This is a genomic window from Streptomyces canarius, assembly GCF_014650735.1.
Taxonomy (GTDB): domain Bacteria; phylum Actinomycetota; class Actinomycetes; order Streptomycetales; family Streptomycetaceae; genus Streptomyces; species Streptomyces olivaceoviridis.
Window position 1 is genome coordinate 1 of the sequence record NZ_BMVN01000014.1, and the last position, 56,575, is coordinate 56,575.

Below are 56,575 nucleotides of genomic sequence, written 5' to 3' on the forward strand. Positions count from 1 at the left end.
TCAGATCCCGCGCCACGAGACGGCTGGTTGAGGTACGGCTCATGACGGATTGCCTCCGGAGCGGCTGCGGTTACGCGCGACGAGCCACATCAGGTACGGGGCGCCCACCGCGGCGGTGAGGACGCCGACGGGGAGCTCCACGGGGGAGAACAGAACCGGTCCGTGGCCGGCGGAGGGCCGACCACCATCGTGCTGGTGAGGCCATCGCGCGGAAGCACCGCACCAGCTCCCCCTGGCGGGACCTCCCCGCCGAACCCGGCCCGTTCCAGACCACCCGCGAACGACTGATCAGGTGGGTCGTCGACGGCACCTGGGAGACGAGTTCGAGTCGGCCAGTTCAGCGAAGTCTCCGGCCGGCGGAACGGACACCCGGAGCCTGTGTCAGGCGGCGGGAGCGTGACGGCTGACATGACGGGCCTACGCTTGAGGAGTGGGCATGTCCCTCTCGATCCGCCTGACCATGTTGCGGGCTTCGGCGACCTGCAACCGTGGGAACTCGAAACTCAACACCCCTGCATCCGCCACGCCGATGAAGACCCTGAGTGCCTGCGCCACACCTGCGATCAGTTCGGGCTCGGACATCCATGCAAGCTGGTCCAGGGCGTAGGAATGCAGCAGTTTCTTCGGTTTGGCGACGAAGAATCCCCCGATCGAGAACACCATCAGGCGCTGATCGGTGAGCCCGACGATGAACCGGCCCGGCAAGGGAAGCTGCGCGGCGGGAACATCGGCCTTGGCACCGCTCGTGGCCACGTTCACCGCCGCTGCGCCAGCCGCTCCGGCGATACCCGCGGCCCCACCGATCATGGTCTTGCGAACTCCGCCGATCCTGAAAGCGAGGATGCCGTACTGAACCTGTTCGCCCGGCAACAGCTCACCGGCCAACCGCTTTCGGACCTTGTCCACCTGGGCCATGCGTTGCGCTCCACCCTCTGCCCGACCGTCGTCGGTCGCTCACACAAGAGGTCAGCGAGTCTACGTACGCACCACGCAGGCGATCAACCACGCCCGGAGACGGGGTATTTCGTTGCGTCCCAGGGGAAGAAGCCACCGGTGGGGCCCGTCGTCCGGCGGCAGGGCCAGGCGCAGGGCGCCCCGGGCGGCCTCGGCCGGGTCGCCGCCGGCAGCGGCGGCCCCGGGGGTGAGATCGCTGGCCCGCAGGCCAGGAGCGAGCGCGTTGACCTTGAAGCCCTCTTCGGCCGGCGTCTGGGCGTAAAGGACCGGCAGCGCCGGTCTTCCCCGTCGGCACCGGGCGGTCCGGGGCGGTGACGGGCTCGTCGCCCGGCGCCGCGGCCCGAGCTGACGGGCCGGGGCCAGGACCTCGTCGACCACGGGCAGTTCGTCCCCGCCGGCCGGCCGCATCGTCTAGCGACATCACTTTCCCGTGGAACCGGGCGTTCGCCCCCGCCGAGCAACAGACGTTCTCGAAACTCACCTACAAAAGCCACACTTCAGGTGCGGGCGCCGCGAGTACCAACACGCCGCAGCCGAACAGGACTTGGCTGCCCTGCTGACCGACGCACTCGATGCGAACACCGGCCCCAACCCCACCGACGAGGTAGACCCCCTCGCCCGATGGCTAGCCCGGCACGCGGGCACCTTAACTGACCCGGTGGCTCCAAGCCGCCACGGCGACGCGAGCGCGGCCCCCCCTCCACGTCCCCGCCCTACCTGGGCCCTGACACGCCACAGCACGTGAGGCGAAGCGAATTCGGCATCGCATCTGCGGTTCTGTGCGGGCCGCGACACAGGGGCGGCGGACCACGGTGGGGTGCTGCCGGAGCCGTATCGCACCTTCGTGGCCGAGATCGTGAACGGCACCGACGACGGCCCGCCGGACACGGGCGGTCTGCTGCCGGTGGGCGAGAAGCCGGAGAGCTGGGCTGTGTGGGAAGCGGAGTACTGGATGAGCCCGACCCTCGGCTACGTAGCGGCCTCACATACGGTCCGGCCCCGCACCGGAGAGGAAGGCACGAGGCCGGCGGTCGCGGGAGGCCGCTGCGGACATGGGCGGTGGCGGAGCCGACGCCGTCGATCGCAGGGCTAAGCACGGCGGAGAGGGTGAGCTCGCCCTCGCCGCTGTGGGTGGGAGTGACGTCGGAGGTGGTGCCGGTTCGGCCAATGCGGGTGGGCGAGACCGATCTTCAGCAGGCCAGAGGATCGTACGGCGCCGCCGTTGCACCCTTCCTCGGTGACGTCGGCGATCGCGGTGCGACGGTGGGGTCACGCTCACCGGACAGCTGGAACGACGCGGCGGCTCCGCTCTCGCCGTCATCCTGACGCGCCTGCTGGGCGGTGTCGTCGACGTCGTGGACCACCTCACCTACCGCTTCGACGACAGGCACGCGCAGCCTGCCGGACCAGCCGACCGCGGTGTGGCCGACGGCTGGCTGGACCGACCGTGAGGGGCTGAGCACACGCGTCCCATTGGCTTGATCGATTGAGAGGCAACTGAGAGCTTGCTGTGCCAGGCTGACGGGCCCCTTACCTTCTCAGGAGCGCATGAATGACTCTGATCAACGGTCTGCCCAGCCACGTCCTGCTGGTCCATGTGGTTGTCGTGCTGATACCCCTGACCGCTCTGGCCCTGGTCGCGGCTGCGCTGTGGCCGCGCGCCGGGCGGCGGCTAGGTCCCCTGCTGCCGCTGCTCGCCCTCGTCGCCCTGGTCAGCGTGCCGCTGACCACGCACGCCGGCGAGTGGCTGGAACGGCACGTCGACGACGATGCCCTGGTACGCCGGCACGCCGAGCTGGGCGACGGCCTGCTGCCCTGGGCCTTGGGCTTGTTCGTGCTGGCGGCGATCGTGTGGTGGACGGGTCGGCGCGCTCCAGCGAAGCCTGGACAGGGCGGCGGCACGCGCTGGTCCGCGCTGCCCGTCCGGATCGTCGTGGGCGTGCTCTCGCTGGCTGTTGCGGCGGGGGCGGTGGTGGACGTCTACCGGATCGGCGACTCCGGGGCGAAGGCGGCCTGGCACGACGCCTACTCGAAGACGGTGAAGGGGTCAGAGGGCGGCTCCTGAACCGGCACAGGCCCAGCTTGCCCACGTCGCGGGGCAGAACGCGCCTGTTGTGCCGGCGTAAGTGTGCGAGGGCTCGCAGGAAACCGCGGTCCGAGAGGACGCGGGCGCGGGCGCTCTCGACCGGGAAGCCGCTGTCGGTGACCGTCCCCACGCGCCGAGGAAGTGGAGCCGGGCAGACCGGCTCCGGTTGGGCGACCAGACCAAGCGGCCGGGGATCTCGGGCTCAACGCCTATGACAGCCGCCGCGGCAAGCTCGTGAAGCAGAACAGGGACGAAGGGGAGAAGAGCAGCTCCCCGGCAGTCCTCGCCGTGATCGGTGATCCGGAGGAGGGACGGGAGGCGGCAGACGGCGAGATCCCGCTGCCTGAGTACGCGTCCGACAGCGAGGACGCGCGGGTGATGCGCGATCTGGCGAAGGAGCCGGCCGTATGACATCCCCTCCGGAGCGCATCACCCGCGGGTTCAGCGTGGATGAGGAGGACGGCGGCGAGAGGAAGGCGCCGCGCCGCATCCGTACGCGCCAGCAGATCATGAACGGTGAGGCGAAACGGCCTCCGGCCAAGGTGGAGCTCAAGCTGCTCGCCAGCAACCCGTTCAACCCCCGGGCCCGGGATGAGCTCACGGAGGTCGAGGCGTCACGGGCGGCTCGGGATGCCGTATGCACCCGGCTCAACGCCGGATGAGGCCGAGGTCGGTGGCTGCGGCGACGGCGGCGGTGCGGGAGTCGACGTCGAGTTTGACGTAGACGCGGGCCAGGTGGGACTTGACCGTTCCCTCGGTCAGGTGGAGACGTGCGCCGATGGCCTGGTTGGACAAGCCGTCGGCGACCAGGGCGAGAACTTCGGTCTCGCGTCGGGTCAGGGCGGTGCCGGGAGTGCGCAGGCGGTTCATCAGCCGGTCGGCGACGGTGGGCGCCAGTGTGGTGCGTCCGGCGGCTGCGGTGCGTACGGCGGCGGCCAGGTCCTCGGGCGGGGCGTCTTTGAGGAGGTAGCCGGTGGCACCGGCTTCGATGGCGGGCAGGGTGTCGGCATCGGAGTCGTAGGTGGTGACGATCAGCACACGGGGGGCTCCGGGCTGGGCAGTGATCTGGGAGGTGGCCTCGGCGCCGCCCATGCCCTTGCCGAACCGCAGGTCCATCAGGACGACGTCGATGTCGCCTTCGGCGGCGCGGGTGACGGCGTCCTCGGCGGTGGCGGCTTCGGCCACGACGTCGAGGCCGGGCTCGGTTTCCAGCACGGCGCGCAGTCCGGCCCGCACGACCGGGTGGTCGTCGGCCAGGAGTAGGCGGATGGGTGCGTCGTCGGTCACGGGCGGGCCTCGGGATCGGTGTCGGACAGCGGGGTGAGGGGCAGCTGGACGGCCAGGGCGGTGCCGTGGCCGGGGACGGGTTCGATGGTGAGAGTGCCGCCGAGGGCCCGGGTGCGGGCTCGCATGGCGGCCAGCCCGAAGCCGCCGGCCTCGGGGTCGAGGACGGGCAGGACGGCGGGGTCGAAGCCGCAGCCGTCGTCGACGACGTCGAGGGCGACGTGGTCACCGAGGTAGCTGAGAGTGACTTCGGCGGTGGTGGCCTCGGCGTGCTGGACGGTGTTGGCCAGGGCGGACTGGGCGATGCGCAGCAGGGCGACCTCGTACGCAGTGGCGAGCGGGGCGGGGTCGCCCGTGAGGTGGAAGCGTGCGGTGATCCGGTGCCGGGCGGAGGTGGTGGTGCACAAGCGTTCCAGGGCCGCGGCCAGGGTGGTGCCTTCCAGCGTGGGCGGGGTCAGAGCGGCGACGAAGCGGCGGGCCTCGGCGAGGTTGTCGACGGCGGCCTGCCGGGCCTGGTCGACGTAGCGGGCCGCGTTCTCCGGGGTGTGGGGCAGCGCTCGTTCGGCGGCGCGCAGCAGGAGCTGGACGCTGGTCAGGCCCTGGGCGAGGGTGTCGTGGATCTCGCGGGCCAGGCGGTCGCGTTCGGCGAGCACGCCGGCGGTGTGCTGGGCGGCGGCCAGGTCGGCGCGGGTGGTGGTGAGTTCCTCGATCAGTCGACGCCGGTGTTCGCTCTCCCGGTACAGGGCCTGATACCCCCACACCACGGCGACGGCCACGGCGGCGCCGAGGGCGGGGCCGATGGCCATGGCGGGGCTGAAAGAGTGCTGGTGGGCGGCGAAGCCCGCGATGGCCACGGCGGCGGTGGCGGCCACGGCCGCCAGTGCGGCGCGGCCGGGCAGCAGGTGGAGTTGGAGGAAGTAGAGCGGGAAGGCCACCCACACGGCGTCGGGGGACAAGGCGAGCAGCACCAGCCAGCAGGCGCCCACCGTGGCCAGCCACAAGGCGGCGGCCCGCCGCGAGCGGCGTACGCGCGGCAGCGTGGGCCCCGCCGCGTACGCCAGGCCGCACGTTGCTGCCACAGCGATGACCCATCCGGCGTGGGGGCGGTCGTCGGCCACGGACCGGCCGGCGGCCAGGGCGAGCAGGCCGAGGACCAGCAGGTGCAGGCACCAGGCCAGGGTCCGGGTGGTCGGCGTGAGGGCAGGGGCGGCAGAGTTCACAGTGCGTCCCAGGTTACGGAAGCTGACGCCACAGGAGCCTCCATCAAAAGTTGGAACCCGCGCGCCGTCTTTCAGCCCGCCAAGTGCCCTCCTGCGCCAGACGCGCGCACAGGGGGCCTGCGAAGAGGGTGGGGTCATACCGCTTCCGCCGCTGGAAAGGACGGGCCAGGGCCGTGTTTGTCGCCTGGAGAGACCTGAGGTTCGCCAAGGGGCGCTTTGCCCTGATGGGGGCTGTCATCGTACTGATCACGCTGTTGGTCGGGCTGCTGTCCGGGCTGACGGCCGGACTGGGCCGGCAGAACGTCTCCGCGATCACGTCCCTGCCCGCCGACAAGATCGCCTTCCAGGCTCCCAGCGGCAGGCAGGACCTGTCGTACTCCAACTCCACCGTCACCGCGCAGCAGTGGAAGAAGTGGTCCGAGGCGCCCGGCGTCGAAAGCGCCGAGCCTCTGGGTATCACCACGACCAAGGCCACCGCAGGAGACAAGAGCACCGGGGTCTCGGCCTTCGGCGTCGAGCCCGGCTCCCGCCTCGCCCCGGACAGCAACAGGATCACCGGCAGCGCGGTGGTGCTGTCCGCCACGGCCGCCGACGATCTCGGCGTGGGGGCGGGTGACTCCTTCACCCTGGCGGGCCGGCATCTGAAGGTGGCCGCCGTCCGGGGCGACGCCCACTTCAGCCACACCCCGGTGATCTGGACCCGTCTGGACACCTGGCGGAAGACCGCGCCCCCCACCAGCACCGACGACGGCCCGACCGCGACCGTCATCGCTCTGAGCACCACCTCCGAGGCCGATGTGGCCGCCACCGACCACCAGGCCGGCACCAAGACGGTCTCCACCGACGACTCACTGTCCGCGATCGGCTCCTACACCTCCGAGAACGGCTCCCTGCAACTGATGCGCGGCTTCCTGTTCGCCATCTCCGCCCTCGTCATCGGAGCCTTCTTCACCGTCTGGACCATCCAGCGCGGCGGTGACGTCGCCGTCCTCAAGGCCCTGGGCGCTTCCACTGCCGATCTGCTCAAGGACGCCCTCGGCCAGGCCGTCGTCCTGCTCGTCGGCGGCACCCTGATCGGCACCGGCATTGCCGCCTCCGTCGGCGCGCTCGTATCCGGTTCCGCCGTGCCGTTCCTCCTTACCCCCGCCACCGTCCTGATCCCGGCCATCGTGATCGTCCTCCTCGGCGCGCTCGGCGCCGCCCTGTCCGTTCGCCGCATCACCTCCGTCGACCCGCTGACCGCCCTGGGGAGCCTCCGATGAGCCTGAACCTGACCGACATCACCCTCACCTACCCCGACGGCGACACCCGCCTGACCGCTCTCGACCAGGTCAGCCTGGAGGTGCCCAAGGGCAGCCTGACCGCCGTGGTGGGCCCCTCCGGCTCCGGCAAGTCCAGCCTCCTCGCGGTCGCCGCCACCCTGATCACCCCCGACACCGGCACCGTCACCATCGACGGCCGGAGCACCACCGGTCTCACCCGCGGCGAACTGACGGAACTGCGCCGCCACAAGATCGGCATCGTCTTCCAGCAGCCCAACCTGTTGCCCTCCCTCACCGCCGCCGAACAACTCCAAGTCATGGCCCGGCTCGACGGCCGCAAACCCGGCACCGCCCGCACCCGCGCGATGGAACTTCTCGACGCCGTCGGCCTCGCCGACCAGGCCGGCCGCCGCCCGCACCAGCTCTCCGGCGGCCAGCGCCAGCGCGTCAACATCGCCCGTGCCCTGATGAACGACCCCACCGTCCTCCTGGTCGACGAACCCACCAGCGCCCTCGACCACGAACGCGGCGCCGCCGTCCTCGACCTCATCGCCCGCCTCACCCACCAGCAGGCCACCGCCACCGTCCTGGTCACCCACGACCGCACCCACCTCACCGCCGTCGACCGGATCGCCGAGGTCCAGGACGGACGCCTGCGCCTCCCGGCCATGAACCGGTAAGGGATCGGCACCGGCTGGCAGTGCACGGATGCCCGGCTGCTCATGCCGACGGCCGCGCCGATCTGCTGCACCGTCGGCCTCGGCCGTGGCCGGCGATGTGCTGGCGGATGCAGCGCAGGCTGCGCTCCTGGGTGCCGGTGAGGTAGTCGACGCGGCGCATCGTTCGATAGCGCATGTGTGCGGTTCTTTGGGTAAGCGAAGACACGGGGCAGGCAGCCCGGCAGCTGGAGCTCATCGACCGCTGGACCGCCGAGGAGGAACGGCGGCAGGCGGAGCGGCGCGCCAGGGAGCACAGATGCGGCCGGCCCCGCCTGACTGGCTGACCCAGCACGGCCCCGACCGGGACAACGTCGACACCGTCCACGTCGGCGGCTGCCGGGCCGCGAGGAATCGCGGCCGTGGCCGGCCCGCCACGCGCGAGCAGTCCCTCGCCGCGCCGCGGAGCCAGGCGCCGCCGTGCGTGCACTGCCGAACGGACACGGCCTTCGGGTACCGGGGACTGACACGCAGAGCCCCGGCCGGCGTACCGGCCGGGGCTGAACCCGCGAACGGGTGTGATCGTGAAGGGCGGTCGCCTACGCGGCGGAAGGCAATGCGGGGCTTCAGCCGAACGATCGTCCTCGCATGCGGTGGATGAGGCCCGGGGACACTGTTCCCTTCACCATCACGCCCCTTCCAACCGCACCCGTCCGGCGAACATTCCCGCGTTCGCCGACCCCGGACCTCACACCTGTCCGGCCTCCGCTGCCGTGGACGTCGGGAGCCGTACGTCGTAGGAACTCCCGACCACCCCCACTCCTTCTACAGTCCTGTAGATTCATTCTGGAACGTCATCGTCTCACCGAGGAGGAGAGCAGTGGGAGTTTCCCTGTCCAAGGGTGGCAATGTCTCGCTCAGCAAGGAGGCGCCGGGCCTGACCGCCGTCCTGGTCGGACTGGGCTGGGACGTGCGGACCACCACCGGTGCCGACTACGACCTGGACGCCTCGGCGCTGCTGCTCGACGCATCCGGCAAGGTGCTCTCGGACCGGCACTTCGTCTTCTACAACAACCTCACCAGCCCGGACGGGTCGGTCGAGCACACCGGCGACAACCTCACGGGTGAGGGCGAGGGCGACGACGAGACCGTCAAGGTGAACCTCGCCACCGTACCCGCCGAGGTCGACAAGATCGTCTTCCCCGTGTCCATCCACGACGCCGAGAGCCGCGGCCAGAGCTTCGGCCAGGTCCGCAACGCCTTCATCCGCATCGTCAACCAGGCCGGTGGCGCGGAGATCGCCCGCTATGACCTCTCCGAGGACGCCTCCACCGAGACGGCGATGGTCTTCGGCGAGCTGTACCGGCACGGTGCCGAGTGGAAGTTCCGTGCCGTCGGGCAGGGATACGCCTCCGGGCTCGCCGGCATCGCCGCCGATTTCGGCGTCAACGTCTGACGGGCGGCCCCTCCGTGTTCGGACTGAGCGAACTCGCGGTCATCCTGATCGTCGTCATTGCCGTCCTGGCCGCCAAGAAGCTGCCCGAACTGGCCCGGTCCGCGGGCAAGTCGGCCCGCATCCTCAAGGCCGAGGCCAAGGCGATGAACGACGGACAGCCGACGGCGCGACCGCGCGTGATCCCAGGGGAGACCGTCACCCCCCAAGCCACCTCCGCGGTCCCCGACGCGGACCACCAGTCGGCCGCACCGCCCGACGACGGGAAGCAGCAGCGGCGTTGAAGCGATGGGCAGGCGGTCGGCACCTTACGGGCGACCGCCTGCCCACCCTCGCGCACCGGCACGGGCAGATGCCGACGAGGAACGCCGCCACGGCGGCCAACAGCGCGTAACCGACCCTCCGCCGCGCGGGCTCACCGCGCAGCCGCCCCAGGCCGTACGCCGCCGCGGCCACACGAAGGATGGCGTCCCAGGCGAGCGGGCCGAGCGGGCCGACGGCCGGCGCCGGCGAGCGCGCCGGTCGCAGGGAGCACCCGGACGCCGACCCCGGGACCGCTGCCGCTGCCGCCGCCGCCGCGATAGTCCACACTCCACATGGGCATGCTTCACCGCAAGTTACTCCCCAAGGATCCGTTTCACGCCATTACCGCGCTCAACAGGGCCAAGGCGCCATAAACATTCCCCCGCTGCTCCGATAGCATGTTCGAACTCGCGCCGACCGCCCCTCCGACCGACACCAGAATCCATGCCACCCAGCGCGAAAAGTGACCCTGCTCAACTACCCAACAAATCGGCCAGACAGTTGACATCTAGAACATCGCGGGTGTTTTCGCGAATAAAGGGGAGAACGACACCGGCCGCGTGGCGCGAACCACGCGCGATACTTTGGGCCACGGCTGGTGTGGCGACACTCGGTTTCCTGATCATCCTGGAGATCGTCGCGCGTCGCTGCGCCGGCATACCGGGGCCGTTGACCGAACAGGCGAAAGAGACGGTATTCGCCCCCAAGCCGGGGCCGCTGTACGCCGGTCTGGCCCTGATGATGGTGGTGCTCACCTGGCGGCAACGGTTCGTCGCGGCGGGTGCCGCGATCGGCATCGACGTCGTCTTCGTACTGGTGCGATGGGCGGTCGACGCCAAGGCGGCCGACGGCCATCTCTTCGGCAACGGCGCGTTGTGGGTGATGCTGGGCTACGCGGTCATCGCCGTCACGCGCCGCAGGGGCCGGGAACGTGTCCTGCTGCTGAAGGGCGTCGGGCTGGGCCTGCTGCTGGCGGCCGGCCGCAAGACGGGTGACATCTGGCTGATCATCACCGCGAAGACCCGCCCGACCGTGCTCGATCAGTACGTGGCGACCGCCGATCAAGCGCTGGGCAATCCCTCGTGGCTGGTGGGCCGGATACTCCAGGCCACCGACCCGATCGGCACGCATCTTCTCGGCCTGGTCTACGCGCAGCTCGCGGTGGCCGCGGTCGTCGTCGCGCTGTACCAGCTGCGCCACGTCGGGGTCGAAGGCCGCTTCCCGCGCCATCATCTGGTGCGCACCTTCCTGGTGATCGGTCTCCTCGGGCCGGGCATCTACATGCTCTTCCCGGTGGTCGGACCGGTCTTCGCCTACGGTCCGGGCGCCTCCGGCACCGGCGGCGCGCACTGGGCGGTGGCCAACCTGTGGCCGCACACGCCGCCGCCCGTCACCGCCCCGCAGCCGATGTCCTACGACGGGATCACCCCGCGCAACTGCATGCCCAGCCTGCACACGGCGTGGGCCACCGCGATCTTCATCCATACCCGCAAGGGCCCACGGATCCTGCGGTACGCGGGCACGTTCTGGCTGATCGCCACGCTCGGCGCGACGCTGGGCTTCGGCTACCACTACGGCACGGATCTCATCGCCGGCGTGGTGTTCGCGCTCACGATCGAGGTAGCCCTGCGCTCGCTCGACCGCGGCTGGGACCGGTCAGGCGTCCAGCTTGTCGCTTACGGGACAACGGTCTTCGCGGCGCTCCTGGTGTCCTACCGCTATCTGCCGACACAGATGGCCGGACATCCCTGGCTGTTCGGACCACTTCTCATTCTGGCGATGGCGTCGGTGATCCACCGTTACGTACGCGTCACCGAACTCTGGGAACCCAAGGCCGCTCCGGCACCACAGCCGGACCCGCGACCCGAGCTGGTCTGAACTTTCGATTCAGGGTCCCGTTGACGGTCCAGCGCCTGACCGCGAGTACACGAGCGGCTGCTAGCGTTCGCCCACGTGAAGGACAGCGTGTACGTGGGCAACGCGGGCAAGGACGCGGCACTGGACCGGGGGTGGCTCCTCGGGCACTTCAAGGACATCGGCGACCCGCGCCACAGCGAGGCCGTAGAGATCAAGTGGGGCGTCCACCCCCGTGCCGATGCGCGATCGCAGTGGGTGAGGGGCGAGGAGCGCACGGCTCTCCTGGTCCTCATCAGCGGACGCTTCCGCGTCGAACTGCCCGGCCGCAGCGTCCTTCTGGAAGAGCAGGGTGACTACGTCGTGTGGGGGCGCGGAGTCGACCACTCATGGTTCGCGGAGGAGGAGTCGGTGGTCCTGACTGTTCGATGGCCGTCCGTGCCCGGCTACGCGGCGGCTGAAAAGGATCAGGCGCACCGGCGGACCTGAACACGTGGGCGAGGGTCACGGCCACTCGTCGAGCCGGTGCGACCGGGGCTCTCCGGGTGGGCGGAGCGTGCCCGACGTTCCTTCCACGACCACGTCCGAGCAGCCTTCGGCGGCCACCAGGCCGGACTCGGTGAAGGCCCCGGCGCCGGTGCCCGTCAGATGGTTGCCGGTGACGGCCAGCCCGCGGACGGAGCGGGCGCGCACGATCGGGGCGTCGGCGTCCTCGAAGACGTTGCCGCTGATCGTCACGTTGCGGTGCACGGGGTGAGCGGGGTCGAGGACGGTGTTGGTCGGTGCGATGAGGACCGCGGGAGTGGAGGGACGCAGGAAGGTGTTGTCCCGGATGGTGAGGTCGGCGACCGGCCCCGACTCGTACCACTCCTCGGCGTCGGCGGAGACGTAGACGCCGGCCATGGTCACGCCGTCGAAGAGGTTGCCTTCGATGACGACCGGCCGCCGGGTGGTCACCAGGACCCCGCGGGTGGGCACGTTGACGAAGTGGTTGCCGACGATGTGGACCGACGCCGTGGCGGTGACGTTCTCGGCGACCCAGTGCTCCGGTGTGACGGTGGGGGGCAACGGGCGGTCCAGGGTCACGGTCATGATGCGCCGGTCGTGTGCGTCGTCCCGGTCGTGGGGGCCGTCGACGGCGGTCAGGCGCGCGGTGAAGCCGGCCGCGGTGTCCAGGGTGGCACGAGCGGTGAACTCGATCGTGTCACCGGGCCGGAACGCGGGGAAGCCGGCCGTCTCCGGGTGCCGGTAGGCCAGTGTGACGACGTCGTCCGCCACCCGGCCGGCGACCACGAGGTACGTGCCGTGGATGTTGACCGGGTCGTCGTGCGGCCCGTCGAAGACGCAGTCGGCGATCCGCACATGACCGGCCATCGACGACAGGTTGATGAAGTCGGCGAACCCGGCCGAGGTGCGGCCGGTGGCCGGGTCGGCGCGGAAACGGACATCGCGTACGGTCAGGTCCCTGCTCATCTGCCCGACGAGGCCGAAGCCGTGGAGGTAGTGCGCCGAGACGTCGCGGATCTCCACCCGTTCGCTGCCGCTCACGAACGCGCCCGGATGGTCACGGACTGTCGTGCGCATCTGGTAGACGAGCCCGACGTCGCCGGGGGCGTCGGCGAAGCGGTAGGACAGGCGCAGGCGGTGGCCGGGGAGTCGGCGGACGGCGGCCACCTCGTCGAACAGGGGGTTGTGGTCCCGCCAGGTGCGCCGGGCCACCGGATCGTGCACCTGCGTGTACTCCATCGCGTTCGTGCCGGTCCAGTACGGCGCGCCGTCGGCGGGGCCCGGCTCGCCGAGCCAGGTGACGGTCGTGCCGTCGATCCGGAAGCGGGTGTCCGCGGGCAGGGCCAGCTCCCGCCAGGCGGTGACGCCGTCCGTGCCGGCGTCGGCCACCGTGGCGTCGACGACCCGGGGCGAGACGTAGTCGAAGGAGAACCCCTCGAAGCGGACGTCGGTCGAGTCGATCGCAGCGAACGCGGTCTGCGCGCCGTGCAGCACCAGGGCGGCGCCCCTGCCGTCGATCACCAGGTCGTGGGCGTTCTCCACGAGGAGTGCGATGGTCTTGGACAGGTGACGCCGATCGGCGCCCACCGTGTTGGAGACGTACAGATCGCGGCGCTCGGCCCGCTCCGGATACAAGTGGTAACGGCCGGGCGGGAACCGTACGGTCACCGGCGCCGTCACGGCGCGGGCCGCGCGCAGGGCCTCGGTGACCGCCGCGGCGCTGTCGCGGGTACCGCTCGGGTCCGCGCCGAACGCGGTGACATCGACCATGGTGCGAGGCGCCACGCTTGCTCCTTGTTCGGGGTGCCGGGCCCACGTCCTCCCGGACACCCGGTGGAGTTGACGTTGCCCTAATGTCCGGTCAAAGTCTTGGCGCGTCAGTGTAGCCAGTCCGTATCCACACCACAGGAGGCATCGTGCCGGACTACTCCCACGGCCCCGCGCAGACCCCGCACCGGCTCTCCTTCGCCCGGCCGGCCGGTCACTGGCTGGAGGCGCTGCCACTCGGCAACGGCCGGATCGGCGCGATGCCGGACGGCGGTGTGGAGCGCGAGCGGGTGCTGCTCAACGACGGCACGGCATGGTCGGGCTCTCCCGCGAGCGAGTTCGCGCACGGCCGGGTCGGAGCCGCGACGGCACGCGAGGCCGTCGCCGAGGCCCGCCAGGCGCTCGCCGAGGGCGACCACGCCCGCGCCGATGCGGCGGTCCGCCGTCTGCAAGAACGCTGGACCCAGGCGTACCTGCCGTTCGCCGAGTTGACGGTCGGTGTCACCAACCCGCCGGGTGAGATCACCGGGTACTCCCGCCATCTCGACCTGCGGACGGCCGAGCACGTCGTGCGCTACGAGGCGGGAGGAGCGGTGGTGGTACGGCGCACGGTGGTCTCGCACCCCGACCGGGCGCTGCTGATGACCATCGACGTCGCCTCGGGCCCCGGCGTCGACCTCACCGTCGGCCTCGACTCCCCTCTCCGGGTCCTGGGCCGCGGCCGTGGTGAGCGGCTGGTCTGGCTCACGACCCGGATGCCGTCCGACGTCGCTCCGCCGCACGAACCCGACGCGCCCTCGCCCGTCTACGACGACGACCGGATCAGCCTTCGGGGAGCGGTGGCGCTCCACTGGTCGCACGACGGGGAGGACGTCGCCGCGGGCGAGGCGGCCGGGCGCGGCCCGAGCATCGGGCCCGTGCTGGCCGCGCGGGGAGTCCGGCACGTCGAGATCGTGCTGACCACGGGTACGACCTTCACCGCGGTCGGCGCGGAACCGCGCGGTGACGAGCGTGACGCCCTCGCGGCGGCCCGCCGGGACCTCGACGCGGCCGTACGGCGGGGCGCCGCCGCACTGCGCGAGCGGCAGGGCACGGACCACGCGCGGTTGTACCAGCGGGTGGAACTCCAGTGGGACGGCCCGGCGGACGCGCGACTGCGGCAGTTGGCGTTCCTCTTCCACTACGGCCGCTATCTGCTGATCAGCGCCTCGCGGGCCGGCGGGCCGCCGGCCACGCTCCAGGGGCTGTGGAACAACTCGATGCGTCCCCCGTGGAGTTCGAACTACACCATCAACATCAACACGCAGATGAACTACTGGCCCGCGGACGTCACCGACCTGCCCGAGTGCCTGCCCCCGCTGTTCGACCTGGTCGAGGCGGTGAGCGTCCGGGGCGCGGAGACGGCGCGGAGGCTGTACGGGGCAGGGGGCTGGTGCGCGCACCACAACACGGACGTATGGGCCTACACCTCACCCGTCGGCCGGGGAGAGGCCGACCCCGCATGGGCGTTCTGGCCGCTGGCAGGCGCCTGGCTGTGCCGGCACCTGACCGACCACGTGGCCTTCGGCGCCGGCCTGCCGTTCGCCCGGGAACGCGCCTGGCCGATGGTCCGGGGCGCGGCGCGGTTCCTCCTCGACTGGCTGGTGGAACTGCCTGACGGCACGCTCGGTTTCTCACCCTCGTCGTCGCCGGAGAACCGTTTCGTCACTCCGACGGGCCCGAGGGCGGTCGACGTGAGTTCCGCGATCGACATCGGCATCGCGCGCGAGGTGTTCACCTCGGCCACCGCTCTGGCGGAGCTGGCAGGACAGCCGGACGACGCCGTGGCCGGGGCCGCGCGGGCCGCGCTGGGCCGGCTGCCGGGGCCTCAGACCGACGAGGACGGGACGGTACGGGAATGGCGGGGCCCGCACGTCATGGCGGAGCCGGCCCACCGGCACCTGTCACCGCTCTACGAGGCGTTTCCCGGGACCGGCGTACGGCCGGAGCACTCGGCCGCGGTGGCCCGGACACTCGACGTCCGCGGTGACGACTCCACGGGCTGGTCGCTCGCGTGGAAGCTGGCACTGCGCGCCCGGCTGCGTCATACCGAGCGGCTGCCCGCCCTGATCGATCTGGCGCTGCGTGAGGTGGATCCGGCGGCGGTGGGTGAGCACGGCGGTCTCTACCCCAATCGTCTGTCGGCCCATCCGCCGTTCCAGATCGACGGCAACTTCGGGTTCACGGCGGCGATCGCGGAGTGTGTGGTGCAGAGCCACGCCGGCACGGTCGACCTGTTGCCGGCGCTGCCGTCCGACTGGCCCGCCGGACGGATGCGGGGGCTGGTGGCACGGCCCGGCGTGGTGGTGGACCTGGCCTGGGACGACGACCGTCGGCTGGTCGAGGCGCGGGTGCGCCGGCGCTCCGACCGGGTGGGTACCGTGCGGGTGTCGCTGGGCGACGCGTCGGTGGAGGTGGATCTGGCCCAGGGCCCGTGGACCCTGCGTCCCGGCGCGGGTGGGCGGTTGCCGGCCGTGGCGGGCTGAGCGAAGCCCCCGCCCGGCTCCGGCGGGTGCGGGCACCGGTCGGGACCTGGCGTGATCCCGGTACACTCGCAGCACGCCAGGCGGCGCCGTTCACCGCAGAGGGAGTCATGGCCAAGGTCGGGATCAGCGACGTCGCGGCGCGAGCGGGCGTCAGCGAGGCCACAGTCAGTCGCGTCATCAACCGCCGCGGGGTCGTCGCGATGGCGACACGGCGCCAGGTGGAGGAAGCGATCCGCGAGCTGGGCTACGAGCGCGGCGGGCAGAGTCAGCTGGTCGTGGTGCTCACTCCCGGGCTGGCCCAGCCGTTCTTCGGCCAGCTGTGCGAGCTGATCGAGTCGGCGCTCGCGTCGCAGGGCTTCCGGGCCATCGTGGCCTCGACCACCGTGGGCGGGCTCCAGGAGATCGACTTCGTCTCCTCGACGATGGACCTGGGCATCGCCGGCGCGGTCTTCGCGTCCGCCAGCAACACCCTGATCGGTGCCGACCCGACGGTCTACCAGTTGCTCGCGGAGCGCAAGATCCCCTTCGTGCTGGTGAACGGCGCGATCGACGGTCATCCCTCGCCCAGTTTCTCGACCAATGACACCGTCGCGGCGGAGCTGGCGGTCGACCACCTGTGGGGGCTCGGCCACCGTGACATCGGCTTGATCGTCGGGCCGGTGGGGAACCGGCCGAGCGAGCGCCGGCTGGCCGGGTTCGTCCAGTCGATGACCGTTCGCGGTGTCGCCGATCCGCAGCGGCTGGCCGTCCGACAGGTCTACAGCGTCGAGGGCGGCATGTCCGCCGCCGAGACGCTGCTCGACCTGGGGGTTACGGCGATCGTCGCGGCCAGCGACTACATGGCTCTCGGCGCGATCCGGGCCGCCCGGCGCCGGGGGATGTCGATCCCGGAGGACCTGTCGGTGGTCGGCTACGACGACTCCCAGGTCATGGACTTCGTCGATCCGCCGTTGACGACGGTGCGTCAGCCCGTCGAGCGGCTCGCGCAGTCGGTGTCGACGGCCATGGTGCACTTGGTGAACCGCAAGCTGGTCCCCTCGGGCGAGCTGCTGTTCGACCCGCAGTTGATCGTGCGCGGCTCCACCGCGCCGCCGCGTTCCTGAGGCGTCCCGAAACCCGCCGCCCTGCCGGCTCGGCCGTCATCAGCGCCGTCCGTTGACGGGTGATTGACGTATCCGTCATAAACACGTCATCGACCGGCCGCCACCTCTCCGCACACCTGCTCACCGTCGGTCCGAGACGAGCTGAACGACTCCCCCATCGAAGACAGGGCGCACTTTCGGACACACTTCGGACGTCCGCAACAGCTCTCGTCTCACGACTGCCTGCGATGATGAGCACACGTATACCGCTGAACAGGTTTGAAACATCGATGCATTGACGTGAAGTTGACGTGCGTGTAACACTCCCTTTCATGGCGCAGGGACCACTATTTCCGCAGCCCTCCACACGTCTCAGCGGCCCAGAGCCGCACAACACCCCGCTTCACGTGAGCTCCAGCATGACGGATCTTGTCGAGTCTTTCACTTGGGCGTCATGGCGGGCCCGAGAGTGGGTCCAGACCGGGCGGCGCGCGGACTTCCTGCCGAGCTACTGGGCGGGCCTCACGGACCGGCCGATGTTCTACTCACGGGATCTGGCCCACCAGATGCTCGGCGGCCACCTCCTCGGCCTCGATGCCGAGAACCTGGCGATGCTCCGGCACTTCGCCGCCTCCGCCACCGAGCGGCGCGGCTGGTACCCGCTGTGGGCGTTCCTGTTCGACGGCACACCCGCGGCCATCGACTACCACGACGACGACGACTTCGTCCGCGAGATCCCCGCGCCGTTCGAGCTGGTGGAGAAGGCCGTCGAGCAGTACCGCTGGACGCGTGACGAGCGGTTCCTGCGGACGCCGGAGATCTCCGCGTTCATCCGCACCACTCTGACCTCGTTCGTGCGGGCCCACGACCCGCTGGGGACCGGAGTCGCAGGTGAGCGCGGCAGCGGCCGGATCTTCGAGGGCACGGCCACGTACAACGAGGTGGAACACCCGCCGCACCTGCTGGTGGCGGCCGACGGCATCGCCAGCCAGTGGGCGGCCCACGCGGCGCTCGCGGGTGTCGCGGCCGGCACCGCGCCGGACCCGGAGTTCGCACGCTGGAACGCCGGACGGGCGGCGGCTCTGGAAACCGAGTTCACCGAGGGCTGGTGGCTGGCGGAACACGACCACTACACGGCGGGCTTCACCCAGGAAGGGCCGGTCAGCGGATTCGGGCTGGAGAGCACGTGGTTCCCGGCGGTCAAGGGCCTCATGCGGCCCGACGACCGGGCGACCGCCCACCTGGACTTCCTCAGCGCCTGCCTGGAGAAGAGCCCGCCGCACAACATCGAAGCCTTCACCTACCTGCCCGAGGCGTATCTGCGGTACGGACGCGACGAGGAAGCCCTGCGGTGGATCCGTTTCCTGGCGGAATCCCGCGCGGACTACCCGGAAGTGCCGTTCACCCATGTCGCCCACATCGCGACCGGCCTGACCGGCCTGGACGTGGGACCGCGCGAGGGCGAGGTACGCACCCGTTCCCACATCCCGGGGGACGCCTGGCTGGAGGTCGACCACATCGCCGCCGGCACCTCGACCATCGGTGTCCGCCACGAGGGACACGAGGCGAGCGAACTGTGGGTGACCGCCGGCAGCGCCGTCACCTGGACCAGCACCTGGCCGGACGGCCGCACCACCCGGGTCGACGTCCCCGTCGGCGGACGGGTGCGTGTCACCGCCGACGGCGACACCATCGCAGCTCCTCGACAGAAATGAACCGCAACACCTCCCCAACGGCATCGGACCGCAACGACAAGGACCTTCCCGTGTTGAGAACCGCAGTGACAGCCGCCATAGTCGTCGGCTGCCTCGCCTCCCTCTCCGCGTGCAGCAACGAGAGCGGGGCCACCCCTGGAGACCGCGGCGGCGATTCCGCGTCCATCTCGTTCGCCTACTGGGGCAGCAACGAGGAGAACGCGACGATCAAGAGCATGGTCGCCGCCTTCGAGCGGGCCCACCCCGACATCCACGTCGAAGCCAACTGGATCCAGAGCGACTACGAGCAGAAGCTCCAGACGTCCATCGCCGGCGGTGACGCCCCTACCGTGGCCGCGATCTCCAACACCTCGCTGCCGAGCTTCTTCACCGTCTTCAAACCGGTCAGCGTCGACAAGAACGCGTACTACTCGCCGGCCGTCGCCAAGGCGGGCAACGTCGACGGCACCGACTACGCCGTGCCGTTCGTGGCCAAGAGCAAGGTCATGGCCGTCGACAAGACCAGCTTCACCAAGGCCGGCCTCCCGGTGCCGTCGGGCACGACGCCGCTGAGCACCCGGGACTTCGTCGCCGCCGCGAGGAAGATGACCAGCGGCTCCGGCTCGTCCAAGGTCTACGGCTCCGCACCCTTGTGGTACGACGGATGGCTGCTGGCCGACGGGGGCTCCTACTACAACGCCGACGGCACGAAGTGCACGATGGGCGACGCGGCGGGAATCCGGGCCGCGAAGACCGTGGTCGACTCGGTCAAGCCCAACGGCTTCGCGCCGACCTCGATCGCCGCCCAGGGCCAGGACATGTTCCAGTGGCTGGCACAGGGCAAGGTCGCGACACTGCCCGACTTCGGCCCCTGGAACATCGCGAAGTTCGCCGCGCTGGACTCCGCCCGCTTCGCCCTCGTCCCCATGCCCGGCCGCGGTGAGCCCATGGAGGTCGACGGCCTCGGCATCGCCAAGAGCGCGAGCGCGGCACAGGTCAAGTCCGCCGAGACCTTCACGAAGTTCATGAGCACCGACCCGGCCGCCCAGAACCTGCTGGCGTCCAAGAAGTCCGCGCTGGGCGTGCCCGTGGTCGACGACTCGCTCGCCGCCTTCAAGTCCGCCGCGCCCAAGGCCAATCTCCAGGCGTTCGTCGACGCCGTCGAGCACGCGGTCACCACGCCGTACGTGAAGAACAAGGTCCAGATCGAGAGCACCTTCTCGACCGCCCTGAACTCCCGCACCGCGATCGGGACCGGCCACGAGAACCCGGCGACCGTGCTGCCGCAGCTTCAGGCCACGTGCCAGAAGATGCTCGACGCGACCAAGTAACCCCTAGGCGGACGGCCGCGAGCGGCACCGAGAAGGACCGATCCTCAACATGTCAGAGATAGTGAAGGGCCTGGAGGGCCTCCTCGCAGGGTTCCACCTGGACGTGGCGCTCCAGCCCATCGTCGCCTTCGTCATCATGATGGCCGTCGTCTTCGGGCTGCTCGGGGCCGCCATGTGGCTCGCGGTGAGACGAAGGTGGATCGGTCGCGCGACCGCGGCGTTCTGGCTCTTCGTCTCCCCCTGGATCGTCGGCTTCCTGCTGTTCACGGGCGGTCCGATGGTCTACTCCCTGGTGCTGTCGTTCACCCACTGGGATCTGCTGAGCCCGGCGAGGTTCGCCGGGCTCGCCAACTACCGGCAGGCGCTGCACGACCCGGACGTCGGACAGGCCGTCAAGGTCACCCTGCTGTACGCGGTGCTCAGCGTCCCGGCGCAGACGGTGCTGTCGCTCGCGGTGGCGCTGCTGATGAACGTGAAAGTCAGCGGCATCCATGTGTTCCGCACCATCTGGTACCTGCCCTCCCTCGTGAGCGGGGTCGCGCAGACCGTGCTGTTCATCTGGGTGTTCAACCCCGAACACGGCCTGGTCAACGGAGTGCTCCGGTTGCTGGGTGTCGAGGGCCCGAAGTGGCTCTTCGACCCGGACTGGGCGCTGCCGGCGGTCGTCATCATGAGCCTGTGGACCGTCGGCGGCAACATGATCATCTACCTGGCAGGGCTTCAGGACATACCCTCCGAGCTCTACGAGGCGGCGGCACTCGACGGCGCCGGCCGCCTCCGCGTCCTGTGGAACATCACCATTCCGCAGATCAGCCCGGTCATCTTCTTCAACGTGGTGACAGGACTGATCTACGCGATGCAGACCTTCACCCAGGGCTACGTCATCACCCAGAACGGCGGCGGCCCCTCCAACTCCCTGCTGTTCTACGTCGTGTACCTGTACCAGAACGCGTTCAAGTTCTTCCAGATGGGCTATGCCTCGGCCCTCGCCTGGATCCTCTTCCTCATGATCATGGTGCTCACGGCGGTCGTGTTCCGGGGCAGCAGTTTCTGGGTCTACTACGAATCCCAGCGTCCCAAGGAAGGGAGGCGGCGTGTCCGCGCCAAGTAAGACGATGCCTCGCGCACGGGCCGGGGAGACCGCACGCGACCGGCGATCGCTGCACGAGGGGACGCCGGCCGCGCGCTACACCGCGCTCGCCGTCCTCGTCGTGGGCTCGGTCGTGTTCGTCTACCCCTTCCTCTGGATGATCGCGACGGCGCTGCGCACACCGGAAGGTGTCTCCAGCGGGGGAATCGCGTTGTGGCCCGTCCAGTGGCGGTGGTCGAACTTCTCCAGCGGCCTCGACTCGTTCCCGTTCTGGCGGTACTTCCGCAACTCGCTGCTCAGCACTCTGGTGCCGGTGGTGGCGGTCGTCTACTCGTCGTCGCTGGTGGGTTTCGCGTTCGCGCGGATCCGGGCCCGCGGTTCCAACGTGCTGTTCGGGATCGTGCTGGCGACTCTTCTGCTGCCGCAGGAGGTGACGATCGTTCCGCAGTTCATCCTGTTCAAGAACCTCGACATGATGAACACGTTGTGGCCGATCATCGTGCCCACCTTCTTCGGGTCGGCCTTCTTCATCTTCCTGTTCCGCCAGTTCTACCTGCGGCTGCCGGAATCGCTGACGGACGCCGCCATCCTCGACGGCGCCGGATGGTTCCGCATCTGGTGGTCGGTCTACCTTCCGCTGTCGCGCCCGGTGCTGATCGCCACCGCGGTCCTCCAGTTCATGTCGTACTGGAACAACTTCTTCCAGGCCGCGATCTACATCACCGACGACAAGTGGAAGACGCTGCCGCTGGCGCTCGCCGGATTCCAGTCGGTGAACGGCACCAACACCCCCCTGCTCATGGCCACGACCGTCGTCGTGACACTGCCCTGCGTACTGATCTTCTTCCTCGCACAACGCCACATCATCGGCGGAATCTCCTTCTCCGGGAACAAATGACGGACGTTCCGGGCGCGGCGGCACGCGGACTCCGGCTCCGGGCGACCGGCACCGCTCGGGCGACCGAAAGGGACGCCGGGGTGGGGGAGGTCTCGTTCCGCACCGGCGGTGGCACCCGGCGCGGAGGACGCCGTGCTGTGCACACGGTACTTCGCCCACCAGGACGTCACGGTCGCGGCGGTACCGCCCCAGGCCGACCGCGCCGCCGCGCTCGGCTTCGGCGTGGTCATCGTGGACGACGGCGGGCAGACCACGTCCCTGGCCCGCGGCCACGGCTCGTGCGGCGACCGGGAAGCGGCTGCGGAGAAGTTCCCCGAGCCGGCCGGCCTGATCGCCGATTTCCGGTACCGCGTACACCCCCCGGAGTGTGCGACTGGGGCGGCCCCCGCAGGCTCCGGATCGGCGGACCGCGTCCAGCAGTGGCAGCAGGTGAGTGACAACGTGCCGGTCGCCGCCGGTGAGTTTGACGGCGTGCCCGGACGAGCGTGCCGTCCAGGCACGGTCCTCCAGGTCCAGCGGATCGGTGCAGCGCAACTCGCTGAGCAGGGCGGCGTGCAGACGGGCCACACTCCGGCCTTGGTCCAGTCCCGCGGCCGGCGCCGGGCCGTCACACCAGAGCGGTCCACCGTCTCCGCGGGGACATCACGCCAGGTGGCGTAGTGGCCGGCCGCGCTGGCCACGGATCCGCGGAGACGGTGTATCTGTCAGCTCACCGGTTGAGGATGCGGCGTAGCCAGCGCACGCGGGCCTCGCGGGCGTCGCGGGCGACGGCGGTGTCGGGTGCGATCTGGTCGGAGCCGTGGAATCCGCCCGACCAGACGTGGAGTTCGGCGTCGCCCCCGGCTTGCCAGATGCGGGAGGCGTAGGTGATGTCCTCGTCGCGGTAGGTCTCGGCGGCACCCGCGTCGATGTAGGCCGGTGGCAGGCCGGACAGGTCGGTGGCGCGGGCGGGTGCCGCGTACGGCGGGACCCGGTCGGTGCCGCGGGCCTCGCCGAGCAGCGACGTCCAGCCGGCCTCGTTGGCGCGCCGGTCCCATACTCCGTGGCCGGCCATCTGCCGGGCGGAGGGGGTGTTGTTGCGGTCGTCGAGCATGGGGCACATGGCCAGTTGGCCGGCGAGGCGTGGTCCGCCCCGGTCGCGCGCCATGAGGGCGACGGCCGCGGTCAGCCCGCCCCCCGCGCTGCCGCCCGCCACCACGATCCGCTCCGGGTCACCGCCGATCTCCGCGGCGTGTCGTGCCACCCACACCAGGCCCGCGTAGCAGTCCTCGACGCCCGCCGGGTACGGGTGCTCGGGGGCCAGACGGTAGTCGGCGGAGACTACGACGAGCCCGAGGGGTGCGGCCCACTCGCGCAGGATGCCGGGCATGCCGGTGCGGCTGGTCCCGCTGATCATGCCGCCACCGTGTAAGTGGTAGACGACGGGTGCGGCGTCGGACAGTTTCGCCGGGCGGGCGATCAGCAGCGGGACGTCCGGCGCTCCGTCGGGTCCCGGCACCGTACGCTCCACCACCTCGAAGCTCCCGCCGTCGCGCAGTTCCTCCAGTGTGGGATCGGGGGCGGTCTCGGCGAGGTACGCGCGCCACCGCGGCACCTCCGCGGGAGACGACGGCTCGACGCCGCGCAGGTCGCCCAGCCCCTCCAGGACGGTTGCTGCTTCCGGGTCGAACGGCACGGGAGCGGGCCGGTCTTCCTGGTGCGCCGGGGCGGCCGGGGCTGCTGGGCCGGTGGTCCGTGGGGGAGTCGCGGGGGTCTGTCGTAGGTGGTCGGCCGGCATGGGGCAGGTGTTCATGGGTTCTTTCTGGACGGGTGTGGGCTGTGCGTCGGTACGTGCCGGGTGCGCGGGCGGCGGAGCCGGGCGGGGACGGCGAGAAGCGGGTAGGTGGCGGGGGCGCGCAGGCGGCGGGTGGTTCCGGGTCACCAGGTGACGGGCAGTTCGTGTACGCCGTAGGCGATCATGTCGTGTTTGAAGCGGATGTCCTCGTCCGGGAGGGTGGCGCGCAGTCCGGGGAAGCGGCGCAACAGGGCCGGGTAGGCGAGCTGGAGTTCCTTGCGGGCCAGGTTCTGCCCCAGGCACTGGTGGACGCCGTAGCCGAACGCGAGGTGTCCGCGTACGTCCGGCCTGTCGATGTCGAACCGGTCGGGGTCGTGGAAGACGGTCGCGTCGCGGTTGCCGGAGGCGTTCGGCACGATCACGCCCTCGCCCGCGCGTATGAGCCGGCCGGCGATCTCGACGTCTTCCGTGGCGACCCGGGAGAGCCCGTTCTGGGTGATGGACAGGTAGCGCAGCAGTTCCTCGACGGCCGACGCCACCCGGGCGGGGTCGTCGCTGTCCCGGACGACGGCGAGCTGGTCGGGGTTGCGCAGCAGCACCAGTGTTCCGAGGGCGAGCTGGTTGGTGGTGGTCTCGTGCCCCGCGACCAGCAGCGTTATCGCGGTTTCGACGAGAAGCGCGGGAGTGAGTTCGCCGGTGCGCAGGCGTGTGACGACCAGGGAGCTGAGCAGGTCGTCGCCCGGATCGGCGTCCTTGCGCCGGATCAGGTCGCCGAGGAACTCGGCGAGTTCGTCGCGGGCGGCGGTGAACTCCTGCACGGTGCTCTCCCGGGAGATCATCGTGCCGGCCACGCGCTGGAAGAGGGCGTGGTCCTGCCGGGGGACGCCGAGCAGTTCGCTGATGACCAGGGAGGGCATGGGCAGCGCGAAGGCCTCGACCAGGTCGGTCGGCGGCCCCGCGGCCTGCATCCGGTCCAGCAGGTCGTCGATGATCTGCTCCAGCCGCGGAGTCATCGCGGCGATCTGTTTGACCGTGAAGCGCCCGATGAGCATGCGGCGTTGACGCGCGTGCTCCGGATCGTCCTGCATGCTCAGGGCCTGCACCTCCTGGCGGCCCTGAGCCGCGAAGCCCTCGGTCGGTGCGGGAAATCCGGGTTTGCTCGGGTCGGCGCTGAAGCGCGGGTCGGCCAGCACGGCCCGCTGGTCCTCGTAACGGGTGACGAGCCAGGGTGTCTGTCCGTCCCAGATCCGTACCCGGACGAGCGGGTCCTGCGCGCGCAGGGCGGCGTAGTGCGGCGGTGGGTCGAAAGGGCAGCCGGGAGCGCGGTCCAGGGGAAAGTCGAACGTGGTGGTCTGCGGCACCGGTGTCTCTCCTCGTGATCAGAGTGTGATGGGGGAAGCGGCCGACTGCGGTGACCAGCGCCGGCCCCGTCGGGACTCGTGGTGGACCGCAGCGGGCGGGCAGGCAGGATCGCCTCCGGCAGCCGAAGCCGACCGGGGCGGGCCCGCACGCGGAACAACAGGTTCGAAGGTTCGAAGGCCGGGAGACGCCCCCCACGGCACCGCACGACGTGCCAGTCCGGTCGTGTTCCTTGAGGAGACAGGTACCGCGCGGCGCGGCTGACCCGGTACGGAAGGGAGCGGCTTCCACGAGAGGACCGACGCCCACGAGAGAACCGGCGGCCACGAGAGAACCGGCGGCCACGAGAGGACCGACGGCCACACTCACGGCCCGGAACGAGGGTGACGGCACGCACGGAAGCGGCCCCGCGCCAAGACGCGCGGTACAGCGCGCTCACCGCACTCGGTGAACACGCACCCGGAGAACGCCGCCTTCGAAGCGGCTACAGTCTGTCAACCTCGATGAACACGCAGGCATGGTAGCACCGCCCCGCACGGCACCCGTCCGCATCCGGCCATGACGGCCCAGGTCAGCGCGGGTCTCTCGACAGACTGCCGCACCCGCCCCGCCGTCGCGCCCCGCGCGCCTGCCGCGCCTGCGCCCATGTCTCGTCGGCGGGACAGTCATCACATTCCGGGGTATGTGCGGACCTACGCACGCGCTCACACGTATCGCCGCCAGGTCGCCACACATGCCTGCAAGCCGCCGAGTCGTTCCGTACCCGAAAGGCGAGAATCAGCCGTTCCGGTGACCCGGCACCCTCGGGCCGCGCATCCGTCCTGACCGGCGTGGGCACCGCCTGCACATGCCCTCGGCCCCCAGGTGACGGACCACTCCGCTGACCAAAAAACATGCGACGTACACACATCTGCTCTTCCGGGAAGGGCGCCCACGTCGTAGCGTGCGTCTCGGTTCGCTCCCGGCACGGCAGGCAGGCGCCGGAAGCGGAGCACCGCGCGTCCGCCTTCCCCTCCCCCACACCCTCCCACCTCCCACCTCGCGCCGACGCCCTGACGCCCCGACGCCGAACCGTCCGAAGGATCAGGTATGCCACAGCCTTCCCCCACCGCCCTGTCCTGGCCCGCGGAGCGCACCGCGGGCTGCCCGTTCGACCCGCCGGCCGCCGTGACCGGTCTGCTGACCACCGTCCCCGTCCAGCGCGTCGCGCTGTGGGACGGGACCGCCTGGCTGGTCACCCGGCACGCCGACCAGGTCGCCCTGTTGCGGGACAGCCGCGTCAGCGCCGACACCAGCCACCCCGGTTACCCCGCCCTCAGCGCCGGCAGCCGGGCGATGCGCGCCCACAGCCGGTCGTTCATCGCCATGGACGATCCCGAACACGCCGACCGCCGCCGCGTGTACACGGCCGATTTCACCGTCAAGCGCACGCGTGGACTCGCCCCGCGCGTCCAGAGCCTCATCGATGACCTGCTCGACGCCATGGAGCGCAAGGGCCCGCCCGCCGACCTCGTCGCCGACTTCGCCCTGCCCCTGCCGTCCCTGGTCATCTGCGAACTGCTCGGCGTGCCCTACGCCGACCACGACTTCTTCCAGCGGGCCAGCGCCGTCATCATCGACACCCGCAGCACCCCCGAGGAAGCCATGGAGGCGACCCGCCGGCTCATCGACTACCTCGGCGACCTCATCGAGCACAAGGTGGACCACCCCGGCGACGACCTGCTCAGCCGGGTGGCGGCCGAGCAGTTCGCCACCGGACTCAGCACCCGGGAGCAGTGCGCCGACGAGGCCCGTCTGCTGCTGATCGCCGGGCACGAGACCACCGCCAACATGATCGCCCTGGGCACCTGCGCCTTCCTCCAGCATCCCGAGCAGCTCGCCGCCGTGCGCGACGGCTCCCCCGAGCGGGTCGAGGGCGCCGTCGAGGAGATGCTCCGGTACCTCACCGTCGCGCACATGGGACGCCGCCGGGTGGCCCTGGAGGACATCGAGATCGGCGGCGTACGCATCGCGGCGGGCGACGGGATCATCTTCGCCAGTGACGCCGCCAACCGTGATCCGGAGGTCTTCGAGCATCCGGAGCGGCTGGACATCGACCGGTCGGCCCGGCGGCACATGGCCTTCGGCTCCGGTCCCCACCAGTGCCTCGGCCAGAACCTCGCCCGGGTGGAACTGCAACTGGCCTACCCGGCGCTCTTCCGCCGCTTCCCCGGCCTGCGCCTCGACCGCCCCCTGGACGAGATCCCGTTCCGGACGGCGATGGCGGTCTACGGCGTCCACGAACTCCCGGTGTCCTGGTGACACCCGTCCCCCACCACCCCGAACGGCATACGACACACAGGAGCACGAGCACGATGCACATCACCGTCAACGAAGAGAAGTGCTGCGGCGCCGGCCAGTGCGTCCTCCTCGCCCCGGACGTCTTCGACCAGCGCGACGAGGACGGCATCGTCGTGCTCCTCACCCCGCGGGTGCCCGCCGGACAGGAGGCCGCCGTGCAGGAGGCCGTGGCGGTCTGTCCCGCCGCGGCCATCGAGGTCCGGGCGTGACCACATCGCCCGGCGTGGTCGTCGTCGGCGCCTCGGCGGCGGGCCTGTCCGCCGCCGAGGGCCTGCGGCGGTCCGGGTACGACGGGCCCGTGACCCTGGTCGGTGACGAGCCGCACCTGCCGTACGACCGGCCGCCGCTGTCCAAGCAGCTGCTGGCCGGCGAGTGGCCGGCGGAGAGACTGTCGCTGCGCTCCGCGCGGGACTACACCGACCTGGACCTGCGTCTGCGGCTCGGCGTCCCGGCCGCGTCACTGCGTACCTCCGCACACCTGCTGCACCTGGCGGACGGCAGCCGTCTGCCGTACGACACGCTCGTCGTCGCCACCGGCGTCCGGGCCCGGACGCCGGACGGCTCGGCGGCCGGCGCCGGAACGCACGTACTGCGCACCCTGGAGGACGCCCTCGCGCTCCGGGAGGAGCTGAGCGGACACCCCCGCCTGGTGATCGTCGGGGGTGGTTTCGTCGGCGTCGAGGCCGCCGCCGTGGCCCGCGCGCTCGACTGCGAGGTGACGCTCGTGACCGGCGGGGACGCGCCCCTTACCGACGTCCTCGGCGAGACCGTCGCTCAGATGCTGGCCGAGGTGCACCGCGAGCACGGCGTACACCTCGTCACCGGGTCACGTGCGGTCGAGGTGCTGCGCGAGCGGGGCCGGACCGTCGGCGTCCGTCTCGCCACCGGCCGGGTGGTCCCCGCCGACGCGGTGCTGGCGGGGGTCGGCGCCCGCCCGAACACCGAGTGGCTCGCCGGAAGCGGTGTTCCCGTCGGTGACGGTGTCGACTGCGACGTGTGCCTGTACGCCGGGGACGACGTGTGGGCCGCCGGGGACGTGGCGTCCTGGCCGGACGCGGTCTCCGGGGAGCGGCTGCGCGTCGAACACCGCACCAACGCCACCGAGCAGGGCCAGGCCGTCGCCCGGAACATCCTCGCCGGCCGGGCCTCGGCGACGGCCTTCCGGACCGTGCCCTACTTCTGGTCGGACCAGTACGGCCTCCGGATCCAGGTGTACGGGCGTACGCGCGGCGCCGACGCCGTCCACGTCGTCGACGGCAGCACGCGGCAGCGGAGGTTCACCGCCGTGTACGTCCGCGACGGGCATGTCGTCGGTGCCCTGGGCATCGGCATGTTCCGCCCGCTGCGCGCCCTGCGGGAGCTGGTGGCCGCCCACGCGCCCTGGCCCGCCCCGCACGCGGAGGCGGCCGTCCTCGACCGGCGGGGATGACGACGCGGCCGAGGTGACGCGTCGGCCGGGCCACCCCGCGTGCCGGGCAGCGCCGCAGCGGGGCTCCGTGACCGCCCGAGTGTCCGGTCGGGTGCTGGTCCGAGGCGTTCACGACGGCGGTGGGCGGTGGCGGACCTGAGCGGGTCGGGCCTCGTCCCGGCGTCCGGCCGGGGCGCGCCGGCCTTGGGGGTGGCGGCCGGGTCCGCGAGGCGCGCCGCGGTCCCGGCGAGCACGGCGGTCACGTCCTCGATCCGGCCGGCCCTGGTCCGGGGCGCCCACCGTCTCCCGCGCCCCGGACACCGCCCCGCACCGCCCCCGCACGTTTCTCGGTCTGCCTCGGTGCCGCGCCCGCTCCGCCGGTCACCACCGGCACACCCCGAGGCAGACGATGGTGGTGGCGCCGCGGTCAGCCGGCGTTCGCGGTCCGCCGGGGATCGGGGCGCGGCAGAAGACATCCGGCGCGGTTCAGGTCCAGCCGGTTCCCCGGGGCCGTGCAGCCGGGCAGCCAGTACGTCGGTGTGGCGTACCCGGTGCCCCGGTGTACGGAGATCGAGCCGTCCCGCGCCATCTCACAGGGGTTGTCCAGGGTGCAGCGGCCTCCGTCGTGGTTGCTGGTGTTGTTGATGGCGACGATCTTCCCGTCCGCCAGCACCGGCGAGCCGGAGGTGCCGTGTCCGGTGTCGCACTCCGGTGTGTACCGTACGACGTCCTCGGTGACGTTGGCCGTTTCCAGCACCCGGTAGGCGAACCGGTCGATGCGGCAGGAGAACTCCTGCTTCAGGCTCCCGGACACGACACGGATCGCGGTGTCGCGCGCCGGGCGCCGGTCGGAGACCGTCAGCGGGGTGACATCGTGGTCCCGCTCGAGTGCCCGGTACGTGTCGTCGATCTGGTACAGGGCGATGTCCGTACCGGTGAGCGTGACGTAGAGGGCCTTGCTCGCGTGCACCTGCGCGGCGGTGTTCCCCGCGCGGTCAAGAAGGTTGAACAAGCGGTGGGACGGCTGGTCCACCAGGACCTCGCCCGGAACCGGCCGGGCTCCTTCGTAGCAATGCCCGTTGGTCAGGACCAGTGCCCGGTCGTCGTCCGCGGAGCTTGGCATCCGGATGAGGGAACCGGAACATCCGGCGACGTCGGCCGTCCCGGTGAAGTCGGCCGTGGCCGGGGGCGTCGGGGCGGCCGACGCGCTGGGCGTCAGCAGCGCCAGGCCGAGCAGGGCCGTGCCGCCGAGGAGGGCTTTGGTCTTGGCGAAGCGCATGACGTGTCGTTCCTTCGTGAGGGAGGCGGGGCTCTGGGTCACTTCACTCCTGGGCAACTGCCGCTGGTGGCCTTGCCGGTACGGAAGAACTCGACCACGCGGGCACCGCACGGCAGGTTCTTCAGGGAGGCGTGCACGTCGTCGCGCACGGTCAGGAAGGTGCCTCCGGCCGCCTCGTGCGCCTGCTCCGCCCACACGTAGGGGGTGATGCCCTCATCGAGGTGCCCGGAGATCTGGAGCGGGCTGTTCCCTCGGACCACGGGGGTGGGCGGGGTGTGCACCGGCCAGTCGGCACACCACGGGGAGATGTAGGCGCCGCCGACGGCCGGGTGAGCGGCGCGGCGGACCTGAGCGGCGGACCACAGGTGCGGGAAGTCCGTCGGGGTGGGGTCGACGTTGCAGAGCATGGCGTTGTACTGCAAGGCGTTCAGGCCGTCGAGCGGATCACCGAGACCGTACGGGCGCCGGACAGTGGCGGCGGAGGAGGAGGCGGCGGCGGAGCCGGGGGTGCCTCCGTCGATCACGGTGACCAGGTCGTTCGCCGCGTCCACCCACCCGTCACGGGGGCTGCTGAAGACACCCGCCGCCCACTGGCCGTCCAGGCGCAGATCGCCGGAGACGCGGGGCGCGCGGTCCAGTTCCTCGCGCAGGGCGACGAGTCCGGCCTCGATCGCGGCCTTGTCGGTGCCCAGGTGGAAGTCGTGGTCGTGCTCGGCCAGCCAGCGGCAGAAGTCCTTGAAACCGCGCTCACCCAGAGCCTCGATGGCGCCGTCCATGGCGGAGTGGTCGAACACCGGCGGCACCGGCGAGTCCAGCCACATCCGGTTGACCCGTTCGTCGAAGAGGGAGCGGTAGGCCAGACCGGTCCCGGTGTCGAACGACTCTCCGAAAAAGTCGATCTTCTCGGCGCCGAGCGCGTTCCGCAGGGTGTCGATGTCGCGGGCGATGTTCGTCGGGGTGAGCCGGCGCACGAAGTCGGGATCGATCGCGGTGCAGCGTTTGTTGTACTCCGCCTCGCCGTCGAACTCGGCTTAGATCCGCTCCTTCTGGCTCGCGTCCACCGGCGGTTCCGGCCACGTACCGGTTTCGCACGAGATCTTCTGGCTGTAGCCGGTGCCGCGCGCGTCCATGGCGATGAGGTCGTGATCCGAGTTGAGGGTGCCCAGCCGCGAGCCGAGAAGGCCGTACAGGGCCGACGCGTTCTCCGTTCCGGGCCCGCCGGCACCGAACACCAGCGGTTCGCCCGGGTGCTGCCCGGTCGCCTTGATCCGGCTCACCACGATGGTGGTCGTGCGGCCCTGCGGCTTCGTGTAGTCGAGCGGGACGGTCAGCTCCGCGCACTCGGTGCGCTGGTCGCCCTGGACGGGCCAGTCCTTGGCGACCGATGCGCACCGACGCCAGTCCAGGGCCTGCGCGTGTGCCGGAGCGGCGGACGCGGTGGGCGTCAGCAGTCCGGTCAGTGCGAACGCCGAGGCAGCCAGCGCGCCGCCGCGCAGCGCCCGCCGTGCAACCGCCGGTGCGGCAGTGACGGGGACATGAGGGTGACGACCTCCTGGTGGTGAGTACGTCGTGCCAGGGGCACGTACGAGCAGGGCCACTCTCCCGACACCGGGTCGCGACCGGTGGACGGACCGTCTTCCACCGCCGCGCGACCGCGTATCCGTCGTGTATCACCGTCCGCGCTCCTCCTGGGCGTTCCCGGTGCCGGGGCGGTCCGCGACCTGCTGTGTGACCCCGCTGTACGGTTGCTCACGCGGACGTGACGTGTGGGCAGTCCACCGCTCGCGACGACTCCCCTCTGCGGGCGCGGCATGCAACGCATGCGGCTGCCCCGCCCTCCGCCTCGCGCGTCACCGCCACGGACATGATCAACAGAGTCGGTGCGAGGGCCGGTGTCAGCCCTCGGTGGGCCGAACACGGCATCACCGCGGGCGTCTGCGCGCCGGGGTCGTCCGCGCCACCCCGGCCCGACGGCCGTACGGGCGCTCGGCACCATGGCCGTGGGGGCGGTCTGCTCACCTCCGACTGCCGCGGTCCCGCGGCCACGACGGCGTCGCCGGGTGGTCGCCCGGCCCCGCCGCCGACCGGCTGTACGACCGCGCGCGGCCCCGCGCACGGCGCGTGGCACGGATCGTGGTGCCGGCGCGGGCTACGGGACGTACTCGTCCAGCGAGGCGGGACCCGTCATGCCACCCCGCCCGCCACCTCACCCTCCCGGGCAACCGCATACTTTGGTATCAGCCGACGGCCGCGCGTACCGGTCGTGTCATCCCTTGGTCTCTGTGATCCTCGACCTTTGCCCGACGCGACAGAGCGCCCCGCTTCCCTAGCGTTCCAGCCATGACGAACCTCAGAACTCTCGCCACGCGTCCGGTGGTGCCGTGGGCAGCGGTGGCGCTCGCTGTCGTCGCCGGCCTGCCGCCGGCCACGCGGGTGTACGCCCACATCGTCCGCTACGGCTTCGGCACGGTCTGGATCGTCCCGGCGCTTGTCGAGGCCGCCCTGCTCGTGACCGGCGTCGCCGTGCTCGCAGCGGTTCGCCGGAGGCGCACGCCGTGACGGAGTACGCACTCGAAGCCGTGGGTTGCGGGCTCCGCCGCCGGCGCGGCTGGGCTCTGCGTGACTGTTCCTTCCGGCTGCCGGCGGGACGGGTCTGCGCGTTGGTCGGTCCCAACGGGGCGGGGAAGACCACGTTTCTCTCGATCGCCGCCGACCTGCTGCGGCCCACGACGGGTACCGTCCGGCTCTTCGGTGAGCCCCCCGGCGGGCGCGAGGCACGTGGGTGGACGGCACTGCTGAGCCAGGACAAGGCGCTCTACAAGAACTTCCGCGTCGATGAGATCCTGCGCATGGGGCGCGAACTCAACCCGACGTGGGACCAGAGGCGTGCCGAGGAGATCATCCTCCAGGGCGACGTTCCCCTCGGCGCCAGGATAGGCACGCTCTCCGGCGGCCAGCGCACGCGCGTCGCCTTCGCGCTCGCCCTCGGCAAACGGCCCCGGCTGATGCTGCTGGACGAGCCGATGGCCGACCTCGATCCGCTGGTCCGGCGCCAGATGACAGACGCCTTGTTGGACGACGCCCGCAACCACGGCACCACGGTGGTGATGTCATCCCACGTCGTCGCCGAGTTGGACGGAGCCTGCGACTACCTTGTCCTCATCAGCAACGGAACGGTCCGGCTGGCCGGCGAGATCGACGTGATCACGGACGAACACCGGTTGCTGACCGCACCCGATCAAGACCGTGCACGGCGGCAGGATCTGCGGGGGCACGTCGTCGTGGGCACCATGACGGAGCGACGCCGCCTGACCGCCCTGGTGCGTCCGCGCGGGCCCTTGCCGCAGGGCTGGCAGGCAGGCACGCCGACACTGGAGGAACTCCTGCTCACCCATCTGTCGAGTACCGACACTCCCCCGCTCATCACCCCGAGCGCGCGGGTGAGCTCGGACGGCGTCCTTTCGCCGGGGGGCGCCGCGTGAAGGGCACAGCGACCGCGCTCCGGCGCCGTCCGCGACTGCGCGGGCTGAGCTGGCTGGTGTGGCGGCAGAACCGCACGGCCTTCTGGATCGGCCTCGCCGTCGCCGCCGCGGTGCTGGTGTACGCCGCGATCCAGCACCACCGGATCGTCACGGCCATCGATCAGCAGCATCTTCAGATGTGCAGGGGAAGCACCCCCGCAGCGAAGGAGTGCTTCAGCAAGATCGTCCGCTTCGGCGGCGAGTACCAGTACCCGATGCGCCGCCCCCTGCAAGTGATGGTTCTCCTTCCGCTGCTGTTCGGTCTCTTCCTGGGCGGTCCGCAACTCGCGCAGGAACTGGAGTCGGGCACCTTCCGTACCGTCTGTTCCCAGTCGGTCACCCGAGTACGGTGGCTCGCCGCCAAGCTGCTGGTGCCCGTGGTCATGACGGTCGTCATCAGCGGGACCTTCGCCGCGGCGATGACATGGTGGTGGCAGCCGGCCGGCGACGTCATGGGCAGGCAGTTCCCCTGGTACCAGTGGTACCCCTTCGACGGGATCGGCCCGGTGGTGGTGGGGACCTCCGTCCTGATGCTCCTGATCGGTACCGTGCTCGGGCTGCTGCTGCGCCGCACCGTGGCCGCGATGGGGGCCACACTCGTGGTCGGTGCGGGAGTGCTCCTCGCGCTGGAGAAGGTGCGCGGCCACCTGCTGCCGACCACCACGGTCAACGCGCAGCACACCAGCGTCCCGCCGGCTCCGGAGAACGCCTGGCTGATGGCTGACGGCGCTCTTTCTCCCTCGGGCGCCCGGGTGTCGGACGTCTACAGCTGTTACGCCGCAGACCACTTCGACGCCTGCCTCGCCGGCCACGGGCGTACCGGCCACTGGGCCGAGTTCCATCCCGCCGCGCACCTGTGGCCGCTGCAACTGGCGGAGACCGGGCTCTGTCTGGTCCTCGCCGCCGCCGTCGCCGCCGTCGCCCTGTGGCAGGTCCGCCGACGACTGGCCTGACCGACCGCTGCCCCGTCCCTCGGTCGGCATGTCCCCTGCCGGGAGCGCGGCAGGGGACATGCCGGCGCTGACTCGTGTGAACCGTTGAACCGCTGGCCGCCGCCACGACCGTGATCGGAATCGCACCCGCGGCACAGACGAGTGACGGTGGATGCGACTCGGCCCGGTACCAGATCTGCGTCTACGAGAACAGCTGGTACGGCGGCTCCTCCTACAAGGTGCCGTGGGCGTGTACGTGTGCGGCAGCCAGTCCGCGGTAGGACTCAAGATGCCCTGGCCTCTGTACGACGGCGTGTCATCGGTCGTCAACAACACCGGCCAGACGCTGTACCTGCTGCGACAGAGCGGTCAGGTCGTCCTCCGCGTCAGCGCGGGGCATCACCTGCCGAACCTGGACGATTTCGGAGAGCAGGCAGCGCCCCCACTCGTCGTGTCCGTCGCCGGCGTCAGTCGCGCACGTGCAGCCCGAAGCCCGTGCGGCCCGCGGGCTCCAGCCCCTCCTTCAGGTGGAGCGAGGGGATTTCGTAGTCACCGGAGTTCTGCCGCCGGAACGGGATCGGCTCGGCCGACTCCAGGGTGAGCAGGCGCTGCTCCCAGGCATTGGCGACGTCCGGGTAGTCCCCGTCGGTCATCCGGTCGGTGCCGTACAGCACGAACGGGGGCAGCACCTCGATGCCCGGGTAGTAGAGGATGCCGTGGTGGATCGGGAACAGCAGGTCCTCGATGGGGCCGTTGATCCCGCGAGCGGCGTAGTGGGGCTCCGGGCCGCCGGCGGTCACCGACAGCAGCGCCCTCCTGCCCGTGAGGGTGCCTTCGCCGAAGCGCTCGCCGTACTGGGTGTCGCTGTGCTCGCCGACGCCGTAGGCGAAGTGGAAGGTGAACACGCGGTCCACCCAGCCCTTGAGGATCGCGGGCATCGAGTACCACCACAGCGGGAACTGGAAGATGATCGTGTCGGCCCACAGCAGCTTCTCCTGCTCGGCCAGGACGTCCGGTGCGAGCGTTCCGGCGTCGAAGGCCCGGCCCGAGTCCCGGGCGACCTTCAACGGACGTGAGGCGTGGGGGCCGTAGTCCGCGGCGTCCACGACCGCCTTCCAGTTCATCGCGTACAGATCGCTCATCCGTACCTCGTGCCCGGCGCTCTCCAGCGTGGACACCGCGAGGTCCTTCAGCGAGCCGTTGAGCGACCTCGGCTCCGGGTGGGCGTAGACGATCAGCGTCTTCATGGGAACTCCTTCGGATCGGACGCCATCGATCCTGGACGCCACGGCGCCCTGCGTTCAGGGACGCCTCTTCCGTCGGACGGGACTTCCTGGTATCGGCAGGGCCACCTTCGCGGGCACTACCCGAGGCCATACTGAGGGCATGGACGATCTCGCGGGCTTTCTGCGGACCCGGCGTTCCCGGGTCGACCCGGCCGCCGTCGGTATCCCCACCGACAGCCGCCGCCGGGTCGAAGGGCTGCGCCGCGAAGAGGTCGCGCACCTGTCCGGAGTCAGCGTCGACTACTACGTACGCCTGGAGCAGGGCCGTGCGACCCAGCCCTCCGAGCAGGTCCTCGACGCGCTCGCCCACGTCTTCGGCCTCGACGAGACCGAACGCGAGCACCTCTACCGGCTCGCCCGGCAGCGCCGCCGCCGCGCGAAGGCCCCGGGCGGGCGGGTGCGGCCCGAACTGCTGCGCGTCCTCGACCTGGTCACCGACGCACCCGCGCTGCTCATGGACCACCGCCTGGACGTGCTCGCCGGGAACCGTCTCGCCGGGCTCCTCCACGGCCGGCCGATGCCGGGTCTGAACACCGCCCGGCACATCTTCCTGGAGGAGGCCGAGCGCGGCCTGTACGCGGACTGGGAGAACTGCACCCTCGACGTGGTCGGGCACCTCCGCCTGGCCGCCGGCCAATACCCCGACGACCCCCGTCTGGCCTCGCTCGTCGGCGAGTTGGCGATGGGCAGCGAGCGCTTCCGCCGCCTGTGGGCCCGCGCGGACGTGCGGGCCCGCACCCATGGGCGCAAGGCGTACCGGCACCCGCTGGTCGGACTGCTGGAACTGCACCAGGAGAACTTCGCGCTGCCGGACGCATCAGGCATGGAGCTGATCGTGCTGTCGGCGCCCCCCGGCAGCCCCGCCGAGGACGGGCTGCGCCTGCTCGCGGGCCTGGGCGCGGACAGCGGTGACGCGCCTTCCACGGTGGGCGCTCGGGTCCGCCGGTGACTCAACGCCGCCCACCCGCCGCCGTGAACGCCTCGGCGCTGACGGTTTCGCGGTCCCCGGGCTGTGGTGCGGCCGGAGCCACGTTCCTTACTGACACACGTGTCAGGTGGCGCGGTGGTCCGGCTCTGCTGCCGGCAGGGGCGCCTCGATAGGCGGTGCCTCCCGTCCTCATCGATGCCGGTGTCCGGCGCGGCGGCTGCCTCCCCGTGCCGTCGGGCCCGCCCCTGCTCCGGGGGCCGGTGTGTTCCAGGTGTGCAGGCGGTGTCCGCACGGCGGCCCGTCGGTTCCTGCCGGACCCGGACGGTTGTCGCGAGGGCGCGCCGGATCGCCGGTGCCCCGGACTCCTGCCTCGGACACCAGGGGACAGGCAGCCGGGAGCAGGACCGGCGCGCCCCGGCGAGTCGGGCCACGGTGAGCCGCCACGGCGGCGCTCGTCGCGTGGTCGTTGTACCCCGCGACCTGCGCCGGGTCACGCGCGCGACAGTCGTGCGCCGTTCGCATCAGCCGAACGTCAGACACACGTGCCAGACTGACGGAACGTATCGATACACGGGTGGTCGCCCGCTTTTTCCACGTTCCTTGTCCCCTCTTGCTGTGCCCTTCGTCTGGTAGCTGTCCCGTTCGACGAGCGCCGGAGGTCAACCCGGAATGCGTTCTTGCGATGCCACCCGCGATACGTGTCGGCGTCCGGCACCTGCCGTCGAGGGCCGGCGAACACACAGGTGTCCGGTCGTACCGCGGCCGGTGCGCGAGCCCTCGGGCCAAAGGACGAGGTCCCCGTACGACGGGTGCCTCCAGGACCGCGAGCGCCCCGGCCGCCAGGCACCGTAACGCCGGCTTCACCGGCACTCGCGGGACACCCCGCTGACGTGATCCCCACCGACAGCCGCCTGCCGGCTACCGCCCTACCCCTTCCGTCCCCAGGAGACCCTCATGGTCAGTTCGCCCCCCGACGCGCGGAGCGGCGCGTTCGCGCGCACGCTCACCACACCGAAGATCGTGTTCATCGTCATCGCCGCGGCTGCCCCCCTGGCCGCCATGGTCTTCACCGTGCCCCTCTCCTTCGCCCTGGGCGTCGGGCCGGGAGTCCCGGCCATGTTCGCCTTCGCCGGGCTCACCCTGCTGTGCTTCACCTCCGGCTACGCCGCGATCAGCCGGGAGATCACCGGCAGCGGCGGGTTCTACAGTCAGATCGCGCACGGTCTGGGCCGCCGTCCCGCGGCCGGGGCGGGCCTCATCGCGGTGATCTCCTACAACGCCGTCGCGGTCGGTGTCCTGGGGGCCTTCGCCTACTTCACCCAGGCGGTGGCCGCCGCCCACGGACTGCGTCTGCACTGGGCGGTGTGGGCCGTGGCAGCTCTGGTGTTCGTCGGCACCCTGGGCTACCGGGACGCCGAACTGAGCGCGCGGGTACTGGCCGTGTTCATGGTGTGTGAGATCGCCCTCTTGGTCGCCCTGGACGTGGCGGTGCTGGTCCGGCACGGCTTCTCCGCCCTGCCTACGGCGTCTTTCACCCCGCACGCAACGCTCACCACCGGCATCGGGGTGTCCGTGATGTTCGCCTTCGCCTCCTTCATCGGCTTCGAATCAGCGGGACTGTACGGGGAGGAGGCCAGGAACCCGGGCCGGAGCGTCCCGCGCGCGACGGTCATCGCCGTGGTGGTGGTCGCCGCCTTCTACGCCTTCACCAGCTGGGTGACCGTCGGTGCCGTGGGAGCGTCGCGGGTGCAGCAAGTGGCCTCGCACCACTTGGCGGACCTGTACTTCGGACTCGGCGACAGCTACCTCGGCTCGGTGGCCACACCGGTCATGCAACTGCTGTTGTGCACCAGTCTGCTGGCCGGTTGCCTGGCCCTGCACAATGCGGCGAACCGGTACATGTACGCCCTGGGCGGTGACGCGATCCTGCCCGGGTGGCTGCACCGGGTGCACCCGCGGCACGGGTCCGTGCACCGGGCGAGCCTGGTGCAGACCGCCATCAGCTCCGCGGTCGTCCTCGTCTATGCCGCGGCCGGCTTCGATCCGTACGCGAACATGTCGACGAGCATGGTGGGCCTGGGCACGCTGGGCGTCATCGTCCTCCAAGCCATGACGTCGGTCGCCGTGCTCGCGTACTTCCGGCGCCGGCCGCGGCACTGGTGGAACACCGCCCTCGCTCCGGCGCTGGGGTCCGTCGGGCTGGTCGTCGCGTGCGTCCTCGTCGTACGGAACTTCGGTGTGCTGACCGGCACGGCGAATCGTGTGGTCACCTCGCTGCCCTGGGTCCTGGCAGCGGCTTGGGCCATCGGGTTCGTCCAGGCCTGGCGCATGCGCGCGGTGCGGCCCGATCGCTACCTGGGGCTCGGCCGAGCGGCCGAGGACCTGACCACCGGACCGGACAGGGCCAGGTCGCGAGCCGCTTCACTGTGACAGGGGCCCGGCGCGCCGGCTTCCCGCGTTCCCGCCCCGGGACGGGCTCCCTCCCGTCCGGGGGCAGGCCGTGTCAGAAGGCCCGCGGGAGTTCCGGGTTCCCCTCCGTCTGACCAGCGTTCGCGAGCCCCCGTGAGGCCCTTCGCGGGGGCGTGAACGCCGGCGTCAGAGGAATGTCAGGTCAGCGTCAGAGGCGTCTGGCAGTATTTTCAACGACAGAGCGACGGCGGCTCAACCGCCGGAGCACTTGAAGGAGAGGTCCCCGTAGCGGCCTATCGGGGTCCGGGTTTCCACCCGGTCGGGTCTTTGGCCCACGCAGGTTCGAATCCTGCCCTCTCCGCTCATTTCCCCGTCGCTTCCCGGCGACAGGTGCCGTCGAGCGCGGGTGCCCCATCCCGCATTCCTTGACCACACGGGTTGGTCCGTGCGGCCCTGTATGGCCGCGGCGACGGTCGCATCGATGGTTTCCCGCTTCAGAGCGTCGATGAAATGCCGCTGGGCATTCCCCGGCCGATCCGCTGGTGTCCGTCGACGAAACCGCGCATCTCCCGCTCGCAGGCCGCGAATGCCTCGGTGTACCGGCCGTCGGCCGCGGCCAGTTCACCGGCGAGGACATAGGCACCGATCAGTGCCTGGGAGGTGCCCCGGACGTCATCGGCAGCTGCCGTCCTGCGCAGCAGCCTGGGCACCTCCCAGCCCGTCCCGGCGCAGTGCTCCGCCACGACGCGCTCGTGCTCGGCCACGTCGTGGCGGTCGTACGCCGGCGGTCCGCATGCGAAGTGCGGGGCGACCCGGACCTCGGTGTCGTCCCGGGCGCCGAACATGCTGACCGCCCGGTCGGGGGCACTGTAGAGCCGACCGGCGAACTCGTCACCGGCGCGGGGTGACGGCGCCTATGCGGCGCGCTCTCGTGGAAGCGGCCGGGGGCCGGCGACGGATTCCATCACCGTGAGGGCCGTCTGCCTCCAGTCCTCGAACGTCTCGCACTTCCGGCCGATGGCGACGTTGCGTTCGGAGCTCTCGCCTGCCAGCACGTGGACGGGGCTGAGCGGATCGAGCGCGGCGCGCACCACGACGTCGGCGACGTCGGCGGGCGACGTCAGCAGGTCGTCCTGGCAGACCGCACGCAGAAAACGTTCGTTCCATTCCTGGTCCGTGGCGTAGGGGCTGTGCGGATCGATCGTCTCCTGCCAGTGTTTGTTGATGATCTCGGTCCGGGTGTAGCCCGGCTCCACGCAGACCACCCGGATCCCCAGGGGGGCCGTCTCGAAGGCCAGGGACTCGGTCAGCACGGACATGGCGTGCTTACTGGCCGCGTAGAACCCTCCGTACGGGGTGCCGGGGAGCCGGCCGGCCATGGACCCCACGTTGACCACGACACCGCTTCCGCGGTCGCGCATCCCTGGCAGAACCGCGCGCACGGTGCGTAATAAGCCCCAGAAGTTGGTGTCCATCACTTCCTGGGCCAGTTCCATCGGCACCGTCTCCACCGGGCCGGTCTGGAACACGCCCGCGTTGTTCACCAGGACGTCCACGGCGCCGTGGTGTTTCTCGACGGTCTCCACCGCGGCGCTGACGGAGGCCTGGTCACTGACGTCCAGCGCCAGCGTGTGCAGCGACAGGTTCTCCGCCCGGGCGGCGCTGCGCAGTTCGTCCGCCCTGCCGGTGTCGCGCATGGACGCGTAGACGGTCACCCCCTGCCGAGCGAACGCCAGCGCGGTGTGCAGGCCTATGCCACTGCTGCACCCTGTAATCAACGCTACGGACATCGCTGCCTCCTTGGTGTCTTGTAGCCGAGGTCTTGCAGGGTCCCGCTCACGGACTCGGTCAGCACACGGCGGCCAGAGCGGTGGCCACGTTGTCGACGAAGTTCTCCAGTTGCAGCGGGCCGGCGGTGACCCTGATGGTCCGCACCTTCGTCGCGTCGGAGTCCGACATGGTGTAAAGGTGCATGAACGGCATGGTGACCACGGCACCTGGCCGATTTGTCATAGACATGACAGCTTCTCCCCTGAGGAACTTGACGCGGCCGTGGTCCCAGTACTCGATGACCTTGTGGCTGGTTTCGAGCGGTCCGGCGAACTGGGCGAACGCCGCCTTGATCGCTTCGACGCCCAGCACCAGTCCGGCACCGCAGTGCATCTCGGTTTCGTCGGTGAAGGAGGCGAATCCGGGGCCAAATTCCAGGGTGTCTATCTCCCTGAAGAATTCGATGACCCACTCCGGAGGCGCACTCCGCCCGTCTTCTTCCATTCCCGCTCCTCCTGTTGCGATCCCATTTCGCGAAAGGGCGGGATCCGGATGCGGAGGCCTATTCCCCGGCCACGCGAGAAGGGCAACCCGCACCGGATCGCCGCGGGCACTTCCCCGTCATTGTGCCGCCCTCCCCTGACGAAGCGCTGTCGAAGGGCTGACGAGACGCCTGTTCCCGGTGAGCGCAGAGCCGACTTTCCTACTCACGAGTTATTCGGGTGGATAGACTCGCGGCGATACGTCAACTGCACCTGTTTGCAACGGAGTTACCGTGGCACTGCCCCCCGAAGGACTGCACAGCACCCCGTTCTCCCCGCGGTTCGCCGACCGCGTCGAGAAGTGGATCGACATCTACGGCCATGCCGTGCCCCTGTTCATCAGCGATCCGGTCGAGGAGTACGAGGCCATCCGCACCGCGGTCGCCGCCCTGGACTACTCGATGCTCTACAAGTGGTACGTCGAGGGTGAGGACGCCGTCGCCACCGTCGACGCGGTCTTCTCGCGAAGTGTCCGCGATCTCGACGCGGGGCGTATCGCCTACGGGGTGATCGTGGACGCCGACGGCATGATGATCGACGACGTGACGGTCGCCGTCCTCGGGCCCGGCCTCGTGGTCGTCACCGGTGGCAACCCCGCGAGCCAGCAGTCGCTGGAGGCGCACGCGCCCTCGGGGACCACCGTGACCGAACGCCGCGACGCGTTCGCCGTGCTGGCCCTTCAGGGGCCGCGCAGCCGGGACGTACTTCAGCGCCTCACCCACATCGACGTCTCCAACTCCGCCTTCCCCTACTACACCTTCGTCCGGGACGTCCCCGTCGCGGGTATCACGGCACTGGTCAGCCGGATCGGGTTCACCGCCGAGCTCGGCTACGAGATCGAGGTGCCGCGCGAGCGGGCGCTCGATCTCTGGGACGCGGTCCTCGACGCGGGAGCCGGCCTCGGGGTGAAGGCCGCCGGCGCGGCCGCGCTCCTGACGTGCCGCACCGAGGCCGGGATGATCATGGGTGAGCTGGAGTACGACCGGACCGTCACCCCGTTCGAGTGCCGGATGTCCTGGGCGCTCGACTTCGACAAGGGTCCGTTCCAGGGCCGGGACGCACTGCTCGCCAAGAAGGGCACCGCACAGGGGCGGGTCGTCAGTGTCGTCGTGGACGCCGCGCCCGAGGCCGCCGAGGGCGCCCGGCTGGAGATGGACGGACGGGACGTCGGCCATGTGACGATGGCCGTGCCCTCCCCCGTGCTCGCCGGCGCGACACTGGGGCTCGCCCGTGTGCACCGTGACGCCGTCAAGTCGGGTACCGCCCTGACCGCGGTCGCCTCCGACGGTTCGAGGGCCGACGCCACCGTACGGCCCACGCCCGTGTACGACCCGGAGCGCGCTCGGGCGCGAGGCTGAGCAGGCAGACGCACCAGCCGGGCGGCGAGCGGTACGTCCGTCCCGGCACCTGCGCACCGGGGGGTCCTCACGTCCCCTGAGCCCGATGTCCAGGCCGGTGCGGCCCACCGCCACGGTCACCGCGGCGGTGGGCCGCACCGGAAAGCCCGGAGCACGCCGGCCGCGGTCGAGGGACCACGGGGCGCGCGCCGGGCTTCGGGTGTCCGGGCGCCGTACGCCTGCCGCCGTCGAGGCACCCGCAGCGGGCGCGTCGGGGTCACGGTGTGGTGAACACCAGTACCGCGTTCTGGCCGCCGAAGGCGAAGGAGTTGCTCAGGGCGGCCTTCATCCGCAGGTGGCGCGGGGCTTTCGCCACCACGTCGACGGACACCTCCGGGTCGAGGCTGTCCAGGTTGGCCGTGGGCGGAACGACGCCGTTCTCCAGGGCCAGCACGGTGTAGGCGGCCTCGACCGCCCCGGCCGCTCCCAGGCTGTGACCGGTGACGCCCTTGGTCGAGGTCACCGCGGGGTGCTGTCCGAAGACCCGCTCCACCACCTTGGCTTCGATGACGTCGTTGAGCGCCGTCGACGTGCCGTGGGCGTTGACGTGGTCGATGTCGTCCGGCGTCAGGCTCGCGTCGGCCAGCGCGGCCCGGATCGCCCGCTCGGCGCCGGCGCCCTGGGGGTCCGGCGCGGTCGCGTGGTGCGCGTCCGCGGAGGCGCCGTACCCGGCGAGGCACGCACGGACGCGCGCACCGCGTGCCCGGGCGTGGTCCGGTCTCTCCAGTACGAGGATGGCCGCGGCCTCCGCGAGGACGAATCCGTCCCTGCCCGCGTCGAAGGGCCGGGAGGCGGCCTCGGGCGCGTCGTTGCGCCGGGAGAGCGCACCCATCCGGGCGAACGCCGAGACGATGGCCGGTGACAGGCTCGACTCGGTACCGCCCGCGATCACCACGTCACACGCTCCGGAGCGCAGCAGGTCGCGGGCGACGCCGAGCGCTGTCGCGCCGGAAGCGCAGGCCGTGGCCGTGACGAGGTTGGGGCCGAGCGCGCCGAACTCCATGGCCACGTAACCCGAGACCATGTTGGCCGCCGCCATCGGGACCAGCATGGGCGAGACCGTCTGGGCGCCGTCCACGACCAGGTTGCGTACCTGCTCCTCGAAGGTGGCGGTGCCGCCCAGGGCGTTGCCGATGACGACGCCCACCCGCGGTCCGTCCCAGTCGCCGGGGGTCAGACCGGCGTCGGCCAGCGCCTCCTTGGCCGCGACCAGGGCCAGTTGCGTGTAGCGGTCGAGTCGCCACGCCTTGCGCTTGCCCAGCTCGCGGGCGGCGTCGAAACCAGGTACCCGGCACGAGATGTCGGTGAGCAGTCCGGCGAAGGCCGGATCGGTGGCGGCGGTCGCCTCTCCGGCGGTGACCCGCTGCCAGTTCTCCCGCACGCCCAGGCCCGCGGGTGTCACGAGACCGATTCCGGTCACCGCCACGTCCGGGCCGCCGGCAGCAGGCCGGTCACTCATCGCGGATCCCCCGCCAGTTTCGCGTCGATCAGACGGACCACGTCCTGGACCGTGTTGTCCGGGCCGATCTCGTCCTCGGACACCTTCACCTGGAACTTCTGCTCCACGGCGAGGCCGAACTCGACGAGGGCGAGCGAGTCGAGGTCGAGATCGCGCATCCTGCTGTCGTCGCGGACCTCGTCGGCCTCGACGCCGAACCTTTCCACGAGCAGTTCGACGATTCCAGCGGTCTGAGAATCCATGGGAATGCCTCCTTGGTCTGAAGGGAATGTCAGGTGCGGTCGGACGCTCGGTGCGTCACTGCGGGACCACGTCCGGCCAGTGCAGGACCGTGGAACCCCAGGACAGGCCACCGCCGAACGCCGTGAGGAGCACCTTCTCGCCCGTGCGCAGGTCCGCGTCGGCGAGGGCGAGGGGGATCGAGGCGGCGACGGTGTTGCCCACCCGGTCGATGTTGCTGGCGATCTTGTGCGGGGGCAGGCCCAGGCTGTCGGCCAGCGCCGCGAGGATCCGGGCGTTCGCCTGGTGCGCCACGACCCGGTCGACGTCGTCGGCCGTCCACCCCGCTCGCGCGAGCACCGACCGGCTCGACTCGGTCATACGCGTGACGGCCTGCTTGAACACCGGCTTGCCCTGCATGGTGAAGTAGTGGTCGCGTTCGGCGGCCGGGACGCCGCTCGCCCGCTGCCTGGACCCTCCGGCCGGGACGGTGATCAGCTGGGAGAGGCTGCCGTCGCTGCCCAGGTCGAACGGTCCGAGCGCCCCGGGTTCCCCGGGTTCCCCTTGGCGCAGCAGGACGGCGCCCGCCCCGTCCCCGAAGATCGCTCTCGTCGTACGGTCCGTGGGATCGAGGATGGTGGAGAAGGTGTCGGCCCCGATCACCAGGACCCGTTCGGCGATGCCGGTACTGATGAGCCCCGCCCCGGTGGCCAGTGCGTAGACGAAGCCGGCGCACACCGCGGCCACGTCGAAGGCCGGAATGCCGGCCAGCCCCAGGGCGTCGGCGACCTCCGGCGCGGTCGCCGGGCACAGCATGTCCGGTGTGCTGGTGGCCAGCACCACCGCGTCGGCCTGGTCGCACTGCGCGGACTTCAACGCCCTGCGCCCGGCCTCGGCCGCCAGCACGGAGGTGGAGGAGCCCGGTTCGATGACGTGACGCCGACGGATGCCGGTGCGCCGCACGATCCATTCGTCGGAGGTGTCCAGAACGAGCGAGAGATCGTCGTTGGTGACGACCTTGGGCGGCAGACAGGTGCCCAGTCCCGCCAGCACGGCGGTCACTCCCCCACGGAGCCCGTGCCCGGTCATCCGAGCGCCTCCTCCAGCCCCATGTAGTGCAGGCGCTTGGCCTTCATGTCGTCCGACCACTCCTCGGCGGTCTGCTGCCGCTCCTCGGGCGTGGTGTCGAGCAGCCGGCGACCGGGCCAGACCTCGTAGTCACCGACGAGCTCCGGGTACCGGCGCAGGCCCTCCTGGAAGTGGACCTCCCGCTCGTAGACCATCTCGTGGGTCGGCAGTTCCTCCCACATCTCCATGCCCCGGCGGATCATCGCCACGACCCGGTCCCGGTCCTCGGGGTGCTCCAGCAGGTACTGCCGGGCGATGGAGGCACCCACCGTCAGGTGCCGGATCTCGTCGATGCCCGCGCCCTTGTCGATCTCGGCGGCGGCCGGGTCGATGGGCCGCCACTTGCGCTCGCTCAGTTCGGCGGCCGGGGCCAGCGCACCCTCCAGGATGATCGTCATCATGACCACTCCGCCGATGAAGTCGCGCTCGTCGCGCATCACTTCGAGACAGCGGCGCTCCAGCGGGTCGATCACCGTCCTGTGGTAGGGGTCGGCGAACTCCTCGACGGCCTCGGCCAGGCGCTCCCGCGGAACGCCGAGAGCGAGCAGGTGGTTGCGGAAGACCATGGAGTGACGGCACTCGTCCACCAGCTGCGTGGTGTAGAACTCCATCGACGGGATGTCGGGTGCGTTCGCCACGAGGAAGGACAGCACACGGGTGGCCTTCTCCTCCGCGATCGCCCGGAAGGCGTACTCCTTGGTGATCGCCTCGAAGAACGGGCCCTGGAGCATGTGCTGACCCACCACCAGGTCCGGGCTGTGCCCGTCCGGCCGGCCGCGCAGGGTGCCCTGCGGCACCGCTTGCAGCCAGTAGCGCAGGTCGCAGTCCTGCGCGGTGAGCTCCAGGTCCATGGCCCCTTCGAGCAGGCCGGGCGCCTTGTCCCAGTCCGCTTCCGGAGGAATCTGTGTCGTCATCAGTGCTCACTCTCTTCGGTAGGGATGGAACCGGGGTGCAGCCGTCCGGCGAAGTACAGGAGGGGGGCGGTGGCGGTCTGCTCCTGCGACACGGAGCGGACTTCGGCCAGCACGATCTCGTGGTCGCCCGCCGCGATGTACTGCTCGGCCCGGCAGCACAGCCAGCTCACCGTCCCGGCCAGGCGCGGCACGCCGTCCTCGTCCGGTTGCCAGGGGATCCCGGTGAACTGCTCGACGCCTCTGCCCCGCTTCCGGCTGGCGAAGTGCCGGGCCACGGCGGTCTGGTGGCTGGAGAGCACGTTGACCCCCAACGTGCCCGTCTGCCTGATCACCGTGAGCAGGTGGCTGTCGCGGTGCAGGGCCACCGCGATCAGCGGCGGCTGCCGGGAGATGAAGGTGAACGTGCTCGCCGTGCTGCCGTGCACCTCGTCCCCGCGGCCGGCGGTGAGGACCGACACCCCGGTGGCGACCCGGCCGGCGGCCGACCACACCGAGTCGTGGAAGGTGCTGTCCGGGCGGGTGCTCGTCGTGGTGATCACGATGTCACGGGGCGCTGCGCGCGGACGGGCCCGGCGCTGTCCGCGGTGACCTCGTTGCGCAGGGCGTCGAAGCCGGGGTGCAGCACGGGTTCGAAGGGCAGGCCGAAGGGCTTGAGGAAGTTGCCGAACAGCGCCCGGTCACCGAACAGGTGGATGGGCAGGGCCAGGAGGGACCAGACCGGTCCGCCGAGCAGCCACCACAGCAGGGCCACCGCGGACTGGGTGACCAGGCTGTGCATCGTGTTGTACAGCACATAGTAGTGCTTGGGGATGCGCTTGGTGCTGCTGCGGTGGTACGCGATGGCGCCGGGGATGTAGCCGATCAGGTCGATGTACAGGAACAGCGCGGCGAAGTCCCACCACTCGATCTTGGACAGGTGCGTGAAGAGCAGGTAGAAGCTCGCGATCAGGCCGACCAGGTACTCCGCCCGCAGCAGGCGGTTGGTGGTCTTGGTGTCGAAGTGGTTGAGCGCGTCCATCATCGCCCTCCAGTAGGCGGCCGGTTCGACGTGTGAGCGGTTTCGTCCAGGTCGTGGAGGGCCTCCTCGCCCTCGCGTATGGTGATGCCGCCGAAGAGGCCCTCAAGGACACTGAAGATCGCCCGCTTGATCACGCGCTCGGCGATCGGGTCCATGATCCCCACGAGGCTTTCGATGCCGAAGTCATAGGTGACCTCGAAGTACACCTCGGTCCCTTCGGGCACGCGGGCCAGCTGCCAGTGCCCGCGGAAATCCTCGAAGTCGCCGTCCGTCTGGTGGAACTCGATGGACAACGCATGGGGGTCGAGCGTCTCCTGTTCGGTCCATCGCATCAGGCCGCGCCGGAAGTTGACCTCCCAGTCGCTGTGGCGCGGACTCCCGGGTTTGGTCTCGACGTCATGCACGTCCTTGGCCAGGCTCGGGAATCGGGTGAAGTCGGAGATCTGGTCGAAGGCCGTCGTCGGGTCGACGCTCGGGATGTCGACCCGCAGGTGGATGGTGCGCACGTCTGGCTAGCTCCTTGTTCGGTGCGGTCCTTCGGATCAGTTCAGGACGGCCCGCGCCGCGTACCGGAAGGCGTCGAGCAGGAAGTCGACGTCGGCGTCGGTGAGGACGGCGGGCGGGGTCAGGCGCATGACGGTCGAGGAGTTGAGCGAGTGGTTGCCGAGCACGCCGGCACCGATGAGCTCCAGCAGCAGGTCGCCTGCCAGCCCCGGCACGGTGAACTCGATCCCTATCAGCAGGCCGCGGCCCCTGACCTCGCGCACCCGGTCGCCCAGTTCCCGTACGGCGATGTCCCTGAGCTGGGGGATCAGCAGGTCGCCGAGGGCAGCGGCTCGCTCGACGAGGCCGTCTTCCTTGATGGCGGCGATGGCGCCTTGCGCGGCGGCCATGGCGAGGGGGTGGCAGGAGAACGTGGAGGTGTGGATGAAGGGGTCCTTGTCGAAGGGACCGAAGGCCTCCGGGGTCGCCACCAGCGCCGATACCGGGACGACTCCGCCGCTCAGCCCCTTGCCCACCAGCAGGACGTCGGGGACGACGCCCTCCCGGTCCGCTGCCCACCAGTGACCCACCCGGCCCAGGCCGGTCTGGATCTCGTCCAGGACGAAGAACGCGCCGTGCCGGCGGCACGCCTCCTCCACCGCCCGCAGATAGCCGTCGGGGGGGATGATGACGCCGGCCTCGCCCTGTACCGGTTCGACGATGACGCAGGCTTCACCCGGGTGCTGGGCGAGCACCCGGTCGAGCGCTTCCGCGTCGCCGTAGGGGACGTGCGAGACGTCGGGCAGCAGCGGCCGGAAGGGGTTCTGGAAGGTCTCCTTCGCCGTGACGCTGAGCGCACCGAGGGTCTTGCCGTGGTACCCGGACTCCATGGAGACCAGGTGGCGCTTCCCGTGCGCGCGTCCCAGCTTGATCGCGGCCTCGACCGCTTCGGCGCCTCCGCAGGCGAAGTGCACCTTCTGGAGGCCGGCGGGCGCCACCTGCACCAGCGCCTCGGCTGCCCGCGCCGCCTGGGGTTCCAGCAGCAGCCGGGTGGCGATGGGGTTCGAGTTCAGCTGGCGGGTGACCTCGGTGATCACGCGGGGGTGCCGGGCGCCCATGAGGAAGACGCCGTAGCCACCGCAGTTGAGGATCTTGCGGCCGGTGGCGGTACGCAGCCATGCTCCCGAGGAGTACTCCTCGACGTCTCCGCCGAACATCTCCCCCAGTGACGCCCGCCCCTTGCTCAGGTAGCGGCGGTAGCTGGAGATGATCGCCTGCTGGTCGTCGGCGGTGCGGGACACCGTGCTCATGGTTTCCTCCTTGACTCGGCTCATGCCACGATCAGCGGTCGGCCGGCGTAGTAGTCGAGCAGCCCGTCCGTCATGCTGGTGCGGGACGGCGGGTGGAAGGCGATGGCGTGCGCCGCGGTGGCCAGGTAGGACACGTCCGCGGACGACACGTAGGCCATGCCGCCGAGGAGTTCCACGGCCTCGTTGACCGAGGCCGAGAGCAGGTCCTGCACGGTGAAGCGGGTCGTCAGGGCGACGGCCAGGCAGTCGTTGCCGAGGTCCTCGTCCATGACGCGCCTGGCGAGGCCCTCGGTCAGTGCCGCGGCGGACTCCACCCGCGTCACCAGGTTGGCGCGGTCGGTGGCGCTGCCGCGTCCGCGCTCCAGCACACGGCCGGCCAGCGTGCTGACCATGCCGGTGTAGGCCGCGCACACGATCATCTGGAACCAGACCAGCCCCACTTCCTGCAACTCGCTGAGTTCGTCCGCGAGTTCCGCGGGCGGTTGCAGGATCTGGCTGTCGGTCACGAACACATCGGTCAGCCGGACCTCGTTGCTCTCCGCCGCCGCCAGGGCGAAGTTCTTCCAGAAGGGGTGGACGCTGATGCCGGGCGTGTCCGCCGGGAGCAGCAGGAAGCCCATGGCCGTGGAGCCGTCGGACTGCGGGACGCCGACGCTCGCGGTGAGCAGGCCCATGGACTTCGACAGGCTGCACGGCTTCTTCGATCCGTTCAGCAGGTATCCGCCCTCGACGGGAGTCGCCGTCATCGTCGGGTCGAGGATTCCCTGGCTGGTACGTCCTTCGGCGAAACCGGACGCGACGAGGATCCGCTCCTCCGCCACTCGCTTGAGCAGCAGGTCGTCCAGGGCGGAGCCCTTGGCGAAGGTGTCGGCGATGGCGAAGAGGGTGCCGATGGAGAAGTGGTGCATCGCCGTGGCCACGGCCAGGGACGGCGCGAGCGAGCCGAGCACGCGCACCACCCGCGTCGCTTCCAGCGGGCTGGCGTCGAGCCCGCCGTAGTCCCGGGGCACCAGCAGGTTGGAGCCGCCGTGGCTGCGGAACAGCTCGATGGCCGGGCCGCCCTCCGTCTCCAGCTCGGACAGCTCGTGGCGCGCCAGTTCGGCACGCAGACCTGGCAGCAGCCGGTCACAGGTGTCGTAGTCGACTTGCATGAAACGCATGTTGGTCCTCGGTTCTCACTCGCTGGGACGGCTCTCGCCGGCTTGGTCTTCGGTGCGCGGCGGCCGTGTCACGGGCCGGTCAGCGCCGCGTAGGCGCCGAACACCGCCTCACGGGGCCGCACGCCACCGGCGATCGACACGCCTTGCAGATGGGTGGTGCGCAACATCGGATAGTTGGCTTCCCCGAACGCTCCGCCCGTCTTGCCTGTGCCACCATGCGTCGGCATGAAGGGAAGGAACCCGATGTGGGAATCGTTGATCTTCAGCAGACCGCCGTTGGAGACGCGCGCGACGTACTCGTCGATCACCCGCTGATCGGCCGACCACAGGGAGTTGCGCAGTCCGTAGGCGTTGCTGTTGACGTAGTCGATCATGAGGTCGAGCAGGCGCTCGTCCGGAACGGACTCGGGCACCACGACGGGAATGAGGGGGAAGAAGGTCTCCTCACGGACCGCCTCGATCTCCCTGCACGCGTCCAGACCGTCGATGCGCAGCACCGTCGGTTCCAGGAACAGACCCGTGTCCGACGCGGAGCCGTCGGTCTCCAGCCGCCGGGCGCCGTGCACCACGCCGGCGCCCTTGGACAGGGCGTCGCGGACGTAGTCGAAGAAGCGTTCGCTGCGCAGCACCGGTGACAGCAGGGCCTGCGGGTCGTCCGGCAGACCGGGGCGGATCTGTTCGGCCAGCGCCTTCACCCGGGCGAGCAGTTCGTCCGCGATCGCCGGATGCGCCAGCACCTGGTTGGGGACCATACAGATCTGGCCCGAGCCGAAGAAGCACTCGCTGATGGCCTCGGCGGCGGCGTCGAGGTCGGCATCGCGCCATACGATGAGGCAGTCGTTGCCGGCCAGTTCGAGAATGGGCTTCTTCCCGACCGCCAGGCACTCCTGCTCCAGTTCCAGCCCGCGGGTCACGCCACCGGTGAAGAAGATGTCGTTGATCTGCGGACTCTTCAGCCAGTGTTGCAGCACGGGTCCCGGCCGGGCGCAGAACACGTTGAGCGTTCCGTCGGGCGCGCCGATCTCCTGGAGCGCCGGCAGCACCAGTTCCCGCATGGCGAACATGACACCGAGCGGCGCGCTGCGCGGCGCCCGGAGCACGACGGTGTTGCCGGAGAGCAGCGGGAGGATCCCGAACAGGGCACTGCTGGCCGGGGCGTTCTGCGGGGGATTGACGGCGACGACGCCGTCCGGCAGCCGGCGCAGGAACATCTGCCGGCCGCCGTGCTCGAAGCGGTGCTCCATCTGCTCGGCACACCACCCCAGCGTCTCCTCGCTGAAGATCTCCAGCAGCCCCGCCACCTGCCACTCGGCGAGCTTCCGGGGGGTTCCCTCGGCGGTCAGCAGGTCGATGAAGTCCGCGTGACGCTCGTGCAGACGACGGCGGATGCCCTCACCCAGTTTCATCCTGGTGCTCAGGGGCATACCGGCCCACTGCCGTGCGGCCCCGGCCGCGGCCTCGGTCGCCCGGACGACCGTCTCGTCGTCCGCCACCGCGCACCGGCCGACGACGAAGTCGGCCGCTTCCGCGACGTCCGCCTTTCCCCGTTCGAGTCTGCGCTTGAGAGTGAGGCTCTCGAAGACGTCGTCGAGGATCGATGCCGTGGTCACCGTGTACACGTGTGAGTCCGAGGGCACATCTTCGCCGCCCACGAAGGAGTGGTACGTGGGGATGTCTGTTGTCGAAGTGTCGCAACCACCGGCGACGGAACCGTGACGGAGCACGGTCGAGGAAGCCATGTCCGGCTCTACCCTTCCGAGTGAAAACGAACTATCCGTACCGCGCGTGGATTTCCTGCACACCGCGCGGAGCATTCCGCCCGAAGAGGACGTCGATCCGGCTCTCGAAGAATCTCACCGGTTGCAAATCGTTGCCCAGTCAAACACGACTCGGTGCGGGAAAGAAGACTCGCTGGTGCCGACCGACGGCCGGAATCAGCGGGGCGTCAGGCACTCATCAGCGCATTCACACCGATGTTCAGTGCACGCGGCTCTCTCTGCCCTGCCAGAATTGCTCGCGCAGATCACGGCGGAGAATCTTGCCCATCGAGTTGCGCGGCAGTTCATCGACGAACTCGTACTGCGTCGGGATCTTGTAGTCGGCGATCCGTCCCTTGAGGGAGAGCATCAGCTCGCGGGCCCTGACCTGCTGGCCCGGCAGCAGTTGGACGCAGGCGCGCAGTGCCTCGCCCCAGGACTCGTCCGGCACTCCGATCACGGCCGCCTCGGCCACCGCGGGGTGTTCCCGCAGGGCCTCCTCCACCTCCGCGGGGTAGACGTTGGCCCCGGCGACGATGACGACGTCCTTGATCCGGTCGCACAGGTAGAAGTAACCGTCCTCGTCGACATAGCCGGCGTCCCCGGTACGGAGCCATCCGTCGACGAGCGCCGCCTCGGTGGCCGTCGGGTTGTTCCAGTAGCCCAGCATGACCGCGGGCGAGCGCACCCAGGTCTCGCCCACGTCACCGACGGGCACTTCGCGCCCCTCGGCATCGGTGATCCGTAGCTCCACGTCCGGGCAGGGCAGGCCGGCCGACTTCAGCCGCGGGCTGCCCGGCACGTGTGCGGCGGGCGGCAGCAGCGTCACCGCGTTCCCCGCCTCCGTGGCCGAGTAGGCCTGCACGAAGTCCGCCCCGATGACGTCCAGACACTGCTTCAGCAGGTCCTGCGAGATGGGGGACGCGCCGTAGACCACCTTGCGCAGCGTCGCGAACGCCGCGCGGTCGGCCGCCGGCTCCGCCAGCATCATCTGCAACATCGCGGGGGCCGCGAACGTGGTCGTGATGCCCTGCTCCCGGATGAGCCGTACGGCCTCCTGCGCGACGAAGGCCCGCATCACCACGTTCGTGGCACCGGCGCAGAAGGCCTGCATGGACCAGTTCAGGCCCGCCAGATGCAGACCGGACAGGCTGATCAGGCTCCTGTCCTCGGGGTACCAGTCCACCCAGTCCAGTCCGGCCCGGCGCAGCGACACTCCCAGTGCGAAGAAGCTCCGGTGCGGGATGACGGCTCCCTTGGGGGCCCCGGTGGTGCCGCTGGTGTACACCTGGGCCACCGGGTCGTCGGGATCGGCCTCCAGGGCCAGGTCCTCGGCGGGCCACGGCGCCTTCCAGGCGAGGAATCCCGCGCCGCGCTCGTCGGCGGTGTCCATGACGACCACGGTCGCGAGGCCGTCCAGCTCCTCGCTGAGCGTCGCGGCGACGTCCGCGTAGTCGCGTTCCGCGAAGAGCAGCTCGGTGCGGGAATCGCGCAGTACGTGGGCGATCTCCGGTGGCGTCAGACGCCAGTTGAGCGGGACGAGGACCGTCCCGGACTTGGCGCAGGCGAACGCTATCTCGAAGTAGTGGTGGGACTCCTTGCCCAGATAGGCGACTCGTGAGCCCCGACTGAGCCCTGCGCCGAGCAGGGCACGGGCGCTGCGGTTGCTCTCCTCGTGCAGCTCCCGGTAGCCGACGGTGACGCCCTCGGCGATGATCGCCGGGTGGTGGGGCCGGTGCCGGGCGTGGTGGCCGGGTATGGCGTCCAGTGTGCGCAGTTCGTGCACGGTGAATGTCCTCTCCCAGGACGGGGCGTTCACGCTCCCCGACCGGCGGGGCGTGTTCCCGGCTCGTCCGGAGGCCGGGGAGTTCAGGTGCGGCAGGGGTGCGCGGGGCGTCGCGCCGGGGCGAACGCTGTCTGCCGGGGCTAGCTCTCGTACAAGTCCTTCAGCACGTCCTGTAGAAGCGGGTCGGCCGGGGCGGCGGACGAGGCCGGCTGCTGGGCGGGCACGGGTTCGGGTGCTCCGAAGAGGTCGGGCAGCCGGTCGTGCATGATGTGCTCCAGCACCGCCTGCACCGTCGGCTGGTTGAACAGGAGGTTGGCGTCCAGTTCCACGTGCAGGATGTCTTCCAGACGCTGCTTCAGTTTGGTGATGCTCAGCGACGTGAGACCCAGGTCGAAGAAACTCTGGTCGTGGGGGAGGACGTCTTCGTCGGCCATGAGGAGCGACTCTTTGAACTCCGTTTCCACGATGTTCTCAAGTGCCTCGGCGCGATCGGACCGGGGAAGGTCCGAAAGCCATTCCACGGTGGTCCGGGAAGAATGTGGTGTCCATTGCGTCATGCTGGCTTCCTCCGTGGAACACGCCGGTCGTGGAACACATCCCGCGGTGGGCCGAACGAAATTCGACAGTCCACGGGCTGGCTCCATCAAGCCATGGGTGAGGATGTGCGTCCAGAGCGGAGCCCGGCTTGGACGCACAGGCGTGGGAGCGTCGTCAGGGCCGCGTCAGCGGGTCTCGCCGGAGGAGGGCGGAAGGATCCCTTCGAGCGGCCGGGCGGCCGGGCGGCCGGGCACACGACGGTGCCCGGCTGGGGGATCCCAGCCGGGCACCGGTGGACGTATGGCGCGCCGAGCCCTTACTGGCCCGGGTCGATGTCCATGAACTGGTAGTTGGTCAGGATGCGGCCGGCGGCGTCCACGGTGATGAACTCGGTCCCCACCGCGGCGACGTCACCGCCACCCGTGGGAACCATGTGCCAGACGATGCGGATCGCGTCGTGGTTCTTCAGGTGGCTGTGCACGGTGAAGGAGAATCCCTTGGAGACGAAGTCCTCGTAGGCCTCGTCGATGGCCTGGGCCACAGCCTCGTGGCCCCGGTACTCCTGGCCCACGTTCGCGTAGTGTCCGTCCTCTGCCCACAAGTCGGCGACGGCCTTCCGGCGCGCCCCGGAATCGGTCTCGTTCCACACAGCGGCGTAACGGGTCACGAACTCGTCGCTGGAACCCAACGTTCTTTCCTCCTGGTGAAATTTTCGGATTACCGCACAGGGCGGCAATGCGCGACGGGGCCTCTTTCGCTCCCGCGCCCGGCCCATGCTGGCAGCATTCCGGGTGCACTGTCGATTACCTGCGAGGTAATTGCGTAGCAGCGAATTCCGGCCCATGGCTGCCTTTGGCCGATCGGCCGGCGCGTCAGCGGTCCGGCCGTCCGACAACGCTGCGGAGCGTCTCCGCCGTTTTCGAGTCGGCCGGATGATAGGTGGCCAGCATGAGACGGTTCTGCTCGGAAGACGCGGCGCCGAATACCGTGATGGCGGTCGTGAAGTTCAGCCGGGAACCGAAGGCCTGGAGCGACAGGGACGGAGGACTGGCCGGGGCGGGGCCGTTCCGGTACGCGCCGGTGATGCGGAGGGAAGAGGCGCCGGGCGAATGGTAGGAGGAGGTCTCGTTGTAGAGGGAGGCCAGTTCCCTGTCGTTCGAGACCTCGGCCATGTTGCGGATGAACCGGAGCTTGTCCTCGCGCCACCCGCGGAAGTCGACGATCCTGGTCGCCAGCCCGTCGGGATGCAGACCGACCCGGACGAGGTTCACCTTGCCGTTCAGCAGTTCGGGCGTCACCAGATAGGACAGCAGGAACGAGGCCGTGCTGTTGGATAACACCACGTTGTACTGGGAGTCGAACGCCACACCGGGGAACGGCTCGTGCGCTTTCAGGACGCGGTGGGCGTTGCCGAGCAGCGTGTACCTCTCGGTGGACCCGGCCGAGGGCTCGCCGCTGAGGGGCGCGTACCCCGCCGCCAGCAGGATCGTGTCCGCCTCGGCGACCGGCATGCTCAGCGCGCCGACCAGTCTGAGCAGCAGACGTCGGCTCGGCCGCGCCCGGCCGGTCTCCACGAAGCTCAGGTGTTTCTGCGAGATCCCGGACGCCAGCGCGAGCTCCATCTGGCTCATAGCGCACTTCCGACGGCTCTTGCGAAGCAGCCCGCCAACCGTCGGAACATCCTGAGTGCTGTGTGCCGACTCAGCTGTCATGGAGTCATCGTACGTTGACCCCGGCCGAGCGGGACAGGTCGGCCGGAGTGCCTGGAGGTGCGCGCCCGGACCCGGGTCACCCGGTGCGGGAGGGTGTCCCGTCCGTCTCGGCGAGGATGTCGTCGAGCGCCCACAGTGCCCGGTCGGCCGCCGCGATGGCCTCGGCGCTGTCCGGGTCACC

General features: G+C 70.4%; 55 protein-coding genes, 1 tRNA gene and 2 pseudogenes (1 of these 58 cut by a window edge). 28 read left to right on the forward strand and 30 right to left on the reverse strand.

What is annotated here, in order from left to right:
• Positions 1-39: 39 nt before the first annotated feature.
• Positions 40-153 (reverse strand): annotated as a pseudogene (locus IE294_RS20760) (iron chelate uptake ABC transporter family permease subunit); the annotation flags it as partial.
• Between the two features lie 50 nt (positions 154-203).
• Here IE294_RS20760 and IE294_RS49710 point away from each other — a divergent pair.
• Complete coding sequence (locus IE294_RS49710) at positions 204-407, forward strand: hypothetical protein (RefSeq protein WP_373315838.1); 204 nt, start codon at positions 204-206, stop codon at positions 405-407.
• Between the two features lie 10 nt (positions 408-417).
• Here IE294_RS49710 and IE294_RS20770 read toward each other — a convergent pair whose 3' ends face one another.
• Positions 418-915, reverse strand: a complete 498-nt coding sequence (locus IE294_RS20770) for a hypothetical protein (RefSeq protein ID WP_189888291.1) — start codon at positions 913-915, stop codon at positions 418-420.
• 83 nt (positions 916-998) lie between these two features.
• Positions 999-1,230, reverse strand: a pseudogene (locus IE294_RS47685) (short-chain dehydrogenase); the annotation flags it as partial.
• A gap of 1,276 nt (positions 1,231-2,506) precedes the next feature.
• On the opposite strand from IE294_RS47685, the gene IE294_RS20775 reads away from it, so the two are divergent.
• The 3 genes from IE294_RS20775 (at position 2,507) to IE294_RS20785 (ending at position 3,702) form a co-directional block, all read left to right on the forward strand.
• Complete coding sequence (locus tag IE294_RS20775) at positions 2,507-3,019, forward strand: DUF2231 domain-containing protein (RefSeq protein WP_189888293.1); 513 nt, start codon at positions 2,507-2,509, stop codon at positions 3,017-3,019.
• 255 nt (positions 3,020-3,274) lie between these two features.
• Complete coding sequence (locus IE294_RS20780; protein WP_229917250.1) at positions 3,275-3,451, forward strand: hypothetical protein; 177 nt, start codon at positions 3,275-3,277, stop codon at positions 3,449-3,451.
• Positions 3,448-3,702: a hypothetical protein gene (locus IE294_RS20785; RefSeq protein WP_189888296.1), complete on the forward strand. Its 255-nt coding sequence runs from the start codon at positions 3,448-3,450 to the stop codon at positions 3,700-3,702. The genes IE294_RS20780 and IE294_RS20785 overlap by 4 nt, the downstream gene beginning before the upstream one ends.
• Here IE294_RS20785 and IE294_RS20790 read toward each other — a convergent pair.
• Together IE294_RS20790 and IE294_RS20795 are read right to left on the reverse strand one after the other, a co-directional pair.
• Positions 3,689-4,327, reverse strand: coding sequence for a response regulator (locus IE294_RS20790; protein ID WP_189888298.1), 639 nt, complete (start codon positions 4,325-4,327; stop codon positions 3,689-3,691). The two genes, IE294_RS20785 and IE294_RS20790, sit on opposite strands and share 14 nt — an antisense overlap.
• Complete coding sequence (locus IE294_RS20795; RefSeq protein WP_189888300.1) at positions 4,324-5,544, reverse strand: sensor histidine kinase; 1,221 nt, start codon at positions 5,542-5,544, stop codon at positions 4,324-4,326. The genes IE294_RS20790 and IE294_RS20795 overlap by 4 nt, the downstream gene beginning before the upstream one ends.
• Positions 5,545-5,717: 173 nt before the next feature.
• Here IE294_RS20795 and IE294_RS20800 point away from each other — a divergent pair, with 173 nt between their 5' ends.
• The 7 genes from IE294_RS20800 (at position 5,718) to IE294_RS20825 (ending at position 11,561) form a co-directional block, all read left to right on the forward strand.
• Positions 5,718-6,806, forward strand: a complete 1,089-nt coding sequence (locus IE294_RS20800; RefSeq protein WP_189888302.1) for an ABC transporter permease — start codon at positions 5,718-5,720, stop codon at positions 6,804-6,806.
• The gene (locus IE294_RS20805; RefSeq protein ID WP_189888304.1) at positions 6,803-7,486 is read left to right on the forward strand and encodes an ABC transporter ATP-binding protein; all 684 of its coding nucleotides are present in this window, start codon (positions 6,803-6,805) and stop codon (positions 7,484-7,486) included. Before IE294_RS20800 ends, IE294_RS20805 begins: the two co-directional genes overlap by 4 nt.
• Before the next feature lie 295 nt (positions 7,487-7,781).
• Entirely contained in the window at positions 7,782-8,123 is a 342-nt protein-coding gene (locus IE294_RS47695) for a DUF6233 domain-containing protein (RefSeq protein WP_229917251.1), read from the forward strand.
• Between the two features lie 219 nt (positions 8,124-8,342).
• Positions 8,343-8,918 carry a TerD family protein gene (locus tag IE294_RS20810; protein WP_189888305.1) on the forward strand — a complete coding sequence of 192 codons (576 nt, stop codon included), beginning with the start codon at positions 8,343-8,345 and terminating at the stop codon, positions 8,916-8,918.
• 14 nt (positions 8,919-8,932) lie between these two features.
• Complete coding sequence (locus IE294_RS20815; protein WP_229917252.1) at positions 8,933-9,199, forward strand: twin-arginine translocase TatA/TatE family subunit; 267 nt, start codon at positions 8,933-8,935, stop codon at positions 9,197-9,199.
• A 520-nt stretch (positions 9,200-9,719) separates the two neighbouring features.
• Positions 9,720-11,096 carry a phosphatase PAP2 family protein gene (locus IE294_RS20820; RefSeq protein WP_373315839.1) on the forward strand — a complete coding sequence of 459 codons (1,377 nt, stop codon included), beginning with the start codon at positions 9,720-9,722 and terminating at the stop codon, positions 11,094-11,096.
• Between the two features lie 75 nt (positions 11,097-11,171).
• Positions 11,172-11,561 (forward strand): cupin domain-containing protein, encoded by a 390-nt coding sequence (locus IE294_RS20825; protein WP_189888307.1) that lies wholly within the window; start codon positions 11,172-11,174, stop codon positions 11,559-11,561.
• A 15-nt stretch (positions 11,562-11,576) separates the two neighbouring features.
• Here IE294_RS20825 and IE294_RS20830 read toward each other — a convergent pair whose 3' ends face one another.
• Positions 11,577-13,364: a right-handed parallel beta-helix repeat-containing protein gene (locus IE294_RS20830; protein ID WP_189888309.1), complete on the reverse strand. Its 1,788-nt coding sequence runs from the start codon at positions 13,362-13,364 to the stop codon at positions 11,577-11,579.
• Positions 13,365-13,495: 131 nt separating this feature from the next.
• On the opposite strand from IE294_RS20830, the gene IE294_RS20835 reads away from it, so the two are divergent.
• The 7 genes from IE294_RS20835 (at position 13,496) to IE294_RS20865 (ending at position 22,626) form a co-directional block, all read left to right on the forward strand.
• A complete protein-coding gene (locus IE294_RS20835) occupies positions 13,496-15,871 on the forward strand; it encodes a glycoside hydrolase family 95 protein (protein ID WP_189888311.1) in 2,376 nt (791 codons plus the stop codon).
• 107 nt (positions 15,872-15,978) lie between these two features.
• On the forward strand, positions 15,979-16,974 hold the full coding sequence (locus IE294_RS20840; protein WP_189888314.1) for a LacI family DNA-binding transcriptional regulator: 996 nt from the start codon (positions 15,979-15,981) through the stop codon (positions 16,972-16,974).
• A gap of 515 nt (positions 16,975-17,489) precedes the next feature.
• Complete coding sequence (locus IE294_RS20845) at positions 17,490-18,668, forward strand: hypothetical protein (protein ID WP_189888316.1); 1,179 nt, start codon at positions 17,490-17,492, stop codon at positions 18,666-18,668.
• Positions 18,669-18,718: 50 nt separating this feature from the next.
• The gene (locus tag IE294_RS20850) at positions 18,719-19,978 is read left to right on the forward strand and encodes an extracellular solute-binding protein (RefSeq protein ID WP_189888318.1); all 1,260 of its coding nucleotides are present in this window, start codon (positions 18,719-18,721) and stop codon (positions 19,976-19,978) included.
• A gap of 49 nt (positions 19,979-20,027) precedes the next feature.
• Entirely contained in the window at positions 20,028-21,089 is a 1,062-nt protein-coding gene (locus IE294_RS20855) for a carbohydrate ABC transporter permease (RefSeq protein ID WP_189888320.1), read from the forward strand.
• Positions 21,073-21,966: a carbohydrate ABC transporter permease gene (locus IE294_RS20860; RefSeq protein ID WP_189888322.1), complete on the forward strand. Its 894-nt coding sequence runs from the start codon at positions 21,073-21,075 to the stop codon at positions 21,964-21,966. Before IE294_RS20855 ends, IE294_RS20860 begins: the two co-directional genes overlap by 17 nt.
• A gap of 132 nt (positions 21,967-22,098) precedes the next feature.
• The gene (locus IE294_RS20865) at positions 22,099-22,626 is read left to right on the forward strand and encodes an alpha-amylase family protein (protein ID WP_189888324.1); all 528 of its coding nucleotides are present in this window, start codon (positions 22,099-22,101) and stop codon (positions 22,624-22,626) included.
• 49 nt (positions 22,627-22,675) lie between these two features.
• Here IE294_RS20865 and IE294_RS20870 read toward each other — a convergent pair whose 3' ends face one another.
• Positions 22,676-23,641, reverse strand: a complete 966-nt coding sequence (locus tag IE294_RS20870) for an alpha/beta hydrolase (protein ID WP_189888564.1) — start codon at positions 23,639-23,641, stop codon at positions 22,676-22,678.
• Between the two features lie 242 nt (positions 23,642-23,883).
• Complete coding sequence (locus IE294_RS20875; RefSeq protein ID WP_189888326.1) at positions 23,884-25,101, reverse strand: cytochrome P450; 1,218 nt, start codon at positions 25,099-25,101, stop codon at positions 23,884-23,886.
• A gap of 1,087 nt (positions 25,102-26,188) precedes the next feature.
• Here IE294_RS20875 and IE294_RS20880 point away from each other — a divergent pair.
• From IE294_RS20880 to IE294_RS20890, 3 genes are read left to right on the forward strand one after another with little or no spacing between them, the layout of a single operon-like run.
• Positions 26,189-27,400: a cytochrome P450 gene (locus IE294_RS20880; RefSeq protein ID WP_189888328.1), complete on the forward strand. Its 1,212-nt coding sequence runs from the start codon at positions 26,189-26,191 to the stop codon at positions 27,398-27,400.
• A 53-nt stretch (positions 27,401-27,453) separates the two neighbouring features.
• Positions 27,454-27,648, forward strand: coding sequence for a ferredoxin (locus IE294_RS20885; RefSeq protein ID WP_189888329.1), 195 nt, complete (start codon positions 27,454-27,456; stop codon positions 27,646-27,648).
• On the forward strand, positions 27,645-28,868 hold the full coding sequence (locus IE294_RS20890) for an NAD(P)/FAD-dependent oxidoreductase (protein ID WP_189888331.1): 1,224 nt from the start codon (positions 27,645-27,647) through the stop codon (positions 28,866-28,868). The genes IE294_RS20885 and IE294_RS20890 overlap by 4 nt, the downstream gene beginning before the upstream one ends.
• A 406-nt stretch (positions 28,869-29,274) precedes the next feature.
• Here the strand turns inward: IE294_RS20890 and IE294_RS20895 are convergent, their stop codons facing one another.
• The 3 genes from IE294_RS20895 to IE294_RS20905 are packed head-to-tail and all read right to left on the reverse strand — an operon-like array spanning position 29,275 to position 31,724.
• Positions 29,275-30,126, reverse strand: coding sequence for a trypsin-like serine peptidase (locus tag IE294_RS20895; protein WP_189888333.1), 852 nt, complete (start codon positions 30,124-30,126; stop codon positions 29,275-29,277).
• Between the two features lie 38 nt (positions 30,127-30,164).
• Positions 30,165-31,097 carry an alpha/beta fold hydrolase gene (locus tag IE294_RS20900; RefSeq protein WP_189888335.1) on the reverse strand — a complete coding sequence of 311 codons (933 nt, stop codon included), beginning with the start codon at positions 31,095-31,097 and terminating at the stop codon, positions 30,165-30,167.
• Between the two features lie 60 nt (positions 31,098-31,157).
• Positions 31,158-31,724: a hypothetical protein gene (locus tag IE294_RS20905; protein ID WP_189888337.1), complete on the reverse strand. Its 567-nt coding sequence runs from the start codon at positions 31,722-31,724 to the stop codon at positions 31,158-31,160.
• A gap of 742 nt (positions 31,725-32,466) precedes the next feature.
• Here IE294_RS20905 and IE294_RS20910 point away from each other — a divergent pair.
• From IE294_RS20910 to IE294_RS20920, 3 genes are read left to right on the forward strand one after another with little or no spacing between them, the layout of a single operon-like run.
• Positions 32,467-32,685, forward strand: a complete 219-nt coding sequence (locus tag IE294_RS20910; RefSeq protein WP_189888339.1) for a hypothetical protein — start codon at positions 32,467-32,469, stop codon at positions 32,683-32,685.
• On the forward strand, positions 32,682-33,608 hold the full coding sequence (locus tag IE294_RS20915; protein ID WP_189888341.1) for an ABC transporter ATP-binding protein: 927 nt from the start codon (positions 32,682-32,684) through the stop codon (positions 33,606-33,608). Before IE294_RS20910 ends, IE294_RS20915 begins: the two co-directional genes overlap by 4 nt.
• Entirely contained in the window at positions 33,605-34,600 is a 996-nt protein-coding gene (locus IE294_RS20920) for an ABC-2 membrane transporter-related protein (RefSeq protein WP_189888343.1), read from the forward strand. Before IE294_RS20915 ends, IE294_RS20920 begins: the two co-directional genes overlap by 4 nt.
• 446 nt (positions 34,601-35,046) lie before the next feature.
• On the opposite strand, the gene IE294_RS20925 is transcribed toward IE294_RS20920, so the two are convergent.
• Positions 35,047-35,826, reverse strand: coding sequence for an NAD(P)H-dependent oxidoreductase (locus IE294_RS20925; protein WP_189888346.1), 780 nt, complete (start codon positions 35,824-35,826; stop codon positions 35,047-35,049).
• Between the two features lie 139 nt (positions 35,827-35,965).
• Here IE294_RS20925 and IE294_RS20930 point away from each other — a divergent pair, with 139 nt between their 5' ends.
• The 3 genes from IE294_RS20930 (at position 35,966) to IE294_RS20940 (ending at position 39,563) form a co-directional block, all read left to right on the forward strand.
• On the forward strand, positions 35,966-36,814 hold the full coding sequence (locus IE294_RS20930) for a helix-turn-helix transcriptional regulator (RefSeq protein WP_189888347.1): 849 nt from the start codon (positions 35,966-35,968) through the stop codon (positions 36,812-36,814).
• Positions 36,815-37,747: 933 nt separating this feature from the next.
• Positions 37,748-39,223, forward strand: a complete 1,476-nt coding sequence (locus tag IE294_RS20935) for an APC family permease (protein ID WP_229917254.1) — start codon at positions 37,748-37,750, stop codon at positions 39,221-39,223.
• Positions 39,224-39,475: 252 nt separating this feature from the next.
• Positions 39,476-39,563 (forward strand) — tRNA-Gly (locus IE294_RS20940).
• Positions 39,564-39,696: 133 nt separating this feature from the next.
• Here IE294_RS20940 and IE294_RS20945 read toward each other — a convergent pair.
• The 3 genes from IE294_RS20945 to IE294_RS20955 all read right to left on the reverse strand — a co-directional run bounded on the left by IE294_RS20945 (position 39,697) and on the right by IE294_RS20955 (position 41,476).
• The gene (locus IE294_RS20945; protein WP_189888350.1) at positions 39,697-40,047 is read right to left on the reverse strand and encodes a Rossmann-fold NAD(P)-binding domain-containing protein; all 351 of its coding nucleotides are present in this window, start codon (positions 40,045-40,047) and stop codon (positions 39,697-39,699) included.
• 69 nt (positions 40,048-40,116) lie between these two features.
• Complete coding sequence (locus IE294_RS20950; RefSeq protein WP_189888352.1) at positions 40,117-40,992, reverse strand: SDR family oxidoreductase; 876 nt, start codon at positions 40,990-40,992, stop codon at positions 40,117-40,119.
• A gap of 58 nt (positions 40,993-41,050) precedes the next feature.
• Positions 41,051-41,476: a nuclear transport factor 2 family protein gene (locus IE294_RS20955; protein ID WP_189888354.1), complete on the reverse strand. Its 426-nt coding sequence runs from the start codon at positions 41,474-41,476 to the stop codon at positions 41,051-41,053.
• Between the two features lie 271 nt (positions 41,477-41,747).
• Here IE294_RS20955 and IE294_RS20960 point away from each other — a divergent pair, with 271 nt between their 5' ends.
• Entirely contained in the window at positions 41,748-42,872 is a 1,125-nt protein-coding gene (locus IE294_RS20960) for an aminomethyl transferase family protein (protein ID WP_189888356.1), read from the forward strand.
• 256 nt (positions 42,873-43,128) lie between these two features.
• Here the strand turns inward: IE294_RS20960 and IE294_RS20965 are convergent, their stop codons facing one another.
• The 15 genes from IE294_RS20965 to IE294_RS21035 all read right to left on the reverse strand — a co-directional run.
• Positions 43,129-44,370: a beta-ketoacyl-[acyl-carrier-protein] synthase family protein gene (locus IE294_RS20965; protein ID WP_189888358.1), complete on the reverse strand. Its 1,242-nt coding sequence runs from the start codon at positions 44,368-44,370 to the stop codon at positions 43,129-43,131.
• On the reverse strand, positions 44,367-44,612 hold the full coding sequence (locus IE294_RS20970; protein WP_189888360.1) for an acyl carrier protein: 246 nt from the start codon (positions 44,610-44,612) through the stop codon (positions 44,367-44,369). Before IE294_RS20970 ends, IE294_RS20965 begins: the two co-directional genes overlap by 4 nt.
• A 55-nt stretch (positions 44,613-44,667) precedes the next feature.
• Positions 44,668-45,678, reverse strand: coding sequence for a beta-ketoacyl-ACP synthase III (locus IE294_RS20975; RefSeq protein WP_189888362.1), 1,011 nt, complete (start codon positions 45,676-45,678; stop codon positions 44,668-44,670).
• Positions 45,675-46,631: a VlmB-like protein gene (locus IE294_RS20980; RefSeq protein ID WP_189888364.1), complete on the reverse strand. Its 957-nt coding sequence runs from the start codon at positions 46,629-46,631 to the stop codon at positions 45,675-45,677. The genes IE294_RS20975 and IE294_RS20980 overlap by 4 nt, the downstream gene beginning before the upstream one ends.
• Positions 46,631-47,170, reverse strand: coding sequence for a flavin reductase family protein (locus tag IE294_RS20985; protein ID WP_189888366.1), 540 nt, complete (start codon positions 47,168-47,170; stop codon positions 46,631-46,633). Before IE294_RS20985 ends, IE294_RS20980 begins: the two co-directional genes overlap by 1 nt.
• On the reverse strand, positions 47,167-47,649 hold the full coding sequence (locus IE294_RS20990; protein WP_189888568.1) for a hypothetical protein: 483 nt from the start codon (positions 47,647-47,649) through the stop codon (positions 47,167-47,169). The genes IE294_RS20985 and IE294_RS20990 overlap by 4 nt, the downstream gene beginning before the upstream one ends.
• On the reverse strand, positions 47,649-48,155 hold the full coding sequence (locus IE294_RS20995; RefSeq protein ID WP_189888368.1) for a type II toxin-antitoxin system RatA family toxin: 507 nt from the start codon (positions 48,153-48,155) through the stop codon (positions 47,649-47,651). The genes IE294_RS20990 and IE294_RS20995 overlap by 1 nt, the downstream gene beginning before the upstream one ends.
• Positions 48,156-48,191: 36 nt before the next feature.
• The gene (locus IE294_RS21000; protein ID WP_189888370.1) at positions 48,192-49,442 is read right to left on the reverse strand and encodes an aspartate aminotransferase family protein; all 1,251 of its coding nucleotides are present in this window, start codon (positions 49,440-49,442) and stop codon (positions 48,192-48,194) included.
• Positions 49,443-49,462: 20 nt separating this feature from the next.
• The gene (locus IE294_RS21005; protein ID WP_189888372.1) at positions 49,463-50,602 is read right to left on the reverse strand and encodes an acyl-CoA dehydrogenase family protein; all 1,140 of its coding nucleotides are present in this window, start codon (positions 50,600-50,602) and stop codon (positions 49,463-49,465) included.
• 68 nt (positions 50,603-50,670) lie between these two features.
• On the reverse strand, positions 50,671-52,212 hold the full coding sequence (locus tag IE294_RS21010; protein WP_189888374.1) for an aldehyde dehydrogenase family protein: 1,542 nt from the start codon (positions 52,210-52,212) through the stop codon (positions 50,671-50,673).
• Positions 52,213-52,579: 367 nt separating this feature from the next.
• On the reverse strand, positions 52,580-54,145 hold the full coding sequence (locus tag IE294_RS21015) for a long-chain-fatty-acid--CoA ligase (RefSeq protein WP_189888376.1): 1,566 nt from the start codon (positions 54,143-54,145) through the stop codon (positions 52,580-52,582).
• Between the two features lie 140 nt (positions 54,146-54,285).
• Positions 54,286-54,702, reverse strand: a complete 417-nt coding sequence (locus tag IE294_RS21020) for an acyl carrier protein (RefSeq protein ID WP_229917256.1) — start codon at positions 54,700-54,702, stop codon at positions 54,286-54,288.
• A 296-nt stretch (positions 54,703-54,998) separates the two neighbouring features.
• Entirely contained in the window at positions 54,999-55,370 is a 372-nt protein-coding gene (locus IE294_RS21025) for a nuclear transport factor 2 family protein (protein WP_189888378.1), read from the reverse strand.
• A gap of 184 nt (positions 55,371-55,554) precedes the next feature.
• Positions 55,555-56,394 (reverse strand): helix-turn-helix domain-containing protein, encoded by an 840-nt coding sequence (locus tag IE294_RS21030; RefSeq protein WP_268252801.1) that lies wholly within the window; start codon positions 56,392-56,394, stop codon positions 55,555-55,557.
• 76 nt (positions 56,395-56,470) lie between these two features.
• A protein-coding gene (locus IE294_RS21035) for an ABC transporter ATP-binding protein (protein ID WP_189888382.1) crosses the window boundary here: on the reverse strand, positions 56,471-56,575 show its 3' portion. It continues 66 nt past the right edge of the window; only the last 105 of its 171 coding nucleotides appear in the window; its start codon lies off the right edge, out of view; the stop codon is at positions 56,471-56,473.

Bases quoted from the DNA above. Each gene is read 5' to 3' on its own strand.
- IE294_RS21000 (WP_189888370.1), bottom strand. From the start codon at position 49,442: ATGAGCACGGTGTCCCGCACCGCCGACGACCAGCAGGCGATCATCTCC.
- IE294_RS20770 (WP_189888291.1), bottom strand. From the start codon at position 915: ATGGCCCAGGTGGACAAGGTCCGAAAGCGGTTGGCCGGTGAGCTGTTG.
- IE294_RS20925 (WP_189888346.1), bottom strand. From the start codon at position 35,826: ATGAAGACGCTGATCGTCTACGCCCACCCGGAGCCGAGGTCGCTCAAC.
- IE294_RS20945 (WP_189888350.1), bottom strand. From the start codon at position 40,047: ATGTTCGGCGCCCGGGACGACACCGAGGTCCGGGTCGCCCCGCACTTC.
- IE294_RS20885 (WP_189888329.1), top strand. From the start codon at position 27,454: ATGCACATCACCGTCAACGAAGAGAAGTGCTGCGGCGCCGGCCAGTGC.
- IE294_RS20910 (WP_189888339.1), top strand. From the start codon at position 32,467: ATGACGAACCTCAGAACTCTCGCCACGCGTCCGGTGGTGCCGTGGGCA.
- IE294_RS20845 (WP_189888316.1), top strand. From the start codon at position 17,490: ATGTTCTACTCACGGGATCTGGCCCACCAGATGCTCGGCGGCCACCTC.
- IE294_RS20955 (WP_189888354.1), bottom strand. From the start codon at position 41,476: ATGGAAGAAGACGGGCGGAGTGCGCCTCCGGAGTGGGTCATCGAATTC.
- IE294_RS20855 (WP_189888320.1), top strand. From the start codon at position 20,028: ATGTCAGAGATAGTGAAGGGCCTGGAGGGCCTCCTCGCAGGGTTCCAC.
- IE294_RS20775 (WP_189888293.1), top strand. From the start codon at position 2,507: ATGACTCTGATCAACGGTCTGCCCAGCCACGTCCTGCTGGTCCATGTG.
- IE294_RS20990 (WP_189888568.1), bottom strand. From the start codon at position 47,649: ATGGACGCGCTCAACCACTTCGACACCAAGACCACCAACCGCCTGCTG.
- IE294_RS21030 (WP_268252801.1), bottom strand. From the start codon at position 56,394: ATGACAGCTGAGTCGGCACACAGCACTCAGGATGTTCCGACGGTTGGC.
- IE294_RS20935 (WP_229917254.1), top strand. From the start codon at position 37,748: ATGGTCAGTTCGCCCCCCGACGCGCGGAGCGGCGCGTTCGCGCGCACG.
- IE294_RS21020 (WP_229917256.1), bottom strand. From the start codon at position 54,702: ATGACGCAATGGACACCACATTCTTCCCGGACCACCGTGGAATGGCTT.
- IE294_RS20840 (WP_189888314.1), top strand. From the start codon at position 15,979: ATGGCCAAGGTCGGGATCAGCGACGTCGCGGCGCGAGCGGGCGTCAGC.
- IE294_RS20965 (WP_189888358.1), bottom strand. From the start codon at position 44,370: ATGAGTGACCGGCCTGCTGCCGGCGGCCCGGACGTGGCGGTGACCGGA.
- IE294_RS20980 (WP_189888364.1), bottom strand. From the start codon at position 46,631: ATGACGACACAGATTCCTCCGGAAGCGGACTGGGACAAGGCGCCCGGC.
- IE294_RS20950 (WP_189888352.1), bottom strand. From the start codon at position 40,992: ATGTCCGTAGCGTTGATTACAGGGTGCAGCAGTGGCATAGGCCTGCAC.
- IE294_RS20970 (WP_189888360.1), bottom strand. From the start codon at position 44,612: ATGGATTCTCAGACCGCTGGAATCGTCGAACTGCTCGTGGAAAGGTTC.
- IE294_RS20880 (WP_189888328.1), top strand. From the start codon at position 26,189: ATGCCACAGCCTTCCCCCACCGCCCTGTCCTGGCCCGCGGAGCGCACC.
- IE294_RS20975 (WP_189888362.1), bottom strand. From the start codon at position 45,678: ATGACCGGGCACGGGCTCCGTGGGGGAGTGACCGCCGTGCTGGCGGGA.
- IE294_RS20785 (WP_189888296.1), top strand. From the start codon at position 3,448: ATGACATCCCCTCCGGAGCGCATCACCCGCGGGTTCAGCGTGGATGAG.
- IE294_RS20895 (WP_189888333.1), bottom strand. From the start codon at position 30,126: ATGCGCTTCGCCAAGACCAAAGCCCTCCTCGGCGGCACGGCCCTGCTC.
- IE294_RS21005 (WP_189888372.1), bottom strand. From the start codon at position 50,602: ATGCGTTTCATGCAAGTCGACTACGACACCTGTGACCGGCTGCTGCCA.
- IE294_RS20930 (WP_189888347.1), top strand. From the start codon at position 35,966: ATGGACGATCTCGCGGGCTTTCTGCGGACCCGGCGTTCCCGGGTCGAC.
- IE294_RS20805 (WP_189888304.1), top strand. From the start codon at position 6,803: ATGAGCCTGAACCTGACCGACATCACCCTCACCTACCCCGACGGCGAC.
- IE294_RS47695 (WP_229917251.1), top strand. From the start codon at position 7,782: ATGCGGCCGGCCCCGCCTGACTGGCTGACCCAGCACGGCCCCGACCGG.